The 53,893-nt window shown below is 64.6% G+C and carries 60 protein-coding genes (1 of these 60 cut by a window edge); 33 read left to right on the forward strand and 27 right to left on the reverse strand.

The features are described from left to right. Positions 1 to 110: 110 nt before the first annotated feature. From QMZ05_RS18500 to tsaA, 4 genes are all read left to right on the forward strand, one after another. Complete coding sequence (locus tag QMZ05_RS18500) at positions 111 to 863, forward strand: AzlC family ABC transporter permease (RefSeq protein WP_353702048.1); 753 nt, start codon at positions 111 to 113, stop codon at positions 861 to 863. Continuing rightward, positions 860 to 1,204 carry an AzlD domain-containing protein gene (locus QMZ05_RS18505; protein WP_353702049.1) on the forward strand — a complete coding sequence of 115 codons (345 nt, stop codon included), beginning with the start codon at positions 860 to 862 and terminating at the stop codon, positions 1,202 to 1,204. The genes QMZ05_RS18500 and QMZ05_RS18505 overlap by 4 nt, the downstream gene beginning before the upstream one ends. 61 nt (positions 1,205 to 1,265) lie before the next feature. Then, the gene (locus tag QMZ05_RS18510) at positions 1,266 to 2,246 is read left to right on the forward strand and encodes a tripartite tricarboxylate transporter substrate binding protein (protein WP_353702050.1); all 981 of its coding nucleotides are present in this window, start codon (positions 1,266 to 1,268) and stop codon (positions 2,244 to 2,246) included. Between the two features lie 3 nt (positions 2,247 to 2,249). Then, a complete protein-coding gene (gene tsaA, locus QMZ05_RS18515) occupies positions 2,250 to 2,741 on the forward strand; it encodes a tRNA (N6-threonylcarbamoyladenosine(37)-N6)-methyltransferase TrmO (RefSeq protein ID WP_353702051.1) in 492 nt (163 codons plus the stop codon). Between the two features lie 93 nt (positions 2,742 to 2,834). Here tsaA and QMZ05_RS18520 read toward each other — a convergent pair whose 3' ends face one another. The 4 genes from QMZ05_RS18520 to QMZ05_RS18535 all read right to left on the reverse strand — a co-directional run bounded on the left by QMZ05_RS18520 (position 2,835) and on the right by QMZ05_RS18535 (position 6,041). After that, entirely contained in the window at positions 2,835 to 3,257 is a 423-nt protein-coding gene (locus QMZ05_RS18520; protein WP_353702052.1) for an HIT family protein, read from the reverse strand. 153 nt (positions 3,258 to 3,410) lie between these two features. Next, the gene (locus QMZ05_RS18525; protein WP_353702053.1) at positions 3,411 to 4,661 is read right to left on the reverse strand and encodes a GNAT family N-acetyltransferase; all 1,251 of its coding nucleotides are present in this window, start codon (positions 4,659 to 4,661) and stop codon (positions 3,411 to 3,413) included. A 156-nt stretch (positions 4,662 to 4,817) separates the two neighbouring features. Further along, positions 4,818 to 5,570 (reverse strand): glycerophosphodiester phosphodiesterase, encoded by a 753-nt coding sequence (locus QMZ05_RS18530; RefSeq protein ID WP_353702054.1) that lies wholly within the window; start codon positions 5,568 to 5,570, stop codon positions 4,818 to 4,820. A gap of 3 nt (positions 5,571 to 5,573) precedes the next feature. After that, positions 5,574 to 6,041: a RidA family protein gene (locus tag QMZ05_RS18535; protein ID WP_050425560.1), complete on the reverse strand. Its 468-nt coding sequence runs from the start codon at positions 6,039 to 6,041 to the stop codon at positions 5,574 to 5,576. A gap of 260 nt (positions 6,042 to 6,301) precedes the next feature. Between QMZ05_RS18535 and QMZ05_RS18540 the strand changes: the two genes are divergently transcribed. Beyond that, positions 6,302 to 7,165: a cell envelope integrity EipB family protein gene (locus QMZ05_RS18540; RefSeq protein ID WP_353702055.1), complete on the forward strand. Its 864-nt coding sequence runs from the start codon at positions 6,302 to 6,304 to the stop codon at positions 7,163 to 7,165. Positions 7,166 to 7,398: 233 nt separating this feature from the next. Continuing rightward, positions 7,399 to 7,800 carry a RidA family protein gene (locus QMZ05_RS18545; protein WP_353702056.1) on the forward strand — a complete coding sequence of 134 codons (402 nt, stop codon included), beginning with the start codon at positions 7,399 to 7,401 and terminating at the stop codon, positions 7,798 to 7,800. 146 nt (positions 7,801 to 7,946) lie between these two features. Here the strand turns inward: QMZ05_RS18545 and QMZ05_RS18550 are convergent, their stop codons facing one another. Both QMZ05_RS18550 and QMZ05_RS18555 read right to left on the reverse strand, forming a co-directional pair. Then, positions 7,947 to 9,257 carry a DNA polymerase IV gene (locus QMZ05_RS18550; protein WP_353702057.1) on the reverse strand — a complete coding sequence of 437 codons (1,311 nt, stop codon included), beginning with the start codon at positions 9,255 to 9,257 and terminating at the stop codon, positions 7,947 to 7,949. Further along, entirely contained in the window at positions 9,236 to 9,535 is a 300-nt protein-coding gene (locus tag QMZ05_RS18555) for a DUF3572 domain-containing protein (RefSeq protein ID WP_050425563.1), read from the reverse strand. The genes QMZ05_RS18550 and QMZ05_RS18555 overlap by 22 nt, the downstream gene beginning before the upstream one ends. Positions 9,536 to 9,763: 228 nt before the next feature. On the opposite strand from QMZ05_RS18555, the gene QMZ05_RS18560 reads away from it, so the two are divergent. Together QMZ05_RS18560 and QMZ05_RS18565 are read left to right on the forward strand one after the other, a co-directional pair. Beyond that, positions 9,764 to 10,129 (forward strand): response regulator, encoded by a 366-nt coding sequence (locus QMZ05_RS18560; RefSeq protein ID WP_027538546.1) that lies wholly within the window; start codon positions 9,764 to 9,766, stop codon positions 10,127 to 10,129. 15 nt (positions 10,130 to 10,144) lie between these two features. Then, on the forward strand, positions 10,145 to 11,518 hold the full coding sequence (locus QMZ05_RS18565) for a PleD family two-component system response regulator (RefSeq protein WP_353702058.1): 1,374 nt from the start codon (positions 10,145 to 10,147) through the stop codon (positions 11,516 to 11,518). Between the two features lie 159 nt (positions 11,519 to 11,677). Here the strand turns inward: QMZ05_RS18565 and QMZ05_RS18570 are convergent, their stop codons facing one another. Continuing rightward, positions 11,678 to 12,883, reverse strand: a complete 1,206-nt coding sequence (locus QMZ05_RS18570) for a serine hydrolase domain-containing protein (RefSeq protein WP_353702059.1) — start codon at positions 12,881 to 12,883, stop codon at positions 11,678 to 11,680. Between the two features lie 127 nt (positions 12,884 to 13,010). Beyond that, positions 13,011 to 13,607, reverse strand: coding sequence for a TetR/AcrR family transcriptional regulator (locus QMZ05_RS18575; RefSeq protein WP_353702060.1), 597 nt, complete (start codon positions 13,605 to 13,607; stop codon positions 13,011 to 13,013). A 133-nt stretch (positions 13,608 to 13,740) separates the two neighbouring features. Here QMZ05_RS18575 and QMZ05_RS18580 point away from each other — a divergent pair, with 133 nt between their 5' ends. The 3 genes from QMZ05_RS18580 (at position 13,741) to QMZ05_RS18590 (ending at position 17,075) form a co-directional block, all read left to right on the forward strand. Further along, positions 13,741 to 14,973 (forward strand): MFS transporter, encoded by a 1,233-nt coding sequence (locus tag QMZ05_RS18580; protein WP_353702061.1) that lies wholly within the window; start codon positions 13,741 to 13,743, stop codon positions 14,971 to 14,973. Positions 14,974 to 15,476: 503 nt separating this feature from the next. After that, positions 15,477 to 16,874: an ammonium transporter gene (amt, locus tag QMZ05_RS18585; protein WP_353702062.1), complete on the forward strand. Its 1,398-nt coding sequence runs from the start codon at positions 15,477 to 15,479 to the stop codon at positions 16,872 to 16,874. Positions 16,875 to 16,946: 72 nt separating this feature from the next. Beyond that, positions 16,947 to 17,075, forward strand: coding sequence for a hypothetical protein (locus tag QMZ05_RS18590; protein WP_021078305.1), 129 nt, complete (start codon positions 16,947 to 16,949; stop codon positions 17,073 to 17,075). Here QMZ05_RS18590 and QMZ05_RS18595 read toward each other — a convergent pair. The 7 genes from QMZ05_RS18595 to topA all read right to left on the reverse strand — a co-directional run bounded on the left by QMZ05_RS18595 (position 17,072) and on the right by topA (position 25,937). Further along, complete coding sequence (locus QMZ05_RS18595; protein WP_353702063.1) at positions 17,072 to 17,602, reverse strand: hypothetical protein; 531 nt, start codon at positions 17,600 to 17,602, stop codon at positions 17,072 to 17,074. The two genes, QMZ05_RS18590 and QMZ05_RS18595, sit on opposite strands and share 4 nt — an antisense overlap. Before the next feature lie 109 nt (positions 17,603 to 17,711). Then, positions 17,712 to 17,879, reverse strand: coding sequence for a 50S ribosomal protein L33 (gene rpmG / locus QMZ05_RS18600; RefSeq protein ID WP_018271988.1), 168 nt, complete (start codon positions 17,877 to 17,879; stop codon positions 17,712 to 17,714). A gap of 127 nt (positions 17,880 to 18,006) precedes the next feature. Then, the gene (locus QMZ05_RS18605; protein ID WP_353702064.1) at positions 18,007 to 19,332 is read right to left on the reverse strand and encodes an LLM class flavin-dependent oxidoreductase; all 1,326 of its coding nucleotides are present in this window, start codon (positions 19,330 to 19,332) and stop codon (positions 18,007 to 18,009) included. Between the two features lie 258 nt (positions 19,333 to 19,590). Beyond that, positions 19,591 to 20,340, reverse strand: a complete 750-nt coding sequence (locus tag QMZ05_RS18610; protein WP_050627458.1) for an NUDIX domain-containing protein — start codon at positions 20,338 to 20,340, stop codon at positions 19,591 to 19,593. Positions 20,341 to 20,376: 36 nt separating this feature from the next. Beyond that, positions 20,377 to 20,814: a DUF983 domain-containing protein gene (locus tag QMZ05_RS18615; protein WP_353702065.1), complete on the reverse strand. Its 438-nt coding sequence runs from the start codon at positions 20,812 to 20,814 to the stop codon at positions 20,377 to 20,379. Then, positions 20,805 to 23,177, reverse strand: a complete 2,373-nt coding sequence (gene rnr, locus QMZ05_RS18620) for a ribonuclease R (RefSeq protein WP_353702066.1) — start codon at positions 23,175 to 23,177, stop codon at positions 20,805 to 20,807. The genes QMZ05_RS18615 and rnr overlap by 10 nt, the downstream gene beginning before the upstream one ends. Beyond that, on the reverse strand, positions 23,178 to 25,937 hold the full coding sequence (topA, locus tag QMZ05_RS18625) for a type I DNA topoisomerase (protein ID WP_353702067.1): 2,760 nt from the start codon (positions 25,935 to 25,937) through the stop codon (positions 23,178 to 23,180). A gap of 229 nt (positions 25,938 to 26,166) precedes the next feature. On the opposite strand from topA, the gene QMZ05_RS18630 reads away from it, so the two are divergent. Further along, positions 26,167 to 26,406 carry a hypothetical protein gene (locus QMZ05_RS18630; RefSeq protein WP_353702068.1) on the forward strand — a complete coding sequence of 80 codons (240 nt, stop codon included), beginning with the start codon at positions 26,167 to 26,169 and terminating at the stop codon, positions 26,404 to 26,406. 159 nt (positions 26,407 to 26,565) lie between these two features. Here the strand turns inward: QMZ05_RS18630 and QMZ05_RS18635 are convergent, their stop codons facing one another. Further along, positions 26,566 to 27,045, reverse strand: a complete 480-nt coding sequence (locus QMZ05_RS18635; protein WP_353702069.1) for a helix-turn-helix domain-containing protein — start codon at positions 27,043 to 27,045, stop codon at positions 26,566 to 26,568. Between the two features lie 167 nt (positions 27,046 to 27,212). On the opposite strand from QMZ05_RS18635, the gene QMZ05_RS18640 reads away from it, so the two are divergent. After that, on the forward strand, positions 27,213 to 27,986 hold the full coding sequence (locus QMZ05_RS18640; RefSeq protein WP_353702070.1) for a glucose 1-dehydrogenase: 774 nt from the start codon (positions 27,213 to 27,215) through the stop codon (positions 27,984 to 27,986). A 212-nt stretch (positions 27,987 to 28,198) separates the two neighbouring features. Next, complete coding sequence (locus tag QMZ05_RS18645) at positions 28,199 to 28,366, forward strand: hypothetical protein (RefSeq protein ID WP_353702071.1); 168 nt, start codon at positions 28,199 to 28,201, stop codon at positions 28,364 to 28,366. A gap of 129 nt (positions 28,367 to 28,495) precedes the next feature. Here the strand turns inward: QMZ05_RS18645 and QMZ05_RS18650 are convergent, their stop codons facing one another. After that, positions 28,496 to 29,104, reverse strand: coding sequence for an FMN-dependent NADH-azoreductase (locus tag QMZ05_RS18650; RefSeq protein WP_353702072.1), 609 nt, complete (start codon positions 29,102 to 29,104; stop codon positions 28,496 to 28,498). A gap of 99 nt (positions 29,105 to 29,203) precedes the next feature. On the opposite strand from QMZ05_RS18650, the gene QMZ05_RS18655 reads away from it, so the two are divergent. Then, positions 29,204 to 29,605 (forward strand): helix-turn-helix domain-containing protein, encoded by a 402-nt coding sequence (locus QMZ05_RS18655; RefSeq protein ID WP_353702073.1) that lies wholly within the window; start codon positions 29,204 to 29,206, stop codon positions 29,603 to 29,605. A 168-nt stretch (positions 29,606 to 29,773) separates the two neighbouring features. Here QMZ05_RS18655 and dprA read toward each other — a convergent pair whose 3' ends face one another. Then, complete coding sequence (dprA, locus tag QMZ05_RS18660; RefSeq protein WP_353702074.1) at positions 29,774 to 30,889, reverse strand: DNA-processing protein DprA; 1,116 nt, start codon at positions 30,887 to 30,889, stop codon at positions 29,774 to 29,776. 103 nt (positions 30,890 to 30,992) lie between these two features. Between dprA and QMZ05_RS18665 the strand changes: the two genes are divergently transcribed. Then, the gene (locus QMZ05_RS18665) at positions 30,993 to 32,231 is read left to right on the forward strand and encodes an amidase (protein WP_353702075.1); all 1,239 of its coding nucleotides are present in this window, start codon (positions 30,993 to 30,995) and stop codon (positions 32,229 to 32,231) included. An 85-nt stretch (positions 32,232 to 32,316) separates the two neighbouring features. Here QMZ05_RS18665 and plsY read toward each other — a convergent pair whose 3' ends face one another. The 3 genes from plsY to QMZ05_RS18680 form a co-directional block, all read right to left on the reverse strand. Further along, a complete protein-coding gene (gene plsY / locus QMZ05_RS18670) occupies positions 32,317 to 32,913 on the reverse strand; it encodes a glycerol-3-phosphate 1-O-acyltransferase PlsY (protein ID WP_279706475.1) in 597 nt (198 codons plus the stop codon). Between the two features lie 226 nt (positions 32,914 to 33,139). After that, entirely contained in the window at positions 33,140 to 34,441 is a 1,302-nt protein-coding gene (locus QMZ05_RS18675; protein WP_353702076.1) for a dihydroorotase, read from the reverse strand. Positions 34,442 to 34,446: 5 nt separating this feature from the next. Continuing rightward, a complete protein-coding gene (locus QMZ05_RS18680) occupies positions 34,447 to 35,400 on the reverse strand; it encodes an aspartate carbamoyltransferase catalytic subunit (RefSeq protein ID WP_026192854.1) in 954 nt (317 codons plus the stop codon). A gap of 226 nt (positions 35,401 to 35,626) precedes the next feature. On the opposite strand from QMZ05_RS18680, the gene QMZ05_RS18685 reads away from it, so the two are divergent. From QMZ05_RS18685 to QMZ05_RS18730, 10 genes are all read left to right on the forward strand, one after another. Continuing rightward, positions 35,627 to 36,343 carry a M15 family metallopeptidase gene (locus tag QMZ05_RS18685; RefSeq protein WP_353702106.1) on the forward strand — a complete coding sequence of 239 codons (717 nt, stop codon included), beginning with the start codon at positions 35,627 to 35,629 and terminating at the stop codon, positions 36,341 to 36,343. Positions 36,344 to 36,472: 129 nt separating this feature from the next. Next, a complete protein-coding gene (locus QMZ05_RS18690; RefSeq protein WP_353702077.1) occupies positions 36,473 to 36,886 on the forward strand; it encodes a hypothetical protein in 414 nt (137 codons plus the stop codon). A gap of 26 nt (positions 36,887 to 36,912) precedes the next feature. Next, positions 36,913 to 37,365: a hypothetical protein gene (locus tag QMZ05_RS18695; protein WP_353702078.1), complete on the forward strand. Its 453-nt coding sequence runs from the start codon at positions 36,913 to 36,915 to the stop codon at positions 37,363 to 37,365. Between the two features lie 171 nt (positions 37,366 to 37,536). After that, on the forward strand, positions 37,537 to 38,145 hold the full coding sequence (locus QMZ05_RS18700) for a hypothetical protein (RefSeq protein WP_353702079.1): 609 nt from the start codon (positions 37,537 to 37,539) through the stop codon (positions 38,143 to 38,145). A 34-nt stretch (positions 38,146 to 38,179) separates the two neighbouring features. After that, on the forward strand, positions 38,180 to 38,755 hold the full coding sequence (locus QMZ05_RS18705) for a hypothetical protein (protein ID WP_353702080.1): 576 nt from the start codon (positions 38,180 to 38,182) through the stop codon (positions 38,753 to 38,755). 14 nt (positions 38,756 to 38,769) lie between these two features. Further along, positions 38,770 to 39,480, forward strand: a complete 711-nt coding sequence (locus QMZ05_RS18710) for a hypothetical protein (protein ID WP_353702081.1) — start codon at positions 38,770 to 38,772, stop codon at positions 39,478 to 39,480. Between the two features lie 32 nt (positions 39,481 to 39,512). Continuing rightward, positions 39,513 to 40,256: a hypothetical protein gene (locus QMZ05_RS18715; RefSeq protein ID WP_353702082.1), complete on the forward strand. Its 744-nt coding sequence runs from the start codon at positions 39,513 to 39,515 to the stop codon at positions 40,254 to 40,256. Positions 40,257 to 40,417: 161 nt separating this feature from the next. Beyond that, positions 40,418 to 40,831, forward strand: coding sequence for a hypothetical protein (locus QMZ05_RS18720; protein WP_353702083.1), 414 nt, complete (start codon positions 40,418 to 40,420; stop codon positions 40,829 to 40,831). A gap of 147 nt (positions 40,832 to 40,978) precedes the next feature. After that, positions 40,979 to 42,622: an acyl-CoA dehydrogenase family protein gene (locus QMZ05_RS18725; protein WP_353702107.1), complete on the forward strand. Its 1,644-nt coding sequence runs from the start codon at positions 40,979 to 40,981 to the stop codon at positions 42,620 to 42,622. Between the two features lie 10 nt (positions 42,623 to 42,632). Beyond that, positions 42,633 to 43,406, forward strand: a complete 774-nt coding sequence (locus QMZ05_RS18730) for a CPBP family intramembrane glutamic endopeptidase (protein WP_353702084.1) — start codon at positions 42,633 to 42,635, stop codon at positions 43,404 to 43,406. A 146-nt stretch (positions 43,407 to 43,552) separates the two neighbouring features. Here QMZ05_RS18730 and QMZ05_RS18735 read toward each other — a convergent pair whose 3' ends face one another. Next, positions 43,553 to 43,924 (reverse strand): hypothetical protein, encoded by a 372-nt coding sequence (locus QMZ05_RS18735; RefSeq protein ID WP_353702085.1) that lies wholly within the window; start codon positions 43,922 to 43,924, stop codon positions 43,553 to 43,555. 351 nt (positions 43,925 to 44,275) lie between these two features. On the opposite strand from QMZ05_RS18735, the gene QMZ05_RS18740 reads away from it, so the two are divergent. Then, the gene (locus QMZ05_RS18740) at positions 44,276 to 45,487 is read left to right on the forward strand and encodes an ABC transporter substrate-binding protein (RefSeq protein ID WP_353702086.1); all 1,212 of its coding nucleotides are present in this window, start codon (positions 44,276 to 44,278) and stop codon (positions 45,485 to 45,487) included. A gap of 21 nt (positions 45,488 to 45,508) precedes the next feature. Here QMZ05_RS18740 and QMZ05_RS18745 read toward each other — a convergent pair whose 3' ends face one another. After that, positions 45,509 to 45,694, reverse strand: a complete 186-nt coding sequence (locus QMZ05_RS18745) for a hypothetical protein (RefSeq protein WP_146985985.1) — start codon at positions 45,692 to 45,694, stop codon at positions 45,509 to 45,511. 266 nt (positions 45,695 to 45,960) lie between these two features. On the opposite strand from QMZ05_RS18745, the gene QMZ05_RS18750 reads away from it, so the two are divergent. Next, positions 45,961 to 46,542, forward strand: coding sequence for a hypothetical protein (locus QMZ05_RS18750; protein ID WP_353702087.1), 582 nt, complete (start codon positions 45,961 to 45,963; stop codon positions 46,540 to 46,542). Between the two features lie 35 nt (positions 46,543 to 46,577). Here the strand turns inward: QMZ05_RS18750 and QMZ05_RS18755 are convergent, their stop codons facing one another. From QMZ05_RS18755 to QMZ05_RS18765, 3 genes are all read right to left on the reverse strand, one after another. Next, entirely contained in the window at positions 46,578 to 47,504 is a 927-nt protein-coding gene (locus tag QMZ05_RS18755) for an AEC family transporter (protein WP_353702088.1), read from the reverse strand. Positions 47,505 to 47,506: 2 nt separating this feature from the next. Continuing rightward, a complete protein-coding gene (gene ruvX, locus QMZ05_RS18760) occupies positions 47,507 to 47,989 on the reverse strand; it encodes a Holliday junction resolvase RuvX (RefSeq protein WP_353702089.1) in 483 nt (160 codons plus the stop codon). A gap of 177 nt (positions 47,990 to 48,166) precedes the next feature. Beyond that, the gene (locus QMZ05_RS18765; RefSeq protein WP_353702090.1) at positions 48,167 to 49,057 is read right to left on the reverse strand and encodes a LysR substrate-binding domain-containing protein; all 891 of its coding nucleotides are present in this window, start codon (positions 49,055 to 49,057) and stop codon (positions 48,167 to 48,169) included. A 118-nt stretch (positions 49,058 to 49,175) separates the two neighbouring features. Between QMZ05_RS18765 and QMZ05_RS18770 the strand changes: the two genes are divergently transcribed. Together QMZ05_RS18770 and QMZ05_RS18775 are read left to right on the forward strand one after the other, a co-directional pair. Then, positions 49,176 to 50,201, forward strand: a complete 1,026-nt coding sequence (locus tag QMZ05_RS18770; protein ID WP_353702091.1) for a nitronate monooxygenase — start codon at positions 49,176 to 49,178, stop codon at positions 50,199 to 50,201. Between the two features lie 163 nt (positions 50,202 to 50,364). Continuing rightward, a complete protein-coding gene (locus tag QMZ05_RS18775; protein WP_353702092.1) occupies positions 50,365 to 51,444 on the forward strand; it encodes a nitronate monooxygenase family protein in 1,080 nt (359 codons plus the stop codon). Here QMZ05_RS18775 and QMZ05_RS18780 read toward each other — a convergent pair. Further along, positions 51,435 to 51,611 (reverse strand): hypothetical protein, encoded by a 177-nt coding sequence (locus QMZ05_RS18780; RefSeq protein ID WP_279706458.1) that lies wholly within the window; start codon positions 51,609 to 51,611, stop codon positions 51,435 to 51,437. The two genes, QMZ05_RS18775 and QMZ05_RS18780, sit on opposite strands and share 10 nt — an antisense overlap. 359 nt (positions 51,612 to 51,970) lie before the next feature. Here QMZ05_RS18780 and gatC point away from each other — a divergent pair, with 359 nt between their 5' ends. The 3 genes from gatC to gatA all read left to right on the forward strand — a co-directional run. Next, positions 51,971 to 52,258 (forward strand): Asp-tRNA(Asn)/Glu-tRNA(Gln) amidotransferase subunit GatC, encoded by a 288-nt coding sequence (gene gatC, locus QMZ05_RS18785; RefSeq protein ID WP_353702093.1) that lies wholly within the window; start codon positions 51,971 to 51,973, stop codon positions 52,256 to 52,258. Positions 52,259 to 52,339: 81 nt separating this feature from the next. Continuing rightward, a complete protein-coding gene (locus QMZ05_RS18790; RefSeq protein ID WP_353702094.1) occupies positions 52,340 to 52,570 on the forward strand; it encodes a hypothetical protein in 231 nt (76 codons plus the stop codon). Then, positions 52,567 to 53,893, forward strand: partial view of an Asp-tRNA(Asn)/Glu-tRNA(Gln) amidotransferase subunit GatA gene (gene gatA, locus QMZ05_RS18795; RefSeq protein WP_353702095.1) — the 5' portion only. It continues 149 nt past the right edge of the window; the window shows 1,327 of its 1,476 coding nt (coding positions 1-1,327); it begins with the start codon at positions 52,567 to 52,569; the stop codon falls past the right edge of the window. The genes QMZ05_RS18790 and gatA overlap by 4 nt, the downstream gene beginning before the upstream one ends.

A 53,893-nucleotide genomic window follows, 5' to 3' on the forward strand; every position in this document is an offset into this window, starting at 1 on the left:
ACCCAAGACTGCCTCCCAAAAGAAGCCTTGAATCTGATTTGCTCTCAAAAGGGAATCCTTAGAGTCCACACCACCTAAGCCGCAAACATTGCAAAACCATCCGGTTCACCGTGGCGCTTCCTCCGCTCGATTCTCCGCAATGGCAGACCTCGTTCCGCGCCTTCCTGTGGGGCGCGCGGTCGATCGGCGCGACCGTGCTGACGCTGGTGCTGTTTGCAACCTATCTCGGCATCGGCGCACTGGCGCATGATAGCGGCTTCTCGCTGGGCTGGACGCTGGCGAGCACCGCGTTCGTCTGGGCAGGGCCTGCGCAGATCATCGTGATCACGACGCTCGGCTCCGGCGCTACCGTGCTGCAATCCGCGATCGCGGTTACCGTCAGCGCGATCAGGCTGTTTCCGATGGTGGTGTCGGTGTTGCCCTTGATGCGCACCGAACAGACCAAACGGCGGCATCTGATCCTGGTGGCGCATCTCACGGCCGTGACGCTGTGGGTCGAATGCTATCGCTTCCTGCCGCAGGTGCCACGTATCAGGCGGATCGCCTTCATCCACGGGCTCGGTTTGGGCTTGGTCTCGGTCTGCCTCATCGCCAACACGATCGGCTACACGCTCGCGGCCAACCTGACGCCGCTGCTCGCCGCTGGCATGCTGATGCTGACGCCGCTTGCGTTCCTGTTCTCGACAGCGCGCAACTGCCGCGAGCTCGCCGACGTCATCGCGCTGGTGCTCGGCCTCTTGCTGTTTCCGCTGGCCGCACTGCTGAACAGCGGCGTCGATATTCTGGTCAGCGGCGTCGTCGCCGGAACGATTGCCTATGCCGTACATCGGGCGCGGGCGGGCACCGTGAGGGCGCGCGCATGAGCAGCTTCATCGGCGACTGGCACGCGCTCGCGATCCTGTTCGTGGCCGGCGTCATCCCCAACCAGATCTGGCGCATGCTCGGCCTGTGGTTCGGCGGCGGCATCGACGAGAACTCGGAACTGCTGGTCTGGGTGAGGGCGGTCGCCACCGCGATCCTCGCCGGTATCATTGCGCAGATCGTGGTGCAGCCACCGGGTGCGCTCGCCAGCGTGCCGGACTGGCTGCGTTACAGTGCCGTCGCCGCGGGCTTTGTGGCGTTCATGCTGGCGCGGAAATCGATCTTCGCCGGCGTGATCGTCGGCGAAGTCGTGATGATCGCAGGCAAATACTGGCTCGGCTGATTGCGGCAAGCGCATTATCCGCTACTCTCGTTCCCCAAGAAGAAAACAACGGGGAAACGGCATGCAGCGGCGCGCATCATCGCTATTCATTGTTGCTCTGACGGCGTTGCTGGTGGCGGCGCTGCCGGCGCGTGCCGCCGACTATCCGACCCGTCCGATCAAGCTCGTGGTGCCCTATGCCGCGGGCGGGCCAACCGATGTGCTCGGCCGCATCGTCGGCGAATATCTCGGGCGCGATCTCAAGCAGGTGGTCGTGGTCGAGAACAAGGCCGGTGCGCAGGGCGCGATCGGCGCCGAGGCCGTGGCGCGCTCCGATCCCGACGGCTACACGCTGTTCGTGACGGCGGCCTCGATCTTCGTGCTCAATCCGCTGCTCTACAAGAAGCTGCCCTACGATCCGGCCAGGGATTTCCGCCTGCTGTCGGTCATCACGGACGCGCCGATGATCATGGAGGTGAATCCGTCCGTTCCGGCAAAGACCATTGCGGAGTTCGTCGCCTACGCCAAGCAGAATCCCGGCAAGCTCAATTTCGGATCAGCCGGCACCGGCGGCACGGTTCATCTCGCCGGCGAGATGTTCAAGCAGATGGCCGGCGTCGAGATGACCCACGTGCCGTACAAGGGCGCCGGACCCGCGCTGCAGGATTTGCTGTCCGGTAACATCCAGCTGATGTTCGATACGCTCGGCACCGCGCTGCCGCCGGTCAAATCAGGCATGCTGCGCGCACTCGGCGTCAGCTCGACCGAGCGGATCGCCGATTTGCCCGACCTGCCGACGATTGCGGAGAGCGGCTACCCTGATTATGCGGTCAGCGTCTGGTATGGTATTGCAGCGCCGTCGAAGGTGCCTGACGAGATCGCCGGCAAGATCAAGGCGAGCCTCGACCGGGCCTTGAACGACGAGGCGTTCCGCGCTTCGCTGGTCAAGATCGGTTTCCCGCCGCTGCGCGCGAAGAGCCGGGCCGAGATCGACAAGTTCGTGGATACCGATCGCGCGCGATGGGCTGATGTGGTCAAGGCGCTGAATCTATCATTGGATTGAAACATGGTACGTGAAATGGAATTGCGCCAGGGCGAGGTCGCCGTCGACATGCCGCCGGCGCGCGATGCCGCCCTCGTCTTCATCGGCCGCATTCGCACGCCCTGGACCTCGCGGCTGGCGACGCCGCGGCAGGGGCGGCATGACGGCCCGGTGTGCCGGCTCGAGATTTTCGAGCCCTGGGTCGCCGCGATCAAAGGCGTCGATTTCTACTCGAACCTCGAAGTGCTGTACTGGCTGCACCAGTCGCGCCGCGACATCGTGCTGCAAAGCCCGAAGAACAACGGCAACACCCGCGGCACCTTCTCGCTGCGCTCGCCGGTGCGCCCCAACCCGATCGGGACCTCGATCGTCAAGCTGGTCGGCGTCGAGGGCAACGTCATCCTGGTGCGCGGCCTCGACTGCCTCGACGAGACGCCGCTGATCGACGTCAAGCCGGATCGCTGCGAATTCACTCCGCTGGCTCCGCCGCAGGCCGGGGATTTCGAGACGGAGTAGGCCGTCATTCCGGGGCGATGCGAAGCATCGAACCCGGAATCTCGAGATTCCGGGTCTGGTCCTGCGGACCATCCCGGAATGACGCCTTCGGCGTCACTTCAGCGCCGCAACCAGCTTCGCCGCGTGAGCCTCCAGCACCTTGCCGTCTTCCTTGTGGCTTGCGGGCGGCAACAGCGCGACGCCGTTCTGGCGCGGCATCACGTGCATGTGGAGATGGAAGACGACCTGGCCGCCGGCGGGCTCGTTGAATTGCTGCACGGTGATGCCGTCGGCTTCGAAAGCTCTCATTCCGGCGGCGGCGATCTTGTGGGCGGCACGCGCGACATGGGCGTAATCGTCCGGCGTGACGTCGAGGATGTTGCGGGCAGGGGCCTTCGGGATCACAAGCGTGTGCCCGGGCGAGCGCGGCATGATGTCGAGGAAGGCGAGCACGTGCTCGTTCTCATAGACCTTGTAGGACGGAAACTCGCCGCGCAGGATTTTTGCGAAGGGGTTGTTGTTGTCGTAGGCGGGCATGGCGGCGGCTCCTCAATTTTATGGCGCTAGAGCCGATTCCGTTCCGATTGAATCGGAACGGGGCTCTAGACTCTTGTTCGACGCGTTTTCTTCACGCGAACCGGTATCCACTTCGCTCGAAAACGCTGCAATGTCTAGGTCGCGGCCGAAACGTCAAGCGTCGTCGTCGACGGTCTTCCGGAACGGGCCGGCCTCGGCAAGCTCGCGGCCGACCTCGGCGACATAGTCGCGCTCGCGTTTGAGGTAATCGGCAATCGCCCGGCGCAGCCCGGGGTCGGCGATGAAGTGCGCCGAGTAAGTGGTTTGCGGCAGGTAGCCGCGCGCCAGCTTGTGCTCGCCCTGCGCGCCGGCCTCGACCACCTTGAGCCCGCGCTGAACCGCGAAATCGATCGCCTGGTAGTAGCAGACCTCGAAATGCAGGAACGGATGATGCTCGATCGCGCCCCAGTTGCGGCCGAACAGCGTGTCCGAGCCGATGAAGTTGATGGCGCCCGCGATCCAGCGGCCGTTGCGCTTGGCCATGACCAGCAGAACGTCGCGGGCCATGCTCCCGCCGATCAGCGAGAAGAACTCTCGAGTGAGATACGGCCGGCCCCATTTGCGCGAGCCGGTCTCCATGTAGAACTCGAAGAAAGCATCCCAGGCGTCCTCGGTGATATCGGAGCCGGTCAGCCAGTGGATTGATATCCCGGCAGCAAGAGCCTCGCGGCGCTCGCGCTTGATGCCCTTGCGATGGCGCGAGTTCAGCGAGCCCAGAAAATCGTCGAAGGTCTTGTAGTCTTGATTGTGCCAGTGGAACTGCTGGTCGGTCCGCTGCAGGAAGCCGTGCGCGCCGAGGAACCTTGCCTCGTCCTCGCGGGCGAACGTCACATGCACCGAGGAGGCCTCGGTGGCGTTGCAGAGCGCCCGCAGGCCCCGCGCCAGCGCGGAGCCGATCACCTCGCGGTCGACCCCGTCGCGGATCAGAAGCCGCGGCCCGGTCGCGGGCGTGAAGGGAACGGAGACCTGCAGCTTCGGATAGTAGCTGCCGCCGGCGCGGTGATACGCCTCTGCCCAGCCGCGATCGAACACGTATTCGCCCTGCGAGTGCGATTTCAGATAGCAGGGCACGACGCCGACGATGCGGCCATCGAGTTTCGCCACCAGATGCCGCGGGCCCCAGCCGGTGCGCGGGCAGGCTGAACTAGAGGCTTCCGCGGCGGCGAAAAAGGCGTGGGAAACGAACGGGTTATAGCTCGAACTTGCGGCGGTCTGGCAATCGCCTGCGGCGGCGGGCGAAGCCAGCGTGTCGAGGGTGTGAATGCTGTCCGCGTCCGCCTTCGGATTGGCACAGGCGTCCCACTCGGCGGCCGGAATGCCGCCGATGTCAGCCACAGCCTCTAGGGTGATTTCAGAAGACGCCATCGAGAGTGAAGACCGGTGCCTCTTTTGAGCATGATCTTTCCGGAACAGCTGGCTCAACTTCCGGATCATGCTCCATCGCAGATGACGGCCAACTCCCGACAACATCGTGCGTCGCAGCGACGAGTTCAAGACTGCAAGGGGCATGTCTGTGGCATGTCAGGTTCCCGGCACAAAGCCTTCGAAGATCATCTGGTCGGCGTAGCGGGCGGCGCGCTCGCGCTGTTCCGCCGTTCGCACCGTCCAGGCCAGCAGCGGACACCCGAACACGTTACGGGCGATCCAGGGCGCCGGCGCCGGCAGCTGGTTGACCCAGAAGGCAACGAAATGCGGCTCGGTCCTGAGGCCGTGGCGAAGATACAGCATGCCGTCGCGCTGGGCCGGCGTCAGCTTGGTCCATGAGCTGTCGTCGTAAGTGCGCTGGGCGGTGATGCCGCGCGGCAAATTGGGCATCGCCTCGCGCAGCGCCAGCACCTGGTCCGGATCGAAGGACATGCCGACAACGGGGCCGGAGTAGGACGACAGCACCTCGGCCATCCGGGCTACGAGCTTGCGGTCGCCGTCGAAATGGCTCTTCACCTCGACCACCAGGGGGACGCGGCCGGCGACCAGCGCGCAGAGATCACCGAGCGTCATCATCTGCTCGGAGGTGTCCTTGAACTTGACGGCCTTCAGCTCGGCCGTCGTCTTGGTCGCCAGCAGGCCCGATCCTTCGGTAAGCCGGCCGAGCGCATCGTCGTGATGCACCATGGCCTCGCCGTCGGCAGTGAGCTGGATGTCGCACTCGATGGCGAAGTTGCCGGCGACCGCGGCGGTGGCCGCGGCCGGCATGTTCTCGATGACACCGCGTGCGGCATCATGCAGGCCGCGATGGGCGACCGGCCGTTTCGTCAGCCAATCAGGGGCGCGCATCGATCAGGCGACTTCGAACACGCCTTCGACTTCGACCGCGGCGTCGGCGGGCAGCGAGGCGACGCCGACGGTGGTGCGAGCATGGCGGCCCTTGTCGCCGAAGGCCGCGACCATCAGGTCGGAGGCGCCGTTCAGCACCTTCGGGCCGTCGAAGAAATCAGGTGCGGAGTTGATGAAGCCACCGAGCCGCACCACGCGCACGACCTTGTCGAGATCGCCGAGCGCGGCCTTGATCTGTGCCAAGAGGTTGATCGCACAGCCCTGCGCCGCGGCAACGCCTTGCTCCAGCGTGACGCCGGCCCCGAGCTTGCCCTTGGCGATCAGCTTGCCTTCGGCGTTGAAACAAACCTGGCCGGAGATGAACAGCAGGTTTCCGCTGCGGACGAAGGGGACATAATTTGCGACCGGGGAGGTCGGCTCGGGAAGTGTAATGCCCTGTGACGCCAGTTTCTGTTCGACGGTACCCGCCATCTTTTGTCCCCCAATTGGATTGCACGAAGCCTGAAACGCGGTCAGGGCCAAGTTTGTTTCGATTGTTTCGCGCATCGCGCCGCCGGTTGCAAGCGACGGTCACGTGAGAGCCGGGCGGCCGCGGCGTGCCAAATTGCGCGGAAAGCTGCTGAAAACGCCGGCAATTTCGCTGCGTACATTGCGATTTTGTCAGACTTGCCCCAGTTGCGGCGCAATACCACCGTCATTATTGTGGCGAATCCCTGCCTCGAGGAAAACACATGAACCTTCCGTTTCGGAATCCGTCGCGTGCCCTGGTGCTCACGATCGCCGTTGCCGCAGGATCCGGTCTGGTTCAAGGCTCCGCTGCTGCGGCAAGCGGGCCGTTCCTCGCACACCAGGCGCTGTACGATCTGAGCCTCGTGAAATCGCGCGGCTCCAATTCGGTGAGCGATGCGCGCGGGCGCATCCTCTACAATTTCTCCGGCAGTTCCTGCGAAGGCTACACCTCCGAATTCCGCCAGGTGTCCGAACTCGACAGCGGCGAGGGCAAGGTGACGCTGTCCGACCTGCGTTCCACGTCCTGGGAGGACGCGTCGGGCAAAAGCTACCGCTTCAAGATCGACACGCGGATGAACGACAGCGACTCGTCGCCGGTCGACGGCATCGCCGAGCGGGTCGGCGATCATATCACCGTGAAGCTGACCCAGCCGGTGAAGAAGACGTTCAACATCGACGGCAAGATCGTGTTCCCGACCGAGCAGATCCAGCACATCATCGCCGCCGCCCGTGACGGCAAGTCGGTGCTCGAACAGACCGTCTATGACGGCTCCGACAATGGCGAGAAGGTCTACAACACGCTGACCGTGATCGGCCGCCCGCTCGCGGGTGACCGCGCGCCGTCATCGCCCGATCCGTCGACGGCGAGCGATGCGATGAAGACCATGACGCGCTGGCCGGTCACGGTGAGCTATTATGACAGCGACGCGCGCGCCAAGGATGGTGAGCAGACGCCGGTCTACGCGATGTCGTTCGAGCTCTACGAGAACGGCGTCTCCCGCGCACTGGTACTGGACTACAACGATTTCGTGATCTCCGGCGCGCTCGACAAGTTCGACGTCAGGGATTCCAAGCCCTGCAAATAGGGCTGGCTGTAGCCACACACTCGGTGTCGTCCCGGCGAAAGCCGGGACCCATAACCACCGAAGGTGATTGTTGAGCGGCGTTGGGGCCACAGCCTCTTTCAACAACTCAACCCTGTGGTTATGGGTCCCTGCTTTCGCAGGGACGACAGCGGAGCGAGCCCGCGAGACTGCTCTGGCCGGAACCATCAGACACGAGTACGCTTCCTGAAACACGCGTGTCAGGGAGGCACATCATGAGCAAGCTCGATCATCTTCGCCCCAGCGGCCTGCATCACAATCCGGCTTACTCCCACGTCGTCGTCGCCTCGGGCGCGCGCACGATCTACATTTCGGGACAAGTGTCCACGGACGAGGAGGGCCGGGTGGTCGGCGCGGGCGATCTTGCCACGCAGACGACCCAGGTGATGCAGAACCTCGGCATGGCACTGAAGTCCGCCGGTGCGACCTATTCCAACATCGTCAAGATCACGACCTTCGTGGTCGGCTACAAGCCGGAGCTGCGCCCGATCATCGGCAAGGCGCGCTCGGCATTCTTCGAGGGCATGGAGCCGCCGGCCTCGACGCTGGTCGGCGTCACCGCGCTCGCGGCCCCGGAATGGCTGATCGAGATCGAGGCGATTGCGGTCGCGGATTGAGGGTTGCGGATCATTCTTCGTCATTGCGAGGAGCGAAGCGACGAAGCAATCCATCGCTCCGCGCGCGCGGATGAATGGATTGCTTCGCTACGCTCGCAATGACGGAGCCGGTTGCCGGGTCAAGCCCGGCCGTGAAGCTGGCGGGACTATTCCGGCTTTCCCGGCCCTTCATACGCAATGCCCCGGATCACGGCGGCATTGCCGAACTTCTTGCGCAGATTGTCCATGGCGCGTTCGGCGTGCGCCGAGCGGCGGTCGAGCATGTCGGAATCGTTGGCCTGCGCGCCCGGGCGCAACGCGCTGACGCCGGCGCCCATCAGGCGGAAGGCGGTGCCGTCGATCTCCTTGACGAGCATCTCGCGCGTCACCGCGAAGATCTTGGCGGCCAATTGGGTCGGGGTCTGGATCGATTGCGAACGGGTGCGCTGGCGGAAGTCCGCGGTCTTCAGCTTCAACGTGATGGTGCAGCCTGAGAGGTCGCTGCTCTTCAGCCGCGCCGAGGTCTTCTCCGACAGCTTCCAGAGCAGTTTTTCCAGGATTGCAAAATCGCGGATGTCGGTCTCGAAGGTGGTTTCGCTCGAGATCGTCTTGGCGCCGCGATCGGGCACCACGCTGCGATCGTCGATGCCGCGCGCCAGCCGCCACAGCCTGCGGCCTTCGCTCGCGAACTGCTTCATCAGTTCGTTCTCGTCGGCGCGCTGCAAATCGGCGATGACGCGGAACCCGCGTTGCACCAGCTTCTCCTGCGTCGCGGGGCCAACGCCATAGATGAAGCCGACCGGCTTGCTGGCGAGCATCTCGCGCGCCTCGTCCTGGTCGAGCGCCGCGAAGCCCCTCGGCTTGTCGAGATCGGAGGCGATCTTGGCGAGGAACTTGTTGCAGGACAGCCCGACCGACACCGTGATGCCGATATCGCGCTCGACGTCGCGGGCGAATTTGGCGAGCACCTTGGCCGGGATCATGCCGTGCACGCGCTGCGTGCCGGAGAGATCGAGGAACGCCTCGTCGATCGACAGCGGCTCGACCAGCGGCGTCAGCGCCTGCATCGCCTGGCGCACCTCGCGCCCGACCCGGACATATTTCGCCATGTCGGGCGGGATCACGGTCGCGTCCGGGCAGAGTTCCAGCGCCTTGAACATCGGCATCGCCGAGCGGACGCCGTAGGTGCGGGCGATGTAGCAGGCGGCCGACACCACGCCGCGCTTGCCGCCGCCGATGATGACGGGGCGGTCGGCGATCTCAGGATTGTCGCGCTTCTCGACGGTGGCGTAGAACGCGTCGCAGTCGATATGGGCCAGCGCGAGCGCCGGCAGAGTGCGGTGACGCACCAGCCGCGGTGAACCGCAATGGCTGCATCGCTTCACCTTGATATCGAGATTGCCGAGGCAGTCCCGGCAGAAACTGAGGGGGCCGTCGGGAGCTGCCGCTGCCGTCGTCACGGCACGTCGCGCTCCCATTTCGGGTCGCCCAGCACCTGGTGGGCGGCGGCGATGTTGGTCGGGTGCAGTTCGGAGGCTGCGGCGAACGCCTTCACGGTGGCATCGTCGCGCATCACGAAATCGAGCACGCTCGCAAGAAATTGAGGATTGGATGCCGCGTTCCGCAGCGTCTCCGGACCGATTCCGGTTTCGGCCAGGAACAAGCCCAGCCGTTCAGGATCGCCGGCAATAAAGCCGAGCGCCTGAATCGCAACGATTTCAGCAACTTCCCGGGGGTTGTGAACAGGCTTTTTCAACGCGCCGGTTTGCCTTTCCGTTAACTTATGGTCTCTATTGAGAGGCCCATCATGCCCGAGTCTTCCGCGTGTGTTCAAGCAACGGAAACCACGCTGCGGAAGTTGGATGTCGGGTTAACGGGTTAGAGCGATTCTGGCGCTAGTTTGAATTCACATTTTCGACGCGTCCCGAGCGCGGTGCGTGAGGTGCCGCAGCCGGGCCCGTCTCCTGGGTTTGGGAGGGACGGGATGGCCAAAACCGTCCTGATCGTGGAGGACAATGAGCTCAACATGAAGCTCTTTCGCGATCTGTTGGAAGCGCATGGCTATCAGACTTCGGGCACCAGCAATGGCTTCGAAGCGCTCGATCTCGTCCGCAAGCTGCGCCCCGACCTCATCCTGATGGATATTCAACTGCCCCAGGTTTCCGGGCTCGAGGTCACGCGCTGGATCAAGGACGATCCTGAGCTGCGCGCGATTCCGGTGGTCGCGGTCACCGCCTTCGCCATGAAGGGCGACGAAGAACGCATCCGCGAAGGCGGCTGCGAAGCCTATTTGTCCAAGCCGATCTCGGTCGGCAAATTTATTGAGACTGTCCGACGCTTTATCGGATAGGGGAGTTGTGGTGCAATGTCCGCGCGTATCCTCGTCGTCGATGACGTTCCGGCGAACGTCAAGCTGTTGGAAGCCCGCCTATCGGCCGAATATTTCGATGTGCTGACCGCTTCCAACGGGACCGAGGCGCTGGAAATCTGCGCGCGCGCGGAATGCGACATCATCCTGCTCGACGTCATGATGCCGGATTTGGACGGCTTCGAGGTCTGCCGCCGCTTGAAGTCGAATCCGGCGACCCATTTCATCCCGGTCGTCATCGTCACCGCGCTCGACAGCCCGGCCGATCGCGTGCGCGGGCTTGAAGCCGGCGCCGACGATTTCCTCACCAAGCCGGTGTCCGACGTCGTGCTGATCGCGCGCGTGCGCTCGCTGACGCGGCTGAAGATGATGACCGATGAGCTGCGCATGCGCGCCATCACCTCGCTCGAGATCGGCATGCAGGCGCCCGAGCGCAGCGCGATCGCGGATCGTGGTACCGGCGGCCGCATCCTCTTGGTCGACGACCGGCCGTCGTCCTACGAGAAGCTGGCGCCGATCCTCTCCGCCGAACATACCGTCGACGTCGAGACCAATCCGTCGGAAGCGCTGTTCCATGCCGCCGAGGGCAATTACGATCTGCTGATCGTGTCGCTCAGCCTCGACAATTTCGACGGCCTGCGGCTGTGCAGCCAGGCCCGCTCGCTGGAGCGGACGCGTCAGGTGCCGATCCTTGCGATCTCGGATGCCGACAACAACACGCGGCTGATGCGCGGGCTCGAGATCGGCGTCAACGACTATCTGCTGCGTCCGGTCGATAAGAACGAGCTGCTGGCGCGGGCGCGCACCCAGATCCGCCGCCGCCGCTACACCGATCATCTGCGCGACAACGTGCAGAACTCGATCGAGATGGCGATCACCGATGCGCTGACCGGCCTCAACAACCGGCGCTACATGGAGAGCCACCTCGCGACCCTTGCGGAGCAGGCCTCGGTCCGCGGCAAGCCGCTGGCGCTGATGATCCTCGACATCGATTACTTCAAGGCGATCAACGACACCTACGGCCACGACGCCGGCGACGACGTGCTGCGCGAATTCGCCGTTCGCATCCGCAAGTCGATCCGCGGCATCGATCTCGCCTGCCGTTATGGCGGCGAGGAGTTCGTGGTCGTGATGCCGGAGACCGATCTGCATGTCGCCGGCATGGTCGCCGAGCGGCTGCGCCGCTCGATCGCGGGCGAGCCCTTTGCCGTCGACAAGGGCGGCAAGCGGATCACGGTCACGATCTCGATCGGTCTCACCACGCTGGAGCGCAAGGGCGAGCCGGTCGCCGACGTGCTCAAGCGCGCCGACACCGCGCTCTATCGCGCCAAGCACGACGGCCGCAACCGGGTGGTCTCCGCGGCGGCCTAACGGCCGCGCTTCACATCATCCACAACATCCGTCGTCATACCCCGCGCATGCGGGGTATCCAGTACGCCGCGGCCTCTCGTTTCAAGCTGAACCGTCTCTGGAATACTGGGTCACCCGCTTTCGCGGGTGACGACAGCATTTGCCGTAAAATGCAGCCTGCTAGCGTCCGCGCTTCACCGCGTCGTAGGCCATCCGCTTGAACTCGAACGAGAACGGATGGACGAACGCCATCTGGCGCTGCGCCATCATCACGCCGGCGATGCCCTTTTTGGGCGAAATCCACCACTGCGTGCCGGCGACGCCGCCCCAGTAGAATTCGCCGGCAGCATCGGGATGATCGATCGGCGAGGGGTTGAGGATCAGGCCGCCGGCCAGTCCATGCGCCTTGCCGGGCTGCTCGCCCATCATCGCGAAGCGGATCCATTGTCCGTCGGGCAATTGGTTGGACATCATCGCCGCAATGGTGTCCGGCTTCAGCAGTGTTGGTCCGCCCGGCAGCAGGCTGCGGATCAATGCGACCATGTCGGGCAGCGTCGACACCAGGCCGCCGCCGCCATTGAGCCGTGCGACCGGACGCAGATAGGCGCCGGGGAAGGGCGCATTGTCGGTGCGGGTGAGGCCCGGCTTCATCGGCTCCATCAGATCGGCGCCCGCGTAATACGCGACCAGGCGCCCCTGATCCTGCTCGGGAACGACGAAACCGGTATCGACCATGCCGAGCGGATCGAGGATGCGCGCCTTGATGAATGCGTCGAAGCGCTGGCCGCTGACCACCTCAACGAGGCGCGCCACCACGTCGATCGCGAGCGAGTATTCCCAGGAGGTGCCCGGCTGACAGATCAGCGGCAGACCGGCCAGCACATCGACCATCTCGGCCAAGGTCGTGTTGGGATTGTGCACGCCACGCTCGTTGAGCGCCTTGAAGATGACGGTGCCGGGATCAAAGAAGCCGTAGCTCAGGCCGGCGCTGTGGCTCAGCAATTGGCGGATCGTGATCGAGCTCCGCGCCGGCTCGGTGTCATCGATCGACGTCGCGCCGGGCCGCAGCACTTTCCGGTTTCCGAGCTGCGGGATGTAGGTCTCGATCGGATCGTCGAGCCGGAAGCGGCCTTCCTCGAACAGCAGCAGCGCCGCGCAGGAGGTGATCAGCTTGGTGTTGGAGAACACCCGAAAGATATGGTCCGTGCGCAGCGGAATCTGCGCTTCCTTGTCGGCCCAGCCGACGCAGGAGACATCGACGAGGTCGCGACCCACCATCACCGCAGACGAGATGCCGGACAGGAGATTGTTGTCGATGTAGCGCTGCATGGCGGCGCGCGCCGGCGCGAAATCGTAGCCGGTGGCCGTCACCTTCAGATCTTCCATGGTCGTTCCCCTGTTGTGCCGCGCCGTTCGCGCGGTCGTCGGCTATCTCGCTTGACGGAATATTCGCTCGGGCCGTCGCGCGTGGTCCGCGCTACCAACCAAACGGAACCTGGTTGCGCAACCGGATTTATCCGCTGCGCTTCTTGTCTGTGGAGCTTGCGACCTTGACCCCGGCATTCGCCAGCAGCACGCGCGCCGCTTCCCTGGCCGCGCGCGCCATCGCCGGATCGTCGCGCACCAGGTCCTGTGCGATCGAGCCGTCGACCAGCAGCGTGAGCTGGGTTGCAAGTCCCTCGGCATCGGCGACGCCGAGCTGGCGGAGCAGATCGCGAAACCAGATCCGGCGGCTCTCCTTGAAGGCAACCGCGATATTTCTGAAGGTACGGTCCTCGTCCTCCGGTCCGAGCTCGGCCACCGCGTTCACGAACGGACAGCCGCGAAAATCCTTCGCCGCGAAGCGCCGCTCAAGCGAATCAAAGGTTGCGAGAATCTGCTCGGCCGGCGGTTTGTCGGAGGGGCGGGGCTGCACGAAGCGGTGCTGCAGATAGGCCTCGATCAGCGCGTCCTTCGAGGGGAAGTGATTGTAGAGCGTACGCTTGCTGATGCCGATCTCGGCCGCGATGGTGTCGACGCCGATGGCGCGAATGCCCCGCAGGTAAAACAGTCTGTCGGCGGTCTCGAGGATCCGCTCTTTCATGGTCTGTTTGGGAGGCGGGGAAGCCATGCGCCGGCCGTGATCCTCTTCGCTTGACAGTAGCGCCTCCCTATAGCCTAATTACACAGGTCTGTGTACCTAAAATAAGCGGGAATCGCAGGCTGCGGCACGCGTGCCGCGCCCCTTTGGGAGAACAAGAACAATGCCCCTGTTGCAGGTCCTGCGTCCCACGCTTCCCATTCTGATCGGCGCCTCCATCATGCTCACGCTGAGCATGGGGCTGCGGCAGAGCCTCGGCATCTTCATGCAGCCGCTGACGCATGACATCGGCATCTCGGTGTCTCATTTCACGCTGGCGCTGGCGGTGCAGAACCTCGCCTGGGGCTTCCTGCAGCCGCTGGCGGGCGCGATGACCGTGCGTTACGGCTTCCGCCCGATCATGGTGGTCGGTGCGCTGGCCTACATCGCGGGCCTCGTGCTGATGACGACTGCGCATGGCCTCGTCAGCATCATGATCGGCGCCGGCGTGCTGATCGGCCTTTCGCTCGCCTGCACCGCGAATGCGATCGCCATGTCGGTCGCGGCGCGCGCGGTGCCTGAGACGGTGCGCTCGACCGTGCTCGGCATGGTCTCGGCCGCGGGCTCACTCGGCGCGCTGTTGTCGGCGCCGATCGGCCAGATGCTCAACGAAGGGTTCGGCTGGCGCGTCGGGCTTGCCGGCTTTGTGGTCCTCTCGGTCTTCATGATTCCGGCAGCCCTGTACGCCGGTCGCGTCGACAGGATTCCGCTGCCGAAGCCGGCGGGCGACGACATCGGCAACGCCACGGCGGCGACCGCGGCGAAGACCGCGTTCGGCAACGCGTCGTTCGTGGTGATGACCTGCGCCTACATGGTCTGCGGCATGCAGCTCGTCTTCCTGACCACGCATCTGCCGTCGTATCTGGCGATCTGCGGGCTCGACCCGATGCTGAGCGCGCAGACGCTCGGCATGATCGGCGGCTTCAACGTGCTAGGCTCGCTGTTCTTCGGCTGGGCCGGCCAGCGCTGGAACAAGCTCGCGCTGCTCGGCGGCATCTACATCCTGCGCTCGCTGGCGCTCGCCTGGTACTTCATGCTGCCGGCAACGCCTGGCTCGACGCTGCTGTTCGGCGCCATCATGGGCTTCCTCTGGATGGGCGTCGGTCCGCTGGTTGCGGGCGCGGTGGCCGAGATGTTCGGGCTGCGCTGGCAAGCGATGATCCAGGGCCTTGCCTTCATGAGCCACCAGGTTGGCAGCTTCCTCGGTGCTTACGGAGGCGGGGTGATCTACGACTCGCTCGGCTCCTACACCATGGCCTGGCGCATTGGTGTCGCGCTCGGGCTTGCCGGCGGCATCATCCAGCTCGCCTTCGCGCTGATTCGGCCGGCGCAGCCGCCGCTGCTCAAGGCCGCTTAAGCCTTCGATCCCGGCAAACCGGCGACTGCCCTATATGAGGGCAGTCGCCGACTGCTGCCTATTTTTCCAGCGGTTACTTGCTGCGAGAACGTGCAGTGGAGCGCGAAGCCGTTCCGCGCTTGGATTGAATTTGCAATGTCTTCAACGGGTTGCTCGGTGCGCGCCGGTGGCACGAATCTTGATTGAATTTGTCTAGAAATCGTGCCGGAAGCCGTTGCAGAGGTTTTCCGGCCTGGGGACCCATGGGAAGGGCTGGCCGCGATGAGGCTAGTCGCCGTCATTCTCCAGCCATCCGCGCACCACGGCCTTCGCCGCGCCGCCGAGCAGGAAGCCGTTGTGCCTCGCGCCCGGCCTGATGCAGCCGCGCCTTCGCTGCATCCCGCCATCCGCCGCACGGCACTTCGAGACATCCCGATAGCCGAGCGCGCGCTGTCTTTCGGCGTTCGCGCTCCGAATGCGCCGCGCCGATTCCGAACACCAGCATTTCTTGTGATGGGAGGACGATGATGGAGTCTGCGACATACACGCGCCCGAAGCTCGTGAGAGTTGTGGTTGCTCTGCTGGGGGTGGCGCTTCTTTGCCTGCTGTTCAGTGACCTTGCGCTGGCAGAGGATGCGGCGGCGCCGCCTGCCTGCGGCGGCAAGATCCTCGAGAAGTGCACGCCGAATTCCGGCGACACTGCCTGGATGCTCACGTCAGTCGCGCTCGTCCTGATGATGACGGTGCCGGGGCTCGGCCTGTTCTACGGCGGCATGGTGCGCAAGAAGAATGTCGGCGACACCGTGATGACCAGTTTCGCCGTGACCTGCCTGGTCACGATCCTGTTCGCCGTCGTCACCTACAGCCTGGCGTTTCGTGCCGGCACGCCGTTTATCGGCGGTCTGGATCGCATGTTCCTCAAGGACATCCTGAGTGACATCGGCAAGGGTGGCATCGGCAATCCCAATCCGCTCGCCGCGACCATTCCTGAGTCCGTCTACATCTGCTTCCAGATGACGTTCGCCATCATAACGCCGGCGCTGATCGCCGGTGCGTTTGCCGAGCGGATGAAGTTCTCGGCGATGCTCTGGTTCATCGGGCTGTGGGCGATCTTCGTCTATGCGCCGATCGCGCACTGGGTCTGGGGACCTGACGGGATCTTCTCGGCGGGCAACGACGCTGCGTATGTCAAGGTTCTCGATTTCGCCGGCGGTACCGTCGTGCATATCAACGCCGGCGTGGCCGGCCTGATGTGCGCGATCATGCTCGGCAAGCGCGTCGAGACGGGGCCGGCGCACAACATGGTGCTGACCTTCATCGGCGCCTCGCTGCTGTGGGTCGGCTGGTTCGGATTCAATGCCGGCTCCGCCGTCACCGCCGGAATGCAGGCGGGCATGGCCATGCTGGTGACGCAGATCGCCACGGCGGTGGCAGGGTTCACCTGGATGCTGGTGGAGTGGGCACTCAAGGGCAAGCCGACGGTCGTCGGCATCTGCTCGGGCGCTGTCGCGGGCCTCGTCGCGATCACGCCGGCCTCCGGTTTCGTCGGGCCTGTCGGCGCCTTCGCGATCGGCATCGCCGCCGGCGTCTGCTGCTACTGGGGATGCACCGGCTTGAAGCGCATGTTCAGCTACGATGACGCGCTGGACTGTTTCGGCGTTCATGCCCTCGGCGGCATCGTCGGGGCACTGCTGACCGGCGTGTTCGCGGTCGAGCAGTATGGTGGAACGGCCGGCGTTCTGGAGGGAAATGCCGGGCAGTTCCTCAATCAATGCATCGGCGTCGCGACTGTTTTCGTGTATGATGCCGTCGTGAGCCTGATCATCCTGTTCGTGATCAATCTCTTCGTCGGGCTTCGCGTGACGCGCGACATCGAGCGCGAAGGGTTGGATCTGGCGCTGCACGGCGAGGTCGTGCAGTAGACTTGGCGGCATTCCGCGCCGGCCGGCGATCGATGCCGGCTGGCACGGATCAAAGCTGTTCGAGGTGATCCGATGAACTGGTTCTATTGGAACACAGCGTGGTCGCTGTTCTTCAGCCTCGTTTGGTTCATGACCATCACACATAATCCGGATGCAGAAATCGCGGATGCGCATCTGCCGGATGAGGCGTTCAAAGGCTAGCTCCGGTAGTAGCGCCACATCCTCAGGAACGTCCGGTGGATCTCGTCGGGCGTCCGGTCGAATGGCTCGAGATTGACGCGGACCACGCCGCGATGGTCCATGCGCCATGGCAAGCGCATCAGCAGCCGATAGGCGGGCCGCTGGCGCCAATCGGCCACCAGCGCGCTGCCGAGTGGCACATTGAGCGCGATCTGTAATTCGTGAACGGTCATCGCGCGCTCTGCGATCTCGACGAGGTCGATCTGCGCGATCGCGCGCCAGCGGATCAGCCCGAAGGCCTGGATGAAGATGCCGTACTGATTGGCCCCGATGGTCGGACGACCGGCCTCGAGCAGGGGGATGTTGTAGTAGGTGAAGCCGGCGGCGGCCGCCGCCAGCGCCAGCCAGTAGATCGCGCCCGTGATCCACGTCGCGGTCAGGAAGACTGCGGCAAGGGCGGCGGTGACATAGACCGGAAAGTAGATGTCCTCGCGGCCGTAGGCGACCGAGTAGCCGCCGACGTTTCCCTCGTCCAAGCCTGCGATCATGTGAGCCCTGCGCCCGGGACGTGCCCGAAAGACATGAGGGACGACACCAGGCCACAAAGCAAAAACGGGGCCGCGAGGGCCCCGTTTGAAACGTCAGAAGCAGACGATCTTACTTGATCTTGGCTTCCTTGAACTCGACGTGCTTGCGCGCGACCGGGTCGTACTTCTTCTTGACCAGCTTGTCGGTCATGGTGCGCGAATTCTTCTTGGCGACGTAATAGAAGCCGGTATCGGCCGTCGACACGAGCTTGACCTTGATGGTGACCGCTTTGGCCATATGCAAATCCTCGAAAATGAAGGGGTATCGGGAGCCGGCCAAATCGGCCCGCGTTTGGCCCGGAAACTAGCCACAAACCGCTCAAAGTCAAGGATTTCCCGGCCGAAATCATCCCGATTCCGGCCCATTAGGCCTCGAAGAACTGGTTTTTCGGCCGCGGCAGGCCCAGATTCTCGCGCAGCGTCCGCCCTTCGTACTCCTTGCGGAAGATTCCGCGCTTCTGCAGTTCCGGGACGACCTTGTCGACGAATTCGAACAGGCCCTGCGGCAGATAGGGGAACATGATGTTGAAGCCGTCGCTGCCACGGCTCGTCAGCCATTCCTCCATCTGGTCGGCGATGGTCTGCGGCGTGCCGACGAAGGCAAGCCCGCCATAGCCGCCGACGCGCTGGGCGAGCTGGCGCACGGTGAGCTTGTCGCGCGCGGCCACATCGACGAGGCGCTGCCGGCCGCTCTTGCTGGCATTGGTTTCCGGGATCGGCGGCAATTGCCCGTCGGGATCGAAGCCGGACGCGTCGGTGCCGAGGATCACCGAGAGCGAGGCGATCGCGCTGTCGTAATGCACGCGGCTGTCGAGTAGCGCGCGCTTCTCCTTGGCTTCCTCGACGCTGTCGCCGACCACGACGAAGGCGCCGGGCAGGATCTTCAGATGCTCGGGATCGCGCCCGATCTTCTCCATGCGGCCCTTGATGTCGGCGTAGAGCTTCTGCCCGTCGGCCAGGCTGCCGCCGCCGGTGAACACGGCTTCCGCCGTCTCGGCCGCAAGCTGCCTGCCGTCGTCGGACGCGCCGGCCTGTACGATCACGGGCCAGCCTTGCACGGGACGGGCGATGTTGAGCGGTCCGCGCACCGAGAGATATTTGCCCTTGTGATTGAGCACATGCATTTTGTCGGGATCAACGAACAGCCCGGACTCGACATCGCGTACGAAGGCGTCATCGGCGAAGGAATCCCAGAGGCCGGTGACGACGTCGTAGAATTCGCGGGCGCGCTTGTAGCGCTCGGCGTGCTCCATGTGATCGTCGAGGCCGAAATTCAGCGCCGCGTCCGGATTTGATGTCGTGACGATATTCCATCCCGCCCGGCCGCCGGAGATGTGATCAAGCGAAGCGAAGCGGCGGGCGACGTGGTAGGGCTCGTCGAAGGTGGTCGAGCCGGTCGCGATCAGGCCGATGTTCTCGGTGACGGCCGAGAGTGCTGACAGCAGCGTGAACGGCTCGAACGAGGTCACGGTGTGGCTGCGCTTGAGCGCATTGATCGGCATGTTGAGCACGGCCAGATGGTCGGCCATGAAGAAGGCGTCGAACTTGCCGGCCTCGAGCTTGCGGATCAGCGTCTTGATGTGGTCGAAGTTGAAATTGGCGTCGGGCCATGCGCCGGGATAGCGCCAGGCGCCGGTGTGGATGCTGATCGGTCGCATGAATGCGCCGAGCTTGAGTTGACGCTTCGCCATTGCCCCGTTCCGTTCTTGATGTCGTTAGCGGAACAGATAGGGAGGCGTTTCGCGGCGCGCCATCCCAACGGCGCCAGAAGATTTTTGCAATTTGAGGCGTCGGCGGAGGATAAGTCCGCAGTCGCCTCACTGTCGTCATTGCGAGGAGCTCGTGACAAAATTGCAAAGCAATTTTGCACAGAAGCGACGAAGCTATCCATAGTTCAGCAAGCGGTGACATGGATTGCTTCGCTTCGCTCGCAATGACGGGGGGCTGGCTTACGCCCCGAGTACGTCCTTCTGCATCTTGCCGCCGTAGAAATGGAAGAACGGCACCGGCGCGTCATGGCGGAGCGGGCCGGTGGCGAGACGGCGGTCGAGCTCGGCGAGCACGTTCTTGGTCATGGCATGCGCGTCCGCGAGCGGCTCGGAGCCGATCTCGACCCAGACGAGCTCAACCAGTTCGGCGTCGGCATGCACCACGCCTTCGACGCGATGTGCGATGGTCGAGGCATCAGCTGTGAAGAAGCGGGTGTCGAAGCGGCGGACGCGGCCGGGTGGGGTGATCGCGCGCGCGATCAGGAACAGGCCGGACGGATCGGGCAATAGGCCAGCGTCAGCGAAAGGCGCCCACGGGCCGTCGAGCTTCGCTGTCTTCTCGACCTTGCGGCCGAGGCAGAGCCCGGTCTCTTCGCAGGCTTCGCGGATCGCGGCATTGGCGAGGGCGCGCGCACGGCCGGGCGTGATCTTCGGGCTGCCCTTCAACAGATTGGCTTCGAGCTCCGGCGTGATCGGGGCGGCGACCGGCACGCGGTTGTCGGCCTTGTCGACGCGGCCGCCGGGAAACACGAACTTGCCGGGCATGAACACGACCTTGTCGTGGCGCTTGCCGACCAGCACCTTCGGCTTGGCGCCGGAGCGGTCGATCAGGATCAGCGTGGCGGCATCCTTCGGCCGGAAATACGCGTGATGATCGGCTTCTTTCTCGCCCTGGTGGACGACGGCGGCAGGGGCGGCGGCTTCAGTCATTTCATCCCTTTCATTTCTTCTTATCGTCCGGTTTAGCTAGACCGGCGGGATGTCGCTAGGGGGATTCTCGTCAAAGCCATGCATGCGCAGGGCCCATTGCAAGCCGATCACGGCTCCCTTCACCGGCTGCAACAATGCCAGCGATGCGAACAGCGTGAGCGGCAGATAGATCGCAAGTTGCAGCCACACCGGCGGCGAATAGTTGGTCTCGATCCACAGCGCGGTCGGTACCACGATATGGCCGACAATGACGATGACGAGATAGGCGGGGAGATCGTCGGCGCGATGCGGTGAGAAATCGAGATCGCAGACCGGGCAATGGCCATCGCATTTCAGAAACTTGCGGAACAGGCTGCCTTTTCCGCAGCGTGGACAACGGCTGCGGAACCCGCGCTTCATTGCGCTCCACACGTCGCGCTTCTCGGATTCGGCCGCATCGCGGGTCCAGACCACCGTCGGCGGTGTCACGTCCATGACTTGCCTCGCTTCGATTTGCCGGACTTCTGCTTCGCAGTCTTGCGGTCCTTCTTGTTGCGCGATTTCCGCTCCTTGTGCGCCTTCTTGGCCGATCCTTTCGGACCCTTGCTGTGTCCCTTGCCAAATCCCGCGGCGCGGCGCTCGGTTCTCTTGCCGTCACGTTTTCTGTCACGCGGAATTGCCTGGCCGTCGGATAATAGCTCAAAGCGCAGTGCGCCGGCCACTGGTGCTGCCTCGACCAGCCGCACGTCGACGACATCGCCGAGCCGATACATGGCGCCGCTGCGCGTGCCGATCAGCGCATGGCGCGTCTCATCGTAGTTGAAATACTCGCTGCCGATGGTGCGGATCGGGATCAGGCCATCGGCGCCGGTGTCGTCGAGCTTCACGAACAGGCCGGCGCGCGTCACGCCGGAGATGCGGCCCTGGAACGAAGCGCCGACCTTGTCGGCAAGGAAATGCGCGATCAGCCGGTCGGTGGTCTCGCGCTCCGCCTTCATCGCTCGGCGCTCGGTGACGGAGATCTGCGCGGCGATCTCGGCCAGTGTCTCCACGCTCTCGTCGGTCGGTAGAGCGCCTTCGCCAAGGCCGAGCGCGCGGATCAGCGCGCGATGCACGATCAGATCGGCGTAGCGGCGGATCGGCGAAGTGAAGTGCGCGTAGCGGCGCAGGTTCAAGCCGAAATGGCCGTAGTTCTCGGCGGAGTATTCGGCCTGCGCCTGCGAACGCAGCACCACCTCGTTGACCAGCGGCTCGTAATCCTCACCCGCAACTTGCGCCAGCACGCGATTGAATTGCGCGGGACGCAGCGCGCCCTGCTTGGTGAAGGGCAGGTCCAGCGTCTTCAGGAATTCCTGGAGGTTCTGCACCTTCTCCTGGCTCGGCTCGTCATGCACGCGATAGATCAGCGGCAGCGCCTTCTTCTCCAGCATCTCGGCCGCGGCGACATTGGCGAGGATCATGAATTCCTCGATCAGCCGGTGTGCGTCGAGCCGCTGCGGCACGATCACCCGATCGACGGTGCCGTCGGGTTTCAGCAGGATCTTGCGCTCGGGCAGATCGAGATCGAGCGGGTCGCGCTCGTTGCGCGCGAGCCTGACCAACTCATAGGCCGACCACAACGGCTTCAGGATCGGATCGAGGATGGGGCCCGTCGTGTCATCCGGCCTGCCGTCGATCGCGGCCTGCGCCTGCGCGTAGGCGAGTTTCGCGGCGGAGCGCATCAGCACGCGATGGAACGTGTGCGAGCGCTTGCGGCCGTCGGCGCCGATCACCATCCGCACCGCGAGCGCGCCGCGCGGCTCGCCCGGCACCAGCGAGCAGAGATTGTTGGAGATGCGCTCGGGCAGCATCGGCACCACGCGGTCGGGGAAATACACCGAGTTGCCACGCTGGAGTGCGTCGCGGTCGAGCGCCGAGCCGGGCCGCACATAGTAGGCGACGTCCGCGATCGCGACATGGACGATGAAGCCGCCCTTGTTATTGGGATCGGTGTCGACCTCCGCATGCACGGCGTCGTCGTGGTCCTTCGCATCTGGCGGATCGATGGTGACGAGCGGCACGTCGCGCCAGTCTTCGCGGCCCTGCAACGTTGCGGGTTTTGCCTCTTCGGCCTCGCGAAGCGCAGAAGACGAAAACACCTGCGGGATGTCGTGGGTGTTGATCGCGATCAGGCTGATCGCCTTTTCACTGGCGATCGAGCCGAGCCGCTCTTTGACGCGGGCGGAGGCAAGCCCGTAGCCGCGGGTGCGGATCAGGTCGACGCTGATGAGGTCGCCGTCCTCGGCGCCGCCGGTATCCGGCTTGGCGATGTTGAGCTCGCGGCCGGCCTGCTTCTTGTCGACCGGGATCAGCCGCCCGCCGCCATCCGGGTTGCGGCGGAAGATGCCGAGGATGCGCGTGCGCCCGTGATCGATCACCTTGATGACACGGCCGCGATAGGGCGTGCCGTCTTGCTCGTCGGTCACCTCGACCCGCAGCAGCGCGCGATCGCCGACGCCGGCGGTGGTGCCGGGTTTCGGCCGCCGCGGCGTCTCGATGCGGATTTTCGGAGCGGTGCCGTTCTCTTCGCTATCCCACTCGGCGGGCATCGCGATCAACTCGCCGTCGCTGTCGCGGCCGGTGATGTCGGCGAGCACGGTTGGCGGCAGCGCCGCCGGCTCGTGGATCTTGCGGCCGCGCTTGGCGACCGTGCCGTCGTCGGCGAGCTCGCCGAGGATCCGCTTCAGCTCGATGCGGTCGGCGTTCTTCAGGCCGAACTCGCGCGCGATCTCGCGGGTGCCGACCTTGCCTGGATTGGCGCGGATGAAGGCGACGATGGCGTCCCGGCCCGGAAAGCCATGGTCGGGTTTTCGTTTCACTTATCCTCGTGCCTTGCCGGCGCTCTTCTTCGCGGGCGCTTTCGCTGACGTCGATGACTTTGCAGGCGATGTCTTGGCGCCCGAAGCGACCGGCGCGCGCGCCTTGCTGGTCGCATCTGATTTCGGCTTCGCGGCGGCCTTCTTCGCAGCCTTCTTGGCGGGCTTGGCCTCGGCGTCGCCGTCGGCTGCGTCAGCCTTCTTTTCGGATTTGGCCTTGGCAGGCTTTGCCGCCTTCTTGACCTTCTTGCCGCCGCCCTTGGCCGCGCGTTCGTCGATCAGCGCGATCGCTTCCGCGAGGGTGACCTCGTCGGGCGTGCGGTCGCTCGGGATCGTCGCGTTGACACCGCCGGCCGCGACATAGGCGCCGTAGCGGCCGTTCTTCAGCGCGACCGCGCCGAGCGTCGGGTGATCGCCGAGCGGCTTGCCGGGATCGGCGCCGAAGCGGCGACCGCTCGGCCCCTTGGCGATCTTCTCCGCGATCAGCGTCACGGCGCGGTTCAAGCCGATGTCGAACACCTCATCGCCGGCCTCGAGGCTGGCATAGGTCTTCTCGTGCTTGACGAACGGCCCGAACCGGCCGAGGCCGGCGGTGATCGGCTGCCCGGTTTCCGGATGCTTGCCGATCTCGCGCGGCAGCGACAACAGCTTCAGCGCCAGTTCGAGATCGACATCGGCAGGTGAGGTGCCCTTCGGAATCCCCGCGCGCTTCGGCTTCTCGCCTTCGGCGTAATCCTTCTGCTCGCCGAGCTGGATGTAGGGGCCGAAGCGGCCGGCCTTCACCGTGACGTCGAACCCGGTGTCGGGATCGGTGCCGAGCACGCGGTCGGCGCTCTCGGCGCTGTCGGCCGCGAGCGGACGGGTGTAGCGGCATTCCGGATAGTTCGAGCAGCCGACGAAGGCGCCGAACTTGCCGGCCTTGAGGTTGAGCCGGCCGGTGCCGCAGGTCGGGCATTGCCTGACGTCGCCGCCATCCGCGCGCGGCGGATAGATGTGCGGGCCGAGCATCTCGTCGAGCGCATCGAGCACCTCGGCGACGCGGAGGTCCTTGATGTCGTTGACCGCACCGATGAAGCCGCGCCAGAAATCCTGCAGCACCTGCTGCCAGGCGATCTCGTTGTTGGAGATGCGATCGAGCTGCTCCTCGAGATCGGCGGTGAAGTCGTACTCGACATAGCGTGAGAAGAAGTTCTCCAGGAACGCGACCACGACGCGGCCCTTGTCCTCGCCGTGCAGCCGCTTCTTCTCGAGCTTGACGTAGCCGCGGTCCTTCAGCACCTGCAGGATCGAGGCGTAGGTCGAGGGACGGCCGATGCCGAGCTCTTCCATCCGCTTGACCAATGATGCTTCCGAGAAGCGCGGCGGCGGTTCGGTGAAATGCTGAGTGACGGCGAGGCTCTGGCGCTTCACGGCCTCGCCCTGGCTCATCGCGGGCAGGCGGCGCGAATCCTCGTCCTCCTCGTCGTCGCGGCTTTCCTGGTAGAGCGCGAGGAAGCCGTCGAACTTGATGACCTGGCCGGAAGCGCGCAGCTCCAGCACGCGGGACCCGGCCTTGGCCTCGATGTCGACCGTGGTGCGCTCGAGCTCGGCCGACTCCATCTGGCTCGCAATGGTGCGCTTCCAGATCAGTTCATAGAGCCGTGCCTGATCGGCATCGAGCCGGCGGCCAATGGCGGCCGGGCGGCGCGACAGATCGGTCGGGCGGATCGCTTCGTGCGCTTCCTGCGCGTTCTTGGCCTTGGCCTGGTACTGGCGCGGGGCATCCGGCACGTAGGCGTTGCCATAGTCCTCGCCGATCACCTTGCGCGCCTGCGTGATCGCCTCGGGCGCGATCTGCACGCCGTCGGTTCGCATATAGGTGATGAGGCCGGTGGTCTCGCCGCCGATGTCGATCCCCTCATAGAGCCGCTGCGCAATGCGCATGGTGTGCGCCGGCGCGAAGCCCAGCTTGCGGCTCGCTTCCTGCTGCAGGGTCGAGGTGGTGAAAGGCGCCTGCGGATTGCGCCGCGCCGGCTTGGCTTCGACGGTCGCGACCTTGAACAGCGCGGCCTCGATCGCCTTCTTGAAGTCCTCGGCTTCCGCGCCGGACCCGATGTCGAGCCGGGCGATCTTCTTGCCGTCGGCGCCGACGAGCCGCGCCTCGAAGGCTTCGCCGCGCGGTGTCAGCAGCGTCGCGACCAGCGACCAGTACTCCCGCGGCACGAACTTCTCGATCTCGAGCTCGCGGTCGCAGACCAGCCGCAGCGCGACCGATTGCACGCGGCCGGCCGAGCGGGCGCCGGGCAGCTTGCGCCACAGCACGGGCGAGAGGGTGAAGCCGACCAGATAGTCCAGCGCGCGGCGCGCCATATAGGCGTCGACCAGCGCGCCGTCGATCTGGCGCGGCGCCTTCATCGCCTCGGAGACGGCCTGCTTGGTGATGGCGTTGAACACCACGCGCTCGACCTTCTGGTCCTTCAGCGCGCGCTTCTCCTTCATCACCTCCAGCACGTGCCAGGAGATCGCCTCGCCCTCACGATCAGGGTCGGTTGCGAGGATCAGGCGGTCGGCACCCTTGAGCGCCTTGGCGATGTCGTTGAGCCGGCTCGCCGCCTTGGCATCGACCTCCCAGATCATCTGGAAATTGGCGTCCGGATCGACGGAACCGTTCTTGGCCGGGAGGTCGCGAACATGGCCGAACGACGCCAGGACCTCATAGGAGGACCCCAGATATTTGTTGATCGTCTTGGCCTTGGCCGGCGACTCCACAATGACGATATTCATGTCATTCCAATAGCTTACGGGAAAAGTTGAAGGCGAATTCCGCTAGACTCGCGGCCCGCCGTGTCGGGGCGAACATGGGTGCTGGGGCGGTCGGTGTCAAATCGCCAGATATTGAAGGTGGGGCTCAAACTGTGGAGTTCCTATCTCAAAGGTTGAAAAATGCGTCCTAGAGTTGCGGCCGGGAAGGGCGTATCTCTTTATATATGGGGTGGGAATTGGATTAGGCCTTTTGAGCAGCATAGGGGGCGGCCGGAAGCGCAAGCCGCCCGGCCGGCGGCGACCGGCAAGCGACGAGACAACTGGGGAGGGCGGCCCGGACGACGCCCTGGTCCTGATCGCAGCCGCAGCGTCCGAACTCGCCAAACTCGCCCAGCGCCACAAATTCGAAGTCCTGGACCATCTGCTCGCGATGACCCGCCTGGAGGCCGACGATCAACTGCGCGCGCGCAGCCGAAGGAAGCTGTCGTGAGGGGAGGTGCTGCGGGATGACGACCCGGGCGTTGTGCGCGCGGCTCTCTCCGTTCGTCGTCCTGGCTTTCCGCCAGGACGACAGCAGTGAATGGTTCTCGATTAAAGGTGCCAAACACGCGGTGTCATCACCCGCGCATGCGCCCGCGCTCCACGCAAGCTACGCAGTCGCGAGACGCCGCGCGCGCTTTGGCGCAGGCCGCGGCTTCAGCGTCGTATCCGCCGCGCCCAGCACGCGGCCGTCCTGCGAATAGAGAGCAAGCTTCTTCACCGGCTTGCCCTTGTCGCGGTCGACCATGACGGTCGCGATCTCGTCCGGATGCTCGTCGAATTCCTCGGTCCATTGCCGCAGCGCGACCAGGATTGGAAAGATGCCGTGGCCCTTCGGCGTCAGCACATATTCCTGATAGGCGCTGCCGTCGGAGGCGGGGACCGTCTTCAGAATGCCGCGCTCGACCAGCGTGCGCAGCCGCGTGGCGAGGATGTTCTTGGCAAGCCCGAGGCCTGCCTGGAATTCGCCGAAGCGGCGCCGGCCGAGGCTGGCGTCGCGGATGATCAAGAGCGACCACCAGTCGCCGAACACGTCGAGCGCGCGCGCCACCGGGCAACTATCGCCTGCAAGGCTGGTTCTCTTCACCACGCATCTCCAGAAATTTGTTTTGAGGCGTTTTCTTCACGCGAACCGGTATCCACTTCGCCCGAAAACGCTTTGATGAGCCATCACGACCTTGTGTGGTTGCAATATTAAACCTGATGCCTTAGGTAGGCAATGAAGTTTAATAATGCAACCATATTGGAGGCGGACAAATGAGACTGGCAAACAAGACGGCGTTGATCACCGGCGGCAACAGCGGCATCGGGCTTGCGACGGCAAAGCTGTTCATCGCCGAAGGCGCCAAGGTCGTCATCACCGGGCGCAACAAGGAGACGCTTGCGGCGGCCGCCAAGGAGTTCGGACCGAACGCGCTCGCGGTGGTGGCCGATGCCACCGACATCGCGGCGCTGGAGGCCGCGGTGAAGCAGGGCGCGGAGAAATTCGGAAAGTATGATGTGCTGTTCGCCAATGCCGGCATTCCCGGCCAGACACCGGTCGGCGGCACCACGCTTGCCGCATTCGAAAATGTGATCCGCACCAATCTCACCGGCGTGTTCTTCACCGTGCAGGCGGTCGCGCCTTATCTCAACGACGGCGCGTCGATCATTCTCAACGGCTCGGTGATTTCGGTGCTCGGCAATCCCGGCTACTCGGCCTATGCCGCGAGCAAGGCCGGAGTGCGCGCGATGGCGCGGGTGATGGCGTCAGAACTGTCGCCGCGCAACATCCGTGTCAACGTGGTGGCGCCGGGCGCCGTGCGGACGCCGATCTGGGGCGCGGCGATCGCAACGCCCCAGGCCGAGAAAGCCTTCGAGCAGCGAATCGGTATGACCACCCCGCTCGGGCGGATCGGCGAACCCGATCACATCTCGAAGACCGTGCTGTTCCTCGCATCCGACGACGCGGCCCATGTGCAGGGGCAGGAACTGTTCATCGATGGCGGCTCAACGGCGTCGCCCGCCGGCGCGCCGATCTATCGCGGATAGAAGTTGTTTCTAATTGTACGGAGCGGCCGGTGTGAAACGGATCACACCGGCCGCTGTCATGCGCGACTATCATTGCCTCGTTGTCTAAGCATGATCTCTTCGGAAAACCGCTTCGCACTTTTCCGGACCATGCTCGAACCTTTGACGTGTTCCCGGGACTCTTGAACAGGGCTGGGATTTTTTTCACCACGGAAACATTTTGGAGTGCCGTCATGCCGAGAGCAGCTCGTATTGCGACCCCGATCAAGGTTTCGTCTGCGTCCGACAATTTAGACTCGTCAGACTCGGCACAGCTTGTGACGGTCGCGCTGTTTTCCGGCATCGGCCTGTTGATTTCGCTCGTCGCCGTCATCTGCGGCATCCAAGGCGTCTGGTTCTGAGGCTCAGCCCACATCCGTCATCGCCGCGCGTGCGGGGTATCCAGTACGCCGCGGCCCATCGGTTCAATCACGACCGCCTCTGGAATGCTGGGTCACCCGCTTTCGCGGGTGACGACAGCTTCTCCGGAGCTAGGCGGCGTTCAGGCTGCCGGCGGCCTGCAGCGCCCCCGCAACCGCCTTCTCGCGATGCTCGGGGCCGATCTGAATGCCATCGGCCGGAATGAATTCGAGATTCCTGACGCCGATGAAGCCGAACACGCCGCGCAGATAGGTCTCGAGGTGCTCGAGCGCGGCCATCGGAGTGTCGGCGCCGTAATAGCCGCCACGCGAGATCGCGATGATGACGCGCTTGTTACCGGCCAGACCCTCGACGCCGCCGGCGCCGTATTTGAAGGTCTTGCCCGCGACCACGACGCGATCGATCCAGGCCTTCAGCTGGCTCGGAATGGTGAAATTGTACATCGGAGCGCCGATCACGACGATGTCGGCGGCGAGGAACTCGTCCAGGACCGCCTGGCCGGTCGCGATGTCGTCGCGCACCGACGGGTCCGGTGCCGCGCCTTGGCTGGCCGCGAGGTGCAGGCCGGAGAGGTGGGCGAGCGGGGTCTGCGTGAGGTCGCGGTAGCTCACGACGAGGCCGGGATTGGCCTGGCGCAGCCGCTCGACGGCGGCGGCGGAGACCTGGCGGCTGACGGAGTGGGGGCCGAGGACCGAAGAGTCGATGTGCAGAAGTTTCATGGCAGGGGTCACCTTTGGTATAGGTTTGTAACTGGCGCTATATGAGTGACCGCCCTAAACCTCCGCAAGAACGCACATTTTTGAAACCCGAGCACACCGATGAGACCCGAGAACATTGATGTAACTGGTCTGCCGCCGCGGCCCAGTCCCGACCACAGCGATTGCCGTGCGGTGGCCTCCGTGCTGGCGCGGGTCGGCGACAAATGGAGCGTGTTCGTGATCATGATGCTGATCGACGGGCCGAAGCGGTTCAACGAATTGAAGCGCATGATCAATGGCATCTCGCAGCGGATGCTGACGCTCACGCTGCGCGGCCTGGAGCGCGACGGGCTGGTGACCCGCACCGTGTTCCCGACCATCCCGCCGCGGGTCGACTATGAGCTGACCGATCTTGGCCGCGGGCTGGCAGAGCCGGTGAAGGCGCTCGGCCAGTGGGCGTTCACGCATCTGCCGGAGATCGAGGGCGCGCGGAACGATTTTGATGCGCGGAATGCGGAGTGATGAGTCCGTAGCCATCACGTACCGACAGCAGTCCGTCATCCTGAGGTGCGAGCGTAGCGCGTCTCGAAGGATGCACGGCCCGACCGGCGGCCGTCGATCCTTCGAGACGCGCTACGCGCTCCTCAACGATGACGGGGAAAGGTTTGCGTGTGCAGCGGCACGGAAGCGCTAAATCATCGACACCAGCCCGCCGCCCTGACGCTCCAGCTTGCCCGCCAATTCAAGCTCCAGCAGCACGGCGCGGACGACGGCGGGCGAGACGTCCGCCATCCGGATCAGATCGTCGAGGCTGATCGGGCTCGGCCCGAGCAGATTGATGATGCGGGCGCGATCGCCGCCATCTGTGGCAAAGTCCAGCGGCTCGTCGTCTTCGCGCGCGTCGAGCATGATCGGCCGCTCCATGATCGGCGTCACCGCGCTGATGACGTCGGCAGCTTCAGTGACCAGCGTGGCGCCTTGCTTGATCAAATCGTTGGCGCCGGCGGCGCGCGGATCGATCGGCGAGCCCGGCACCGCGAACACCTCGCGGCCCTGTTCGGCGGCCATCCGCGCCGTGATCAATGAGCCCGAGCGGTGCGCGGCCTCCACGATCACGACGCCGAGCGAGGCGCCCGAGATCAGCCGGTTACGGCGTGGGAAGTCGCGCGCCCGCGGCACGTGGCCGAGCGGCATCTCCGAGATCGCAGCGCCCTGCGCAAGCAGGGCGGCCAGCAGATCCTCATGCTCCGGCGGGTAGATCCTGTCGTGGCCGCCGGCGAGCACGGCGACCGTGCCGCTTGCGACCGTCGCGCGATGCGCCGCCTGGTCGATGCCGCGGGCAAGGCCCGAGATCACGACAAAGCCGGCATCGCCGAGATCGCGCGCCAGCTGGCCTGCGAATTTCAGCCCGGCGCCGGAGGCGTTGCGCGAGCCGACGATCGCGATCATCGGGCGCATCAAACTGTCGCGGTCACCGCGCACGGCAAGCAGCGGCGGCGCGTCGTCGATGGTGGCAAGCCGCGCCGGATAGTGCGCTTCCTCCGGCGCGACGAGGTCGATGCCGAATTTTCGGCAGGCGGCGAGCTCCGCGGTCGCGTCAGCCTCGCTGCAGATGCGCGAGGGGCCCGATGCGCCGCCGCGGCGCGCGAGATCCGGCAGGCGCTCCAGCGCCCGCGCCGCATCGCCAAAATGGCGGAGCAGCGATGCAAAGGTGCGCGGGCCGACATTGTCGGAGCGGATCAGCCGCAGGCGGTTGAGCCGTTCGGCGTCGGTGAGTTTTGGTGCGCTGGGGGACCGGTCATGCATGCGGGGTGCAGCTTCGCCCAACCTGAGATTGTGATCAACTGCGACATTGGCGCAGCGCGGCGCAACGCGCTAAAAGCAGCCGCCAATGCCAGGGAATCTGTTCATGATCTCACTTGCCGACCTCCAAGCGCGTATCGAGCAGGGCGCGCTGTCGCCTGAAGCGGCCATTGATCAATCGCTGCAGGCGATCGGTGCGCAGGACAAGGCGATCGGCGCCTTTGTCTGCCATGACGAGAGCGCCCGAGCGCAAACTGCCGGGCCATTGCGCGGTATTGCAGTCGGCATCAAGGACATCATCGATACCGCCGATTTCCCGACCGAGATGGGGGCTGCGATCTATCGCGGCCATCAGCCGCGCGCCGATGCGCCGGTCGTGATGGCGCTGAAGCAGGCCGGTGCGACCATCATCGGCAAGACCACGACGACCGCGTTCGCGGCCAACGATCCGACCGCGACGGTCAATCCGCACAATCACACGCATACGCCGGGCGGATCGTCGTCGGGCTCGGCCGCCGCGGTCGCGGCCGGCATGATTCCGCTCGCGCTCGGTACGCAGACCGGCGGCTCGGTGATCCGGCCGGCCTCGTTCTGCGGCGTCGCTGCGATCAAGCCGAGCTACCGGCTGTTGCCGACCGTCGGCGTGAAGTGTTTTTCGTGGACGCTCGATACCGTGGGGCTGTTTGGCGCCGGCGTGCGCGACGTCGCGCTGGGGCTGGCTGCGATGACGAGGCGGCCTGACCTCGTGGTGCCGTCGCAGCTCGCGGCGCCGCGCATCGGCGTGGTGACGCAGGCCTTCGCCGGCGCGCCTGAACCATCCGGCGCGGAGGCGTTGCAGAGGGCCGCGCGCGCGGCGGAGCAGGCGGGCGCGGCGGTGTGCGAAATTGCCGTGCCTGACGTCATCGCGGAGGCGTGGCGGATCCATCCTGACGTGCAGGAGTTCGAGGCGCACCAGTCGCTCGCCTGGGAATACCGGCAGAACTACGATGCGATGCCGCCGCTGCTGCGCGGCCGGCTCGACGAGAGCAGGGGCGGCACGCCGGCGGAATACGACGCGGCTGTCGGCGTCACGCTGCGCGCGCGACAGGCGCTCGCCACTGTTCTCACCGAGGTCGACGTGCTGCTGACGCTGTCGGCGCCGGGCGCGGCGCCCAAGGGCCTGACGTCGACCGGCGATCCCCGTTACAACCGGCTCTGGACTTTGATGGGCGCGCCCTGCGTCAACGTGCCGACGCTCACCGCCGAGGGCGGATTGCCCGTCGGCGTGACCGTGATCGCGGGCTTCGGCGACGACGCCAAGGCGCTGGCGGCGGCGAGCTTTGTCGAGGATGCGCTGAGGGAATGATCACCGTCGTTCCGGGGCGCGAAGCGAACCCGGAACCTCGAGATTCCGGGTTCGATGCTGCGCATCGCCCCGGAATGACGGCAAACTACCTCTTCTCGCCGATCTTGCCTTCGGTGCCGGCCTGCAGCCGCTTGATGTTCTCGCGGTGCATGTAGAACAAGAGCAGCGTCAGCACGGCGAACAGCGAGGCAAGCGCGTTGTGGCCGAACCACCACAGGAACAGCGGCGTCACGAATGCGGCGATCAAGGCCGATAGCGACGAGTAGCGTGTGGTGTAGGCGGTGCCGAGCCAGATCACGGCAAAGATCAGCGCCGCCGGCCAGAACAGGCCGAGCAGCACGCCGAGATAGGTCGCGACACCCTTGCCGCCGCGGAATTTCAGCCAGACCGGGAAGAGGTGGCCGAGGAACGCCCCCAGCGCCGCCAGCATTGCCGCGTTCGGGCCGTCGATCGTGCCAGCGATGATGACCGCGACCGTGCCCTTCAGCATGTCGCCGATCAGCGTCGCCGCGGCGAGGCCCTTACGGCCGGTGCGCAGCACGTTGGTGGCGCCGATATTGCCGGAGCCGATGGTGCGCAGGTCCTGCGTGCCGGCGAGCCGGGTGAGGACCATGCCGAACGGGATCGAGCCCAGGAGATAGCCGATCAGCAAGGCGACCGGCAGGAACGCGTCAGCAGACATCGCGGTGGCTCCCTGGACGGCCGGTCCGGTCCAATTTGGACGAATCCATCAATGAAATATTAACCATCGATCCGCACCATGGCCGTGGAAATGAGGGAGCTTATCATGGCTTCTGTTCGCAGGCGGCTGGAGCAGCTTTTGTTTGTCGTTTACGTCGCGGCCATCGTCGTTGGAACGACGATGGAGGCGATGTCGCAACTCGCGGCGCGTTAGGTTCCACTCCGATTTAAACGTGTTCGTACACGGTGCGTCCGCCCACGATGGTCCGCGTCACGCGGCCCGAGAAGCGGGCGTCGTCGAACGGCGTATTCTTGCACAGCGATTTCAGATCGTCGCGATCGAGCACCCAGGGGGTGTCGGCGTCGATCACGATCACGTCGGCCGGCGCACCGGCACGTAGGGTGCCGCCCGGCAGGCCGAGCAGTTCCGCCGGCCGCGTCGACATCGCCCGGATCAGCGTCTTGAAGTCCATCTCGCCATTGTGGATCAGCCGTAGCGCTGCCGGCAGCATGGTTTGCAGGCCGACTGCGCCGCTCGCCGCTTCCGCGAACGGCAGCCGCTTGACCTCGACGTCCTGCGGATTGTGATCGCTCATCACGACATCGATCAGCCCGGAGGCCAGCGCTGCGACCAGCGCCTTGCGGTCTTCCTCGGTACGCAGCGGCGGCGCCAGCTTCAGGAAGGTGCGGTAGGGGCCGATGTCGTTCTCGTTCAAGGTCACGTGGTTGATCGAGACCGAGGCCGAGACGTTGTGACCGGCGTCGCGGGCGCGCTTGAGAATCTCCAGCGACTCGGTCGAGGTCAGCGAGGCCGCGTGATAGCGCCCGCCGGTCAGGCTGGCGAGCCGCATGTCGCGCTCGAGCATGATCGACTCGGCGGCGGTCGGAATGCCGGCGAGCCCGAGCCTTGTGGCGAATTCGCCTTCGTTCATCACGCCTTCGCCCACCAGGTGCGGGTCCTCGGTGTGATGCACGATCAACGCGTCGAAATCGCGGGCGTAGGTCAGCGCGCGCCGCATCACCTGGGCGTTGGTGACGCTGCGGTCGCCGTCGGTGAAGGCGACGGCGCCGGCGGCCTTCAAGAGGCCGATCTCGGTCATCTCCTGGCCCTGCATGCCCTTGGTCAGCGCCGCCATCGGATGGATGTTGACGATTGCGGTGTCGCGGGCGCGGCGCAGCACGAAGTCCACGGTCGCCGAATTGTCGATCACCGGCGAGGTGTCGGGCTGGCAGATGATGGTGGTGATGCCGCCGGCGGCGGCGGCCTGGCTGGCGGAGGCAAAGGTCTCGCGGTGGCTGGCGCCGGGTTCACCGACGAAGGCGCGCATGTCGATCAGGCCGGGGGCCACGATCTTGCCGGCGCAATTGACGATGTCGGTGCCTTCGGGGACGCCGGCGGCGCCGATGCCGCGCTTGGCGTCACGGATCACGCCGTCGGCGATCAGGACATCGCCCGGACCGTCGAAGTCGCGCGACGGATCGATGACGCGGGCGTTGGCGAGCAGGATGGGGCGGCGGTCGGTCAGCATCGGTCTCACGCGTTCGGCAGGTTGCGGGCGAGCGCTTCCAGCACCGCCATGCGCACTGCCACACCCATTTCTACTTGTTCACGGATCAGCGATTGCGCGCCGTCGGCGACGAAGGTGTCGATCTCGACACCGCGGTTCATCGGGCCCGGATGCATCACCAGCGCGTCCGGCTTGGCGTAGCCGAGCTTCTTCTGGTCGAGGCCGAAATAGTGGAAATACTCGCCCGACGACGGCACGAAGGAGCCGTTCATGCGCTCGCGCTGCAGCCGCAGCATCATCACGATGTCGGCGCCGTTGAGCCCCTCGCGCATGTCGCGCGCGACCTCGACGCCCATCCGCTCGATCCCGGGCGGCAGCAGCGTGGAGGGGGCCACCACGCGGACGCGGGCGCCCATGGTGTTGAGCAGGAAGATGTTGGAGCGCGCCACGCGCGAATGCAGCACGTCGCCGCAGATCGCGATCGTCAGCCCCTCGAGCCGGCCCTTGTTGCGCCGGATCGTCAGTGCGTCGAGCAGCGCCTGGGTCGGGTGCTCGTGGCTGCCGTCGCCGGCATTGATCACGGAACCGTCAACCTTGCGTGCCAAGAGCTCGACCGCACCGGAGGCGTGGTGGCGCACCACCAGGATGTCGGGGTGCATCGCGTTCAGCGTCACCGCGGTGTCCATCAAGGTCTCGCCCTTGCGGGTCGACATCGATGACACCGACATGTTCATGACGTCGGCGCCCAGGCGTTTTCCGGCGATCTCGAACGAGGACTGGGTCCGGGTCGAGGCCTCGAAGAACAGATTGACCTGGGTGCGGCCGCGCAGACTGGCGCGTTTCTTGTCGACCTGGCGGTTAAGCTCGACATACTCCTCGGAGAGGTCGAGCAGGCCCGTGATGTCGTCAGCGGAAAGGCCCTCGATGCCCAGCAAATGCCGGTGGCCGAGGACAAAAGTCGATTTCAATGATGGGGTCATTAAAGCCAGAGCTATAGGCGCGGATGGCCGGTGGGGCAAGCGCGAAGAGGGCCGGGGGGAGTTTTCCCCGAGTAAGATGTGGCCGGGCTCTGGACGCCAGTCTCGGGCAGCCGCGCCTTGCTTCTGCGGGCGTTTCCGGAACATGACTTGGACGGCCCGATCAGCCCGGCCATGACATGGGAGCGTGGACGCCGTGAAACTTGTCGTGATCGTCGTCGCTGCCGTCATGAGCCTGGTCGCACCGGTTCTTGGCCAGAACCTCCCCGGCGACTTTGCGTTCCTCGGCGACATCGACCCGACCATCATCCAGGACATCCGCTACGCCGGCGTGAACAATTTCATGGGCCGGCCGATCGCGGGCTATGGCGCGGCAGAATGCGTGGTGAAGCGGGAGGTGGGGCTGCGGCTCAGGGCCGTGCAGCAGGAACTGGCCCGGCAAAAGCTGTCGCTGAAGATGTTCGATTGCTACCGGCCGGCCCGCGCGGTCGCCGATATGGTGGCGTGGTCGAAGAACGGCAAGGAGACCGCCGCCGAGCGGCGCTACAATCCGGCCTTCTCGAAGGCAGACCTGTTCCGCCTCGGCTACATCGCCACCCATTCGGGGCATTCGACCGGTGCCGCGGTCGATCTCACGCTGGTCGATCTGACCGCCGACAATTCGCGCAAATTCGATCCGGCCAAGGACTATGCCGACTGCACTGCGCCGGTCGCCGCGCGCGCCCCAGAAGGCAGCGTCGACATGGGCACGGGCTATGACTGTTCCGACGTCAAGGCCCACACCGCTGCGGGCTCGATCACGCCGGCGCAGAGGCGCTGGCGGAGCATGCTGGTCGCGGCCATGGCCGGGCAGGGGTTCGCCAATTATTCAAAGGAATGGTGGCACTTTTCGCTGCCGGGGGCCGGTAGCTCGGCCTACGATTTCCCGATCACGCGCGCGCACTAGCGCCGGATTTTTCTCAAATCCAAGGTATTTCGGCAAGACAAAGCTTGCCATCGCATAAGTGGCTGAGTTCGCTTTCAACACTCTTTAATTGTGGCCGTATGAGGTGCGGGCATTGCGGGAGCACGAAGCATGCGTTTAGCAGCCTTTGCACTTATTGCCGCCGGCGCCGCCGGCATCGCGATCTACGATCAATACGACAAGGGTGCGAATTATCAGCGTGTCGATGCACGCATCAGCGCCGTCAACGATCAATGCTATCTGGAAAAGGTGGAGCGCGGCGTCATCACCAAGACGACGTGGACCTCTGACCTGACCCGTTGTGAGGTTGCCGAGTTGCTCCGCAAGGAGCATCCGAAGTGGCAGGGCTACGACCTAAGGCACAAGATCGACGTGCGCGTGGTCTACGTCTCGCCGGTCGATGGCGTCTCGCATCAGTCGAGCCTGCAGATGTCCTACTTCCCCAACGGCAAGCCGCTGCGCGCCGGCGACGTGTTTCCGGTGCTGGCCTCCAAGACCAAGGCGGACAAGACGCGCATGATCTGATTGTCGCGGCGGTTCGGGAGCTCGTCATGCGTGTCGGCGTCTACGGGATGATCGCGATCGGCCTTGCCGGCTTCTATGCCTATCGCGAGTTCGACAAGCGGGTGAACTTCCGCCCGATCGACGCCCGCGTCAGCAGCGTCAAGGAGCAGTGCTATCTGGAAAAGACGGAGGGAAATCGGAGCTCGACGTCCGATCTGCTGCCGTGCGAACTAACTGAGCTTCTGGCGCGCAACCATCCGAAATGGCAGGGCTACGACATCAAGCACAAGATCGAGATCCGGTTTGCCTATATCTCGCCCGTGGACGGCGCCGCGCATGAATCGTACCTGCAGATGGCGGCCTATCCCGATGGCCGGCCGCTGCGCGCCGGCGACATCTTCCCCGTCCAGGCGTCCCGGAAAGAAGCCAACAAGACCCGTGCCAACGACTGGCTGGACCGGCGGCTCGGCCGCCACGCGCCCCAGCATGGAAGCATCTAGGGCGGGCACTCATAGGTTCGGGATTGTCCGCTTGTGATTTCACTCGAGGTTGCGTTGTCGAATTAATGCACGATTTAGTATGCCGACGACATTGAGCCAATCGAGGCAGGCCCGCACATCAATCCTTTAGTCATTGCCGGATTAATCGTTACCGCATCTTGCGGAGGGATCATGCGTTCATTGCGAATTTTTGTGATGCTGATTTGCGGGAGCAGTGCGCTGACGGGCTGCAAGTCAGAGCCCCAGGTCAAGGAATATCCGTTCGGCGTCGTTGAAGCGGTGCGCCGCCTGGACAATTCCGACACCGGCGGCTTCCGCTATGCCCGCCATTGCGGCGTGCTGTTCACCTTCGGCAGTGTGAAATCCGACGACCGCACGGTGACCTGGACGGCGCGTGCGAACGGCAAGGCCGTTCTCACCTTCAACGTCGTTGTAGCCGAATCTCCCAAGGGCGTGACGCTGAAGCTCAACGTACCTCTCGAGCGCAACGGCCACGAAATTTACGACGGCACGCAGAATTACGGCCACCCGATACTGAAGCAGCCGATACGTCCGGCGATCGCAGAACTCATCGAGTCGGCGATCGAAAAGCGTTCATTTGACAATGAACGGGTCGAGGAGTCTGCGCGCTACCTTGATCGTAGTCCGTCTGGAGGCGCCTGCAGCGAGGATGCACAGATTTTGGCGCAGGGCTTCGCCGCCAACTACGACGATCCGCCCGGCCTTTCGATCGAGACGGCTCGAAAGCTTGCTGCCAAAAACAATTGGCCGGCGCACTGACGCGCTTGCCGATCGCGAAGGAGGGATCTATCACATGGGTATTCGCGCTGCGTTAGGGGTGCTGGTGCTTGGCATGTCGCTCGCGATTTACTTCGGGATCGGCTCCGGCGCGGACACGAACCGCGTCTATGCGATGCCAGTCTCTGAGGTGAATCATCTCATCGACCAGATCGATCTGCCGGAGGTCATATTCGCGAACCATAAGGCGAGGCATTGGCGGGAGAACGACAAGCTATCGGTCTGGGCACTGCAGAACGGTGCAGGCAAGGAAACATTTCGTCTCACCGCGACAACCGCCGCCGATAAAAAAGGTTCGCTTGTCACCGTCGCCATCGTCCCACCCGACAACGATAAGCGCGACGAGATCAAGAAGATGCTGGATGACAATCCTGCGTACGCCGATCTCTACAGTTCAGCCTTAGCCGAACAGATCGACGCCAAGCTGCGCAACCGGCTGTTCTCCATCACCAACATCTCCAGGCCGATGGCGCGTGTCTCGTTGAACGCGACTCCGCAGATCCTGCAGATGCGCAAATCCATCGATGAGGAATACGCGCGCCGTGCTCAGGAAGATCGGGAGCGTTACGACCAGCTATACAAGCGCCAATAGGCGGAGGTTGTATGATGTGGAGTTGGACCAAGCCGTTCGTTGTGGTCGTCGTTGCCGCCCTGGTTAGCATGGCGGCGTTGGTGACCGCACCGCCATCCCCGGCATTGGCTGCCGCGGAGGAACTCCCTGCACCGAGTCTGGGATCGTGTTGGCTCAGCCTGCCCAAGGACGTCGCAACGATCGTTTACTATACCTATGGTGGTTCGAAGCCGAGCCGCTACCGCCTATTTCACGAACAAGATACCCATCTCGGCCGACAACCGATCACCGTCCCGAAGCGGGATAAGCCGCTCTTCATCGTGCTCGTTTCCTACGGGCCCACCGAATGGGATTTGAGGATCGATCCGGGAGCACAAGTCGCCGGAGCGCTTGTGCTCGGCTACCGAGACCAGATCGTCAGCAACCTGCCAGCGAATGTGAGGCTCGGCTTTTCCATTTTCACGGGTGGTGTTGGCCGTGACTGCCCGGCTCGCAAGACTTGGTGGGGTGACGACATGAAGGCATTGAGCACGATGCTCTACACCGAGTTCAGTCACTACCCGAACGAGTCCTACAACAGCGCACATGAGGATTGCAGCTACTTCCTGTGTGAACGTAGCGGTAAAGTCGCCGACAAACCCAAGCCTTCGTTCTGGGCCCGGCTGTTCGGCAGCGCCAAAGCGGAAGAACAGGCCCCAAAAACCGGCGATGTTACCAGGACGTCGGCTCGATTGATTGTGCCCTGAATATCTTCGGAGCGGAACCAGGAGCAACGAGCATGCGCAGGCCTCGCCGCTCGCTGTTTACCAAAGATCTAAACGGACTGGCTCTGGTAACTGCAATGGGCCTCGTTTTCGCCGGCACAACTGCAAACGCCGGCAGCGAGGCGCCCGCCGACGAAACGATCCCAACGCTTGGGTCATGCCGTTTCCATCTTCCGGAGAGCGCGTCGACGATCGTCTACCAAGCCTCTTCTGGAAGTCTTCAGAGCGACTTCCATATTCCGCACAGCATCAAACGAGTTGGACGGCAGGAAATTGTCGTGCCGAACGAAACCGCACCGGTGTTCATCGTACTGGCAGGTTTTGAGTCGATCGAATGGAGCTTGCGCGTCCAGCCAAACGCGAAAATCGCCGGTGTCTATGTGCTCGGACTTGCGGATCAGGTGATCACCGGGGTTCCAGCAGGCGTGCGGATTGGCTTTTCGGTCCGGAGGATCGGCGACACTGCCGAAATGACGTCGGATGAGGGGCAAGGCTGCCCGTCTTTGAAAGCGAGGAATGTCGCCTTATCCGACTTGAGATCGATCGAAACACTATTGTCAGAGGAGTTCGGGCGGCAAATCGACAAGGCTCACGTTGCCCATCCGCTGCCCTGTCCCTATCGAGAGTGCTTGCTGCTCGCCAAAGGAGGCCGTTCCTGGTGGCAACGCCTGTTCGGCGAGACACGGGCGGCAAGCACCGCACATGCGCCCGATGTGCGCGCGTCCGGCCGGTTCATCGTCCGCAATGATGCACTGTGAGCGCGGCTAGGGCGCCGCGAGCGCGCTGACGTGACGGAATTTCGTTAAATCCGACAGGTTTTTGCAAGAGTGTCGTTGCCGTGGCGCATGCCGCAGAGCGCGCGTTCAAGACTCTTTAATTACCCCGCCTATCATGGGCGGACAGAGCGGGAGCCCGGAACATGCGTCTGGCAGGCCTTGCGATCAGTTTGGCCGGTGCGATTGGCATCGTGGCCTACGATCAGTACGACAAGACCACGAACTACGCGCGCGTCGACGCGCGCATCAGCGGCGTCAATGACCAATGCTATCTGGAAAAGGTCGAGCGCGGGATCCTCACCAAGACGAAGTGGACCTCCGACATGGTCCGTTGCGATGTTGCCGAACTGCTGCGGAAGGAGAATCCGAAGTGGCAGGGCTACAATGTGAGGCACAAGATCGAGGTGCGCGTCGTCTATGTCTCGCCGGTCGACGGGGTCACGCACCAGTCGGTGCTGCGGATGTCGTATTTCCCCTGCGGCCAGCCGCTGCACGCCGGCGACCTGCTTCCGGTACTGGCTTCCAGGACCAAGGTGGACAGGGCGCGTCTGACCTGACCGTCCGACGTGTACTTTTTGCTGCCCCGCGCCGGGTCGCTGGCTTATGATCCCCCGATTCCATCGCGCTGTTGCCGGCGATGATCCTGGCCCGTGCAGGCCGGTAGTCCCGGCATTGTGCGCGGCGAGACCATTTCCGAGGAGACCATGACGCAGGCTCCGTTTGCCACCCACGACGTGCTCAACCAGTCGCCGCCGTTTTGGAACGTCGACCTGTTCACGACGGACGCGCCGCTGGCCGCAGCCGTCGCCGCCAATGGCGGCGCCGCGGCCACCAATGAACTGTCGGATTTCGGCAAGCATTGGGGCTCCGCCGTCATGGCCGAGCGCGGCCGCATCGCCAACGAGAACACGCCGAAGCTGCGCACCTTCGATTCCAGGGGCAATCGCCGCGACGAGGTCGAGTTTCATCCGGCCTATCACGAGTTGATGGCGCACTCCGCCCATGCCGGTGTGCACAATTCGACCTGGAACCCCCAGGGTAAGCCGGCCGGCGGCGCGGCCGAGGTGGTGCGCGCGGCGAAATTCTACATTGCCTCCCAGGTCGAGACCGGCCATCTCTGCCCGATTACGATGACGCGCGCCTCGGTTGCGGCGCTTGCCTCGCAGCCGGATATCCTGGCGAAGACGATGCCGGTCATCGGCACGCGCGCGTACGACCCGAGCTTTGCGCCATGGTGGACCAAGCGCGGCATGACGCTCGGCATGGGCATGACGGAGAAGCAGGGCGGCACGGATGTGCGCGCCAACATGACGCGCGCCGAGCTCGATGGCGGCGCCTGGCGCATCACCGGACACAAATGGTTCATGTCGGCGCCGATGTGCGACGCCTTCCTGGTGCTGGCGCAAACGGAGCGGGGCCTGAGCTGCTTCTTCATGCCGCGCTTTGCGCCCGACGGCACCGTCAACGCGATCCACTTCCAGCGGCTCAAGGACAAGCTCGGCAACCGCTCCAACGCCTCGTCCGAGGTCGAATTCCACGGCGCTTATGCCGAGCTGATGGGCGAGGAGGGCAAGGGCATCCGCACCATCATCCAGATGGTGCAACTGACGCGGCAGGATTGCTCGATCGCCTCCGTCGGCCTGATGCGCTCGGGGCTGGCGCATGCGCTCAATCACGCGCGGCATCGCAGCGTGTTCCAGAAGCATCTCGCCGACCAGCCGCTGATGCAGGCGGTGCTCTCGGACATGGCGCTGCAGGTCGAGGCGTCCGTGGCACTGGTGATGCGGCTGTGCCGCGCCTTCGACCGCGCGGGAGCCGATGCAGGCGAGGCTGCTTACATGCGGCTGCTGACGCCGGCGATCAAATACTGGACCTGCAAGAGCGCGCCCGGCTTCCTCTATGAGGCGATGGAGTGCCTCGGCGGCAACGGCTATGTCGAGGAGGGCATTCTGGCGCGGCATTACCGGGAGTCGCCGGTCAACGCGATCTGGGAAGGCTCCGGGAACGTGATGTGCCTCGACGTGCTGCGCGCGCTCGGCCGCGAGGCCGACGCCGCGTTGGCCGTGCTGCGCGCGCTCGCCGACGAGACGAAGGGCCTGCCGGGCGCGGCCGAGGCCGTCGCATCGATCGGGCAATCGTTCCGCCGTCCGGACAGCGAGCGCATCGCGCGGCTTGCGGTCGAGAAGCTGGCGCTCTTGGCGGCAGCCGCGGCGCTCAACCAAGTTTCGCCTGACAATGCCGAACTGTTCGCAGCGACACGGCTTGCCGAACGCCACGCCGGCATGTACGGCGCGGTGGACCTGTCCGATGCCGATCAGCGCGCGCTGCTGGCGCGGGCGCTGCCATGAAGGTTTGCTGATGGACGCTCTCAATCCCGATACGCCGCCTGCCGTTCCCGATGCTCCGCCACGCCCTCCGCGGGCCTGGAAGTTCTGGGGTACCGCGCTGTGGGGTTTTGTGATCTTCGCCGCGATGTTCCTCGGCCAGCTCGCAGTCATCGTCTACCGCATCATCGCGCAGGGCGGGGAACTGTCGGCCGCCGGCATCACCCATGTAGTCGCCGACGGCCTGACGATCTCGCTCTCGGTCCTCGCCGGGCTGCCGATGGTGCTGCTGGTGCTGTGGTTCGCGATCCGCCGGACCCGGATTTCGTTCGCCGATTATCTCGGGCTGCACTGGACGTCGTGGAAGAACGTGATCATCGGCATCGTCGCGCTCATCGTGCTGGTCGGCGCCTGGGACATGGTGTCCCGCGCGGCCGGCCGCGAGGTGACGCCGGGCTTCATGGGCGACGTGCTGAAATCGGCACAGGAGCACAGCGCGCTATGGCTTCTGGTGATCGCCTTCGCCGTGGCTGCGCCGCTCTGGGAGGAGCTGTTCGCGCGCGGCTGGCTCTATCGTGGCTGGTCGGAATCCGCGCTCGGCCCGTATGGCGCGATCCTGCTGTCATCGCTGGTCTGGACGGTGATGCACCTGCAGTACGACTGGTTCTTCCTCTGCCAGGTGCTGACGATCGGACTTCTGTTCGGCTATCTGCGCTTCCGCACCGGCTCGACCTGGCTAACCATCCTGCTGCACGGGCTGAACAATCTTGCGGCGACGATCCAGACCTGGTGGCTGGCGGGGTCGTGACGCCTTATCCAACCGTCATTGCGAGGAGCGAAGCGACGAAGCAATCCACGTCTCAGCATGGAGAAAGATGGATTGCTTCGCTTCGCTCGCAATGACGCGGATAGGGCGAAGGCGGCTACCGCGTCGAGCATCCGCAGGTCTTGCAACTAGGCCCAATCGTCTGCCCGAACCACCACGGTCGGTGAGTTATGGCCAAAGAAGATCATCGCTTCGGGCCCTCGATAGTCTTCCCGTTTCAGTGAGATTTTGATCTCGGATCGATCTTCAAAGGTGATCGTGAAAGATTCCGGCCGTATCAGCGCGACGCCTGCGACGACTTTCCCTATTTGATCACAGATGAGATTTCTGAACTGGTCATGTCCATCGCGCAGGGCCACTCCGCCGGCCCATACTTCCACGCGCGTAAGAGCATTGATGCTTGGTCCGTCGAACTGCAGTTGCCAATAATCCAACACGAAAGTGATGGCACTCAGCTTTTCGCCGACGATGGCCTCAACTGGTTTCGATCGTTCATCCATGGGCGTCCTGACTGACTTCCTAGGTCCTACTCTCTAGCATGCCAGGTGAGTTTGGCCCAACGCAGGCATCTATCCAAGTCGACGTCGGCCTTCGACCGCAAAGCCTAAGTGATTGTACTATGAAGGCGCGCCTAAAGCTCCACCGCGGCGATCACGATCGGAATCGTGATGCCGCCAAAATCGCCAGCCGCGTGACGATCTGTAACCAGTAGGGGCGCGCATCGTCGCCCATTGGAACCTGACGTAGAGGCTGCCACCATCCCCGCCAAAGTGCTATCATCTAAATCAACGAACGAGCGCGGGCCGGATCGAAACCAGGCAGCGGCGGCTGCCGTCGTGCGAGCTCTTCCCATGGCTACGTTGTTCCGAACTCTTCTGGCCAGCGTCGTCGCGCTGGCGTCGCTCGGCGCCATCACGCAGCAGGTGCGCGACCAGGGTGTGACCGATACCGAAATCCGGATCGGCAATCTGATGCCGTATAGCGGCGCGCTGGAGATTTTCGGCCAGATCGGCAAGGCTGAAGCCGCCTATTTCGACATGATCAACGAACGCGGCGGGATCAACGGCCGCAAGATCCGCTTCATGTCCTACGACGATTTGTCGGACGCTTCCAATGCCATGGACCTCACGCGCATTCTCGTCGAGACCGACAATGTGCTCCTGATGTTCGGTTCGTTCGGGACGCCGGACAATCTCGCCGTGCGGAAGTATCTCAACGAACGGCAGGTCCCGCAGCTTTTCGTTGCCTCCGGCGATCAGGACTTCGGCGAGCCGTCGCTCTATCCGTGGACCATGGGCTGGCAGCCATCATATCGCGAGGAGGGGCGGATCTACGCCAACTACATCCAGGCTTTCTATCCCGGAAAGAAGATCGTGGCGCTTTGGGAGAATGACCAGTTCGGCCGTGAATTGTTCAAGGGGCTGGTGCAAGGGCTGGGCGACGTCGCCCACAACATCCGGGTCGACATCGCCTATGATGTCGACGATCAGCATCTGGACGGCCACATATCGATCCTGAAGCAATCCGGCGCCGAGGTCTTCGTGTTTGCCGGCGTGCCGGAAAATGCCGCCAAGGTGATCCGGGCGGCGGCCGATCATGGCTGGCGGCCGGTGTTTGTCGTGAACCAGATGGCGTCATCGATCGAGACGGTGCTCAAGCCGGCCGGCACCGAGAATGCGACCGGCGTCATCACCGCCGCCTTCCTGAAGGACGCGAGCGATCCGGCCTGGACGGAAGATCAGGGCGCCTGGCACAGCTTCCTGGACAAATATACCAAAGCCGGCGGCAAGGACGACGCTGCCGCCGTCTATGGCTATGCGGCCGCCGAAACGATGGTCCAGGTGCTCAGGCAATGCGGCAACGATCTGTCGCGCGAAAACGTCATGAAGCAGGCCGCGGCGATCAGGGATTATCAGGCATCCGCTTTGCTCCCGGGCATCAGGATCAACACCGGTCAATTTCGACCGGTCGAGCAATTGCGGTTGCTTCAATTCGACGGCCGCAGCTGGCAGCCGATCGGCGATGTGCTCGATACGGCGTTCACCGACGCGCGCAGGAAATAGCTGTTATCAGCGCGACGATGGTCACGCGCGAGACGCGTCCTCGGCTGGTCGCGGCCGGTGGATGATCTGCGCGAGCCGGTTATCGACTCCGGCCTCGGTCCGGCGCAGCTTGAGTGCGATCAGTCGGTGGTTCATCCCGGATTCGTGCAGCGCAACCAGCAGCCGCTCCTCGTTCTCGGTCCAGCTCTTGAATCGGTTGGCACGCATTGGTCACGCTCCCTAGCGCAACGATCATTGCTGATTCCTGCAACCCGCGCGCGTCCTAATTTGTAGCTGCACGTCCTGATCAGGACAGCGCTCCCGGCGGGCAATGCTGGCCCGATCGAACCGGTTGAAGACCGTTTCGGACCTTCACAAAATCCAAACTCCACGCGAGGCTTCGCGCTAAGTTTGTTCAAATACCGCGCGGCAGAAGGCCAGGCGACACGCCGCGATTCTTATCCTTCACTTGGCACTTTCGCAGGGTGATGCAGATGGACGAGAATTTGCAGAACATCTGGATACTTGGTTCAAGCGCTACGGTCGTTGCCCTAGCGGCCTTGCAGATCATCGATCTGGCGTTGACGCTGCTGCATTCGTTGCAGGAGCGCAAAGGCCAGCTGTGGCGCTATTTCGGTGCGATCGCCGGGGTCAAAATACCCGATGCTTTCGGTCAGATCTCGTTCTTCGGCGGCCTTACCATTGCATTGTGGATCGTAGGCCTGCTCGGCATTGCCGGCACGGTGCTCTGGCAAACGCCACTTGCGTTCGGCTGCCTCGGCGCGATCATCGGGTGCCGGCTGTCGGACGGCTGGTTCTCGCACATCGCGCTCAACAATGCGGGCTTTCGGCCCAATCCGGGGCTGTCGTCGGTGCCGCTCTACTTCGCCGAAGTTGTGCTTCTCCTGGTCGTGTTCTATCCGACCATCCGGACGCAGACGTTCTCCGTGCTGATCGGGTTCGTGATCGGCGCGCTTGCCTTCTACTCGGTCATTCCGAGCCTGAAGCTCGTCGGGCGCCTGGTGTTCCAGCCGATCGCGCCGTGGCGGGCAGGGAGTCCGCAGCCGGAGTGGTGAAGTTCGCGTGGACGCACCGATTTGCGCGTGAACGTCTAGGGCCCGACCGCGGCGATCACGATCGGCATCGTGATCGCGGCGAGGATCGTCTGCAGCGTGATGATCTGGGCGAGCAGCGGGGCGTCGCCGCCCATCTGGCGCGCGAGCACATAGGCTGACGGCGAGGTCGGCACCGCGGCGCAGGCGGCGACGATGGCAAGATTGGCGCCGGTGACGCCGAACCACACCGCGAGCGCGACCGTGAGCACGGGCATCAGGACCAGCTTCAGCACCAGCGCGATGCTGGCGGCGAGGCTGGGGCGGAAGATGCCTTCCAGATGCAGCCCGGCGCCGGTCACCAGCAGGCCGATCGCGAGCGACGAGCCACCGAGCGCGTCGGCGACATCGTGCCAGATCTGCGGCAGCGGGATGTGCGTGACGTTGATGACGAGCCCGATCACGCAGGCCCAGATCAGCGGGTTCTTGACGATCGTCATCACGACGGCGCCGGCAGAGCGCTTCTCCGAGGAGGCATATTTCGCCAGCACGGCGACGCTGAAGACGTTGACCAGCGGGATGATGGCGACCATCGCGACCGAGGCGAGCGCAAGACCTGTGCTGCCAAAGAGATTGCGCGACACCGACAGCGCGACATAGGTCTGCCAGCGCGTCGCGCCCTGGAAGATCGAGGTGAAGGCTGGGCCGTCGACGCCGGCCCGGGCAAGCGCGGTCCGCAGCGCAAGACAGAGCAGGCACATCACGAGTGCCGCGAGCAACAGCGCGCCGCCGACACCGGCGACCGGTACCTTGGTCAGGTCGGCCTTGACCAGCGTCTGCACCAGCAGCACCGGGAACAGCACGTAGTAGGTAAGCTGCTCCAGCCCGTGCCATTGCGTGTCGAGCCGCATCAGCGTGCGCTTCAGGACGAAACCGAGCACGATCAACAGGAACACCGGCAGCAGCGCCGCGATCACCACGGCCATGGTCAGCGGTCCCCGCGCAGCTTCGCGAGCCGGTCGAGCGCGCCCTGCAGGATGAAGATCGCGGCGTGCTCGTCGATCACCTCGGCGCGGCGGGCGCGGCTGACATCCATGCCGATCAACTCGCGCTCGACCGCCGCGGTCGAGAGGCGCTCGTCCCACAACCCGATCGCAAGGGGAGTGAGCCCGGCGAGGTTGCGGGCAAAGGCCCGGGTCGATTGTGCGCGCGGGCCTTCGCTGCCGTCCATGTTGATCGGCAAGCCCAGCACGAAGCCTGCGGCATTGCGCTCGGCCGCGATCGCGAGCAGCCGCGCGGCGTCCACCTTGAACTGCTTGCGCTGGATGGTCTCGACGCCGGTCGCGAGCCGACGGTCCGGATCGGAGACGGCAACACCGATGGTTTTGGTGCCGAGGTCGAGGCCGACGAGCGCGCCACGTTCGGGCCAGTGCGGCGCGGCTTCGATCAGGGGAAGGATGAGGGCGGGCATGGCGCAAGCGCTTAGCACGGGTGAGGGAAGGAAAGGTAGCCCGGATGGAGCCAACGGGTCTCGCGAACGCGCGCCCGATGACAGGCTCCGCGAAATCCGGGAATCTTGCCGCTGCGAAACTGTCCCGGATTGCGCTGCGCTCCATCCGGGCTACGAACCGCGGCGGCGTCGATGCATTTATGCGGCGATCACCCGATCGTCGCCGCCGAGGCAGGCGACAAGCCCCTGCAACGGGCTGTACTGGTGCGCGGTGCGGCGCTGGATGAACAGCGTCTCGACCTGCGCATGCTGCGGATTGAGCTTGTGGATATTCACGTCGCGCTGAACGTGGTCGCGCTCGACGACCGCGCGCGGCAAGAGCGTCACGCCCATGTCGGCGGCGACGCAGCCGACCATGCCGTCGAGCGTGCCGAGTTCGAAGCGCGCGGCCGACGGCCAGCCGAACTCGGTGAACACCTGTTCGAGGCGCTGCCGGTAGGTGCAGCCGGTGCGGAACACCAGCGCGGTGGGGCCCGACTCCGATGTGCCGGCGCGCAAGGCGGCGAGCGATTTCCAGCGCTGCGCGGTGACGAGCACCAGTTCCTCGGTGAAGGCCGATGTGGCCGATAGTTCGGCGTGCTCGATCGGACCGGCGACGAAGGCGCCATCGAGCGAGCCGTCAAGCACGGCGGCCACGAGATCAGCGGTCGGCGCGGTGCGCAGCGTCAGTCGCACCGCCGGGTGGCGGCGGTGAAACTCGGCAAGCAGCGTCGGCAGCCGCACGGCCGCGGTCGTCTCCATCGAGCCGATCGACAGCGGTCCCCTCGGTTCGCCGTCGTCGCGCGCGGCGAGCACGGCTTCGCGCGACAGCGCCGCCATGCGCTGCGCATACGGCAGCAGGCGGCGACCGGCGCCGGTCAGCGACATGCCACGGCTGTGACGCTCGAACAGCGCGGTGCCAATCTCGGCCTCCAGCGCCTTGATGCGCTGGGTGACGTTGGACTGCACGGTATTCAGCTCGTCGGCGGCCCGGGTGATGCCGCCAAGCCGGGCGACCGTGGAAAAGGTGAGCAGGTCGGTCAATTCCATCTGGGACCACCGTTTCAATTTAGAGATGGCTGCGTTCTCTAGTATTCATTATCCGAGAATGATAGGCCCGCTTAGGCTGCAAGTCTAGAACAGCAAGTCCAGAACAGGGAGCAAACGCATGCCGATCAGCACCGAATTGACGGCGCGTCTGGGCATTGAACATCCGATCCTGGCGGCGCCGATGGCCATGATCACGGGGAGCCGGCTGGTGAAGGCGGTGAGCGAGGCAGGTGGCTTCGGCATTCTGGGCGGCGGCTACGGCGACAGAGCGTGGCTCGTGGCGGAGACTGCGGCGCTCAGCGGATTTCGCCGTCCGTTCGGCATCGGTTTCATCACCTGGAGTCTCGCCAAGCAACCCGAGCTGATGGACATCGCGCTACAGGCGCGGCCGCGCGCGGTGATGCTGTCATTTGGCGATCCCGCGCCCTTCGCGCCTGATATCAAAGCCGCCGGCGCGCTGCTGATCTGCCAGGTGCAGAATGAGGAGATGGCGCAAGAAGCGCTCGATTGCGGCGCCGACGTCCTGATCGCGCAGGGCACGGAGGCGGGCGGTCACGGTGCGTCGCGCACCACGATGGACATCGTGCCGGCGATCATTGATTTCTCGGCAGGGCGTGTGCCCGTCGTCGCGGCCGGCGGCATCGCTGATGGCCGCGGCTTGGCTGCGATGATGATGCTCGGTGCCTCCGGCGTGCTGATGGGAACGCGCTTCTATGCCAGCGTCGAGGCCGACGCGCACGAGCAGGCGAAGCAGTTGATCCGCGCGGCGAAGAGCGGCGAGACCGTGCGCGGCGTGGTGATGGACTGGTCGCGCAAGCTGATGTGGCCGGCGCCGTTCACCGCGCGCTCACTTGCCAACGATCATCTGCGGCGGTGGTCAGGTCGCGAGATCGAGCTGATGCAGCGCGCGGACGAGATCGCGGTGGAGTATGCCGCCGCGAGGGAAGCGGGCAATTTCGACATTGCCGCAGTGTTTGCCGGCGAGTCCGTCGGCCTGATCCATGATATCGTCCCCGCGGCCGAAATCGTCGGCCGTATCGTTGCCGAGGCCGAGCAGTCGCTGCAGGGCCGGCGCAACTTTTCACCTTCTCCCCTTGTGGGAGAAGGTGGTCATAGGCGGCCTCCGGCCTCCGTACATAAGTAGAGAACGCCGATGCGCGGCATCGGCTATGTGCAATCCGCACCGGATGAGGGGTCTGTCTCCGCGGAGAGAAACCCCTCACCCGACTTCGATGCTTCCGCATCGAAGTCACCCTCTCCCACAAGGGGAGAGGGGAATTCCGAGCAAGCCAGGAAAGAGACACACCATGTGGCCGGACCGTCGATTGATCGATCGTTTCAAGACCGAATTCCCGATCGTGCTGGCGCCGATGGCCGGCGTGATGGATGCGGAGCTGGTGATCGCGGTGGCGCAAGGCGGCGGGCTCGGCTCGCTGCCATGCGCGATGCTGTCGGCCGAGAAGGCGCGCGAGCAGGTCAACATCATCCGCCAGCGCGTCTCCGCGCCGGTCAACCTCAATTTCTTTTGCCACAAGGCGGTCGACGCCGATCCGGCGCGCGAGGCGACATGGCGGCAGCGCCTGGCGCCTTACTATCGCGAGCACGGCCTCGATCCCAACGCACCGATCAACGCGGCGAACCGCGCGCCGTTCGATGCGGCGTTCTGCGCCGTGGTCGAGGAGCTGAAGCCCGAGGTCGTCAGCTTCCATTTCGGCCTGCCGGAGCCGAAACTGTTGCAACGGGTGAAGGGGACGGGCGCCGTCGTGATGTCGTCGGCGACGACCGTGAAGGAGGCGATCTGGCTCGAGGAGAACGGCGCCGACGTCATCATCGCGCAGGGCGCCGACGCCGGCGGCCATCGCGCCATGTTCCTGACCGATGATATCGCCGAGCAGCCGGGCACATTCTCGCTGCTGCCGCAGGTGGTGGATGCGGTGAAGGTGCCGGTCGTCGCGGCCGGCGGCATCGCTGACGGACGCGGCATCGCGGCGGCCTTCGCGCTCGGCGCCTCGGCCGTGCAAATCGGCACGGCCTATCTGCGCTGTCCGGAGTCCAAGGTGACCGCGCAGGGCCGGGTCGCGTTGGCACAGGCCAGCGATGAATCGACCGTCATCACCAACGTGATGACTGGCCGCCCGGCGCGCGGCGTCGCCAATCGCGTGATGCGCGAGGTCGGCCCGATCTCGCCTGACGCGCCGGCGTTCCCGCATGCGGCGACCGCCCTCGGACCCCTGAAGGCGGCTGCCGAAAAGCAGGGCAAGGTCGATTTCACCAATCTTTGGGCCGGCCAGGCGGTCCGGATGGGCAAGGAGATGCCGGCTGCGGAGCTGACTCGCGCACTCGCTGGCGCGGCGCTGGCGCGGATGGGGGCGCTGTCTCAGGCCTGACGCGCCGGCTCGTCACGGATGATCTCCAGATGCTCGGTCGCGAGCCTGCGATAATGCGCCGCCATTTCCTTGTAATGCTGGCGAGAAATCGGATCCGCGGCGCTTTCGGCGCGGCGCTCGAACATCTCGGCCTTTTCCTGCAGAGCCTTCGCCTGGGATATGGCCATGGCTTGCCTCGCTCAGACCAGGCAGGCCACGTAAAGGATCGCGATCCCCAGCACTGTGCCGATCGACCACAAGGCAGGGTCCCAGCCCTCCGACCGGGGGCGGCTTTCGAGCATTGACATGACGCGCTCCGAACTTTTCTGTTTGGAGACAGTAGGCGCCGGCAATGTTTCCGGACCACTTCGTGGCGGGCACGAAGTGGTTTCGTCGCGGGGTTTTGCAGCCTCAATGAGCGCCCGGAATGTCTCGCCGGGGGCCGGCGGGGTCCGTTAAGCCCCCCGGGGCCGCGGTTGCGGCGCAAAAGCGGCCTCTGCTATACGGCAGGCTGACCTTTCAGCCTGACCACCCGAGGCCCTATATAATGTCCGTAGATGCCACGACTGTCCGCCGCATCGCGCATCTGGCGCGGATCGCGGTCAGCGACGCCGAAGTTCCCCATCTCCAGGGCGAGCTTAACGCGATGCTGGCCTTTGTGGAGCAGCTGTCGGAAGTGAATATCGATGGCGTCGAGCCGATGACCTCGGTGACGCCGATGGAAATGAAGAAGCGCGGCGACGTGGTCAATGACGGCGAGATCGCCGAAATCATCGTCCGCAATGCGCCCGACACCGTGAACGACTTCTTCCTGGTGCCGAAAGTGGTCGAGTAAAGAGCCCAGCATAGCGTTCTCAAGCGAAGTGGGTACCGGTTCGCTTGAAGAGAACGCGTCAAACAAAGCGACAAAAGTCCAATGTGTCTGCTCTGCGACGATGAGAAGGCCTACAAGGCCTATATGGACTTCCTCGATGCGGTGGAGCGCAAGGGGAAGGTCGCCGATCCCAATGCGGCGATGGACGCCGTGCTCGACCATCTCGAGGCGCTCGATGCCGCCCGCGCCAAGGAAAATGCCAAAGCGCGCCAAGACGACCCCGCCAACGACAAAACCCTGTCTCCGTTCTTCTGCAGCCCGATCAATAAATGACCGATTTGACATCGCTGACGATCGCCGAGGCCCGCGAGGGCCTGGCGAGCAAGTCTTTCACCGCTCGCGAACTGACCGACGCGCATCTCGCCGCCATCGAAGCCGCGCGCGTGCTCAATGCCTATGTACTCGAGACGCCCGACCGGGCGCGCGAGATGGCCAAGGCCGCCGACGAGAAAATCGCAAAGGGCGAGGGCGGACCGCTGGCCGGCATTCCGCTCGGCATCAAGGATCTGTTCGCGACCCGCGATATCAGGACCACGGCGTGCTCGAAGATCCTCGGCAATTTCATCCCACCCTACGAGTCGACGGTGACCTCGCAGCTCTGGCGCGACGGTGCGGTGCTGCTCGGCAAGCTCAACAATGACGAGTTCGCAATGGGCTCGTCGAACGAGACCTCGTGCTTCGGCCCGGTCACCAACCCGTGGCGGCGCGAGGGATCCAACACCACGCTGGTGCCGGGCGGCTCGTCCGGCGGCTCGGCCTCCGCAGTCGCGGCGCTGCTCTGCATGGGCGCGACGGCGACCGACACCGGCGGCTCGATCCGCCAACCGGCGGCGTTCACCGCGACCGTCGGCATCAAGCCGACCTACGGCCGCTGTTCGCGCTGGGGCATCGTGGCGTTCGCGTCCTCGCTCGACCAGGCCGGCCCGATCGCGCGCACCACGCGCGACGCCGCGATCCTGATGCGCTCGATGGCCGGTCACGATCCGAAGGACACCACGTCGGTCGACATCGCCGTGCCGGACTACGAGGCTGCGATCGGCAAGTCCGTGAAGGGCATGAAGATCGGTATCCCCAGCGAATATCGGCTCGACGGCATGCCGGCCGAGATCGAAAAGCTCTGGAGCGAGGGCGCGCAATGGCTGAAGGCCGCGGGCGCCGAGCTCGTCGAGGTGTCGCTGCCGCACACCAAATACGCACTGCCGGCCTATTACATCGTGGCGCCGGCGGAGGCTTCGTCGAACCTCGCGCGTTATGATGGCGTGCGCTACGGGCTGCGCGAGCCGGGCAAGAGCATCATCGAGATGTACGAGAACACCCGCGCCGATGGCTTTGGCGACGAGGTGCGCCGCCGCGTGCTGATCGGCACCTATGTGCTCTCGGCCGGCTATTACGACGCCTATTATCTGCGTGCGCAGAAGGTGCGGACGCTGATCAAGAAGGATTTCGAGGACTGCTTCGCCAAGGGCGTGCATGCGATCCTGACGCCGGCGACGCCGTCGGCGGCGTTCGGCATCGGCGAGAAGGGCGGCGCCGATCCGGTCGAGATGTACCTCAACGACATCTTCACGGTGACCGTGAACATGGCGGGCCTGCCGG

Origin of the sequence: Bradyrhizobium sp. INPA03-11B (assembly GCF_040446015.1) — a bacterium.
Lineage (GTDB): Bacteria > Pseudomonadota > Alphaproteobacteria > Rhizobiales > Xanthobacteraceae > Bradyrhizobium > Bradyrhizobium macuxiense_A.

Bases quoted from the DNA above. Each gene is read 5' to 3' on its own strand.
- QMZ05_RS18505 (WP_353702049.1), top strand. From the start codon at position 860: ATGAGCAGCTTCATCGGCGACTGGCACGCGCTCGCGATCCTGTTCGTG.
- QMZ05_RS18510 (WP_353702050.1), top strand. From the start codon at position 1,266: ATGCAGCGGCGCGCATCATCGCTATTCATTGTTGCTCTGACGGCGTTG.
- tsaA (WP_353702051.1), top strand. From the start codon at position 2,250: ATGGTACGTGAAATGGAATTGCGCCAGGGCGAGGTCGCCGTCGACATG.
- QMZ05_RS18520 (WP_353702052.1), bottom strand. From the start codon at position 3,257: ATGCCCGCCTACGACAACAACAACCCCTTCGCAAAAATCCTGCGCGGC.
- QMZ05_RS18525 (WP_353702053.1), bottom strand. From the start codon at position 4,661: ATGGCGTCTTCTGAAATCACCCTAGAGGCTGTGGCTGACATCGGCGGC.
- QMZ05_RS18530 (WP_353702054.1), bottom strand. From the start codon at position 5,570: ATGCGCGCCCCTGATTGGCTGACGAAACGGCCGGTCGCCCATCGCGGC.
- QMZ05_RS18535 (WP_050425560.1), bottom strand. From the start codon at position 6,041: ATGGCGGGTACCGTCGAACAGAAACTGGCGTCACAGGGCATTACACTT.
- QMZ05_RS18540 (WP_353702055.1), top strand. From the start codon at position 6,302: ATGAACCTTCCGTTTCGGAATCCGTCGCGTGCCCTGGTGCTCACGATC.
- QMZ05_RS18545 (WP_353702056.1), top strand. From the start codon at position 7,399: ATGAGCAAGCTCGATCATCTTCGCCCCAGCGGCCTGCATCACAATCCG.
- QMZ05_RS18550 (WP_353702057.1), bottom strand. From the start codon at position 9,257: ATGGGAGCGCGACGTGCCGTGACGACGGCAGCGGCAGCTCCCGACGGC.
- QMZ05_RS18560 (WP_027538546.1), top strand. From the start codon at position 9,764: ATGGCCAAAACCGTCCTGATCGTGGAGGACAATGAGCTCAACATGAAG.
- QMZ05_RS18565 (WP_353702058.1), top strand. From the start codon at position 10,145: ATGTCCGCGCGTATCCTCGTCGTCGATGACGTTCCGGCGAACGTCAAG.
- QMZ05_RS18570 (WP_353702059.1), bottom strand. From the start codon at position 12,883: ATGGAAGATCTGAAGGTGACGGCCACCGGCTACGATTTCGCGCCGGCG.
- QMZ05_RS18575 (WP_353702060.1), bottom strand. From the start codon at position 13,607: ATGGCTTCCCCGCCTCCCAAACAGACCATGAAAGAGCGGATCCTCGAG.
- QMZ05_RS18580 (WP_353702061.1), top strand. From the start codon at position 13,741: ATGCCCCTGTTGCAGGTCCTGCGTCCCACGCTTCCCATTCTGATCGGC.
- amt (WP_353702062.1), top strand. From the start codon at position 15,477: ATGATGGAGTCTGCGACATACACGCGCCCGAAGCTCGTGAGAGTTGTG.
- QMZ05_RS18590 (WP_021078305.1), top strand. From the start codon at position 16,947: ATGAACTGGTTCTATTGGAACACAGCGTGGTCGCTGTTCTTCAGCCTC.
- QMZ05_RS18595 (WP_353702063.1), bottom strand. From the start codon at position 17,602: ATGATCGCAGGCTTGGACGAGGGAAACGTCGGCGGCTACTCGGTCGCC.
- rpmG (WP_018271988.1), bottom strand. From the start codon at position 17,879: ATGGCCAAAGCGGTCACCATCAAGGTCAAGCTCGTGTCGACGGCCGAT.
- QMZ05_RS18605 (WP_353702064.1), bottom strand. From the start codon at position 19,332: ATGGCGAAGCGTCAACTCAAGCTCGGCGCATTCATGCGACCGATCAGC.
- QMZ05_RS18610 (WP_050627458.1), bottom strand. From the start codon at position 20,340: ATGACTGAAGCCGCCGCCCCTGCCGCCGTCGTCCACCAGGGCGAGAAA.
- QMZ05_RS18615 (WP_353702065.1), bottom strand. From the start codon at position 20,814: ATGGACGTGACACCGCCGACGGTGGTCTGGACCCGCGATGCGGCCGAA.
- topA (WP_353702067.1), bottom strand. From the start codon at position 25,937: ATGAATATCGTCATTGTGGAGTCGCCGGCCAAGGCCAAGACGATCAAC.
- QMZ05_RS18640 (WP_353702070.1), top strand. From the start codon at position 27,213: ATGAGACTGGCAAACAAGACGGCGTTGATCACCGGCGGCAACAGCGGC.
- QMZ05_RS18645 (WP_353702071.1), top strand. From the start codon at position 28,199: ATGCCGAGAGCAGCTCGTATTGCGACCCCGATCAAGGTTTCGTCTGCG.
- QMZ05_RS18650 (WP_353702072.1), bottom strand. From the start codon at position 29,104: ATGAAACTTCTGCACATCGACTCTTCGGTCCTCGGCCCCCACTCCGTC.
- QMZ05_RS18655 (WP_353702073.1), top strand. From the start codon at position 29,204: ATGAGACCCGAGAACATTGATGTAACTGGTCTGCCGCCGCGGCCCAGT.
- dprA (WP_353702074.1), bottom strand. From the start codon at position 30,889: ATGCATGACCGGTCCCCCAGCGCACCAAAACTCACCGACGCCGAACGG.
- QMZ05_RS18665 (WP_353702075.1), top strand. From the start codon at position 30,993: ATGATCTCACTTGCCGACCTCCAAGCGCGTATCGAGCAGGGCGCGCTG.
- plsY (WP_279706475.1), bottom strand. From the start codon at position 32,913: ATGTCTGCTGACGCGTTCCTGCCGGTCGCCTTGCTGATCGGCTATCTC.
- QMZ05_RS18675 (WP_353702076.1), bottom strand. From the start codon at position 34,441: ATGCTGACCGACCGCCGCCCCATCCTGCTCGCCAACGCCCGCGTCATC.
- QMZ05_RS18680 (WP_026192854.1), bottom strand. From the start codon at position 35,400: ATGACCCCATCATTGAAATCGACTTTTGTCCTCGGCCACCGGCATTTG.
- QMZ05_RS18685 (WP_353702106.1), top strand. From the start codon at position 35,627: ATGAGCCTGGTCGCACCGGTTCTTGGCCAGAACCTCCCCGGCGACTTT.
- QMZ05_RS18690 (WP_353702077.1), top strand. From the start codon at position 36,473: ATGCGTTTAGCAGCCTTTGCACTTATTGCCGCCGGCGCCGCCGGCATC.
- QMZ05_RS18695 (WP_353702078.1), top strand. From the start codon at position 36,913: ATGCGTGTCGGCGTCTACGGGATGATCGCGATCGGCCTTGCCGGCTTC.
- QMZ05_RS18700 (WP_353702079.1), top strand. From the start codon at position 37,537: ATGCGTTCATTGCGAATTTTTGTGATGCTGATTTGCGGGAGCAGTGCG.
- QMZ05_RS18705 (WP_353702080.1), top strand. From the start codon at position 38,180: ATGGGTATTCGCGCTGCGTTAGGGGTGCTGGTGCTTGGCATGTCGCTC.
- QMZ05_RS18710 (WP_353702081.1), top strand. From the start codon at position 38,770: ATGTGGAGTTGGACCAAGCCGTTCGTTGTGGTCGTCGTTGCCGCCCTG.
- QMZ05_RS18715 (WP_353702082.1), top strand. From the start codon at position 39,513: ATGCGCAGGCCTCGCCGCTCGCTGTTTACCAAAGATCTAAACGGACTG.
- QMZ05_RS18720 (WP_353702083.1), top strand. From the start codon at position 40,418: ATGCGTCTGGCAGGCCTTGCGATCAGTTTGGCCGGTGCGATTGGCATC.
- QMZ05_RS18725 (WP_353702107.1), top strand. From the start codon at position 40,979: ATGACGCAGGCTCCGTTTGCCACCCACGACGTGCTCAACCAGTCGCCG.
- QMZ05_RS18730 (WP_353702084.1), top strand. From the start codon at position 42,633: ATGGACGCTCTCAATCCCGATACGCCGCCTGCCGTTCCCGATGCTCCG.
- QMZ05_RS18735 (WP_353702085.1), bottom strand. From the start codon at position 43,924: ATGGATGAACGATCGAAACCAGTTGAGGCCATCGTCGGCGAAAAGCTG.
- QMZ05_RS18740 (WP_353702086.1), top strand. From the start codon at position 44,276: ATGGCTACGTTGTTCCGAACTCTTCTGGCCAGCGTCGTCGCGCTGGCG.
- QMZ05_RS18745 (WP_146985985.1), bottom strand. From the start codon at position 45,694: ATGCGTGCCAACCGATTCAAGAGCTGGACCGAGAACGAGGAGCGGCTG.
- QMZ05_RS18750 (WP_353702087.1), top strand. From the start codon at position 45,961: ATGGACGAGAATTTGCAGAACATCTGGATACTTGGTTCAAGCGCTACG.
- QMZ05_RS18755 (WP_353702088.1), bottom strand. From the start codon at position 47,504: ATGGCCGTGGTGATCGCGGCGCTGCTGCCGGTGTTCCTGTTGATCGTG.
- ruvX (WP_353702089.1), bottom strand. From the start codon at position 47,989: ATGCCCGCCCTCATCCTTCCCCTGATCGAAGCCGCGCCGCACTGGCCC.
- QMZ05_RS18765 (WP_353702090.1), bottom strand. From the start codon at position 49,057: ATGGAATTGACCGACCTGCTCACCTTTTCCACGGTCGCCCGGCTTGGC.
- QMZ05_RS18770 (WP_353702091.1), top strand. From the start codon at position 49,176: ATGCCGATCAGCACCGAATTGACGGCGCGTCTGGGCATTGAACATCCG.
- QMZ05_RS18775 (WP_353702092.1), top strand. From the start codon at position 50,365: ATGTGGCCGGACCGTCGATTGATCGATCGTTTCAAGACCGAATTCCCG.
- QMZ05_RS18780 (WP_279706458.1), bottom strand. From the start codon at position 51,611: ATGGCCATATCCCAGGCGAAGGCTCTGCAGGAAAAGGCCGAGATGTTC.
- gatC (WP_353702093.1), top strand. From the start codon at position 51,971: ATGTCCGTAGATGCCACGACTGTCCGCCGCATCGCGCATCTGGCGCGG.
- QMZ05_RS18790 (WP_353702094.1), top strand. From the start codon at position 52,340: ATGTGTCTGCTCTGCGACGATGAGAAGGCCTACAAGGCCTATATGGAC.